Source organism: Ruegeria sp. H4, assembly GCF_056533065.1.
This window is the reverse complement of sequence record NZ_JBQFOC010000003.1, coordinates 337,048-387,011: the sequence shown is the minus strand read 5'-3', so window position 1 is coordinate 387,011 and position 49,964 is coordinate 337,048. Positions and strand designations below refer to the sequence as shown.

Below are 49,964 nucleotides of genomic sequence, written 5' to 3'. Positions count from 1 at the left end.
CCCGCGCTGGACCGGCCCAACCATCACAGTCGTTTCGCCAGAAACGGCGAAGATGGGCGGGAGCCTTCCCTATACATCCAAAGACCTTGCAATGAGTTCCTTCATGACCTCATTGGTGCCGCCATAGATCATTTGCACACGTGCATCGGCATATAGACGCGCAATCGGGTATTCCATCATGAATCCATAGCCGCCAAACAACTGAAGGCATTCGTGCATGATCTCGTTCTGCACCTCAGAACCCCAGTATTTGACCATCGAAGCGGTGGCAGCGTCTAACTCACCAGCTTCCAGCTTGGCGATGCAATCGTTTACAAAACTGCGCAGCACTTCGGCCTTAGTCTTGCATTCTGCCAGCTTGAAGCGCGTGTTCTGGAAATCCATGACGCGCTGCCCAAAGGCTTTGCGCTCTTGCACATATTTCACTGTTTCAGCGATAGCGAAGTCGATCGCACCCAAGGCCATCAAACCAATCGTCAACCGCTCCCATGGCAGCTGCTTCATCAGCTGATAGAACCCCTGACCTTCTTCCGCACCCAGTAGATTGGTCATTGGCACCTTGACGTCTTCAAAGAACAGCTCGGCGGTGTCGTTACCCTTCATACCGAGTTTCTTGAGGTTCCGACCGCGGCGGAACCCTTCGGTCCCTTCGGTCTCAACCGCGATCAGAGAAACACCTTTGGCACCCAGAGATTTATCCGTCTTCGCCGCAACGATCACCAGATCCGCCGACTGACCATTGGTGATGAAGATTTTTGAGCCATTGAGCTTGTAGGAATTGCCGTCCTTCTCGGCCAACGTCCGCACGGCCTGAACATCAGATCCGGTGCTGGGTTCGGTCATGGCCAAGGCCCCGACCATCTCGCCCGATGCCAACTTGGGCAGCCACTTTTGTTTCTGGTCTTCGCTGCCATAGGCGGTGATGTAGTGCGTCACAATGGATTGGATGCCATAGCCCCAACCCGCATCACCCCTTGCGGTTTGTTCGTAGATGGTAACGGCATCAAACCCCATGCCACCGCCAACGCCACCATATTCCTCGGGGATTGCACCAGACATCAGGCCCGCTTGCCCTGCTTTGTGCCAGAACGCGCGATCTACCACGCCATTGTCGACCCAGGTTTCGATATTGGGAACAAGTTCATCGTCCATGAAACGGCCTGCCATATCGGCAAACATGCGGTGTTCGTCAGTGACCCAGGCGGCGGATGAGGAAAAAAGCGACATCTTAAGCTCTCCGATAAGTGGTTATCCAAAGGCTACAGGTCTGCGTGCGTCTCGCCAATCCATGTGACGCGGCGTTTCTGGCGGTTTCAACGTTGCGTTCTTGCAGAAACCAAGCGGGAACGCGTCGTGTTTACAAAGAAATACCACGCGCCTCTTGACCTTCCCGTCACTGGAACCTCCATCTAGGCATCAGCAAAGGATCGGGATGAGTCGGATGGCGGACGCTCAACAGATAAAGATCAAAATTACAGGAATGAACTGCGCCTCCTGCGTTGCGCGGGTCGAAGCCGCGTTATCCGACACTGAGGGTGTCGAAGCCGCGACGGTCAATTTTGCGACACAGTCAGCTCAGGTGATCGGCAATACAGCTATGTCTGTATTGAGTGACGCATTGGAACAGGCCGGGTATCCTGCGGTCCTCGCAGACAGCGTTCTCAAAATTGACGGCATGAATTGCGCGTCATGCGTTTCCAAGATCGAACGGTCGCTGGCCAAAGCGTCGGGCGTTGTCCGCGCCGATGTCAATCTGGCCACCCAGACAGCGCATGTAACCTATGCCGAGGGAAGTACCACGCCCGCCATTCTTGCAGGGATCGTTACCGATATAGGCTATCCCGCGCAGGTGAGCTCGCCAGTGGCGAGTATCAGTTCGAACACGAATGAGGCGACAGGCCTGCGCGGTGCGACGCTTCTTGCGGCAGTCCTAGCCCTACCGGTGTTTATCCTTGAGATGGGTGGTCACTTGGTCCCCGCCTTTCATCATTGGGTTTACGGAACCATCGGGGTACAGACCAGCCAGCTAATTCAGTTTGCACTAACCTCTGCCCTGCTGATCGGACCGGGGCGCATATTCTATCAAAAGGGTATTCCAGCGCTGCTGCGCGGCGCGCCAGACATGAATGCCTTGGTCGCGTTAGGAACGGGTGCCGCCTATTTGTATTCGGTCACAGCCGTTTTTGCGCCTGATTTGTTGCCTCAAGGATCAGCCAATATCTATTTCGAGTCCGCCGCCGTGATCGTGGTTTTGATCCTTCTGGGTCGCTGGCTCGAGGCGCGGGCAAAAGGCAAAACTGGCGCGGCAATTCGCAGGCTGGTCGGGTTGCAGCCCAAAACCGCTCGGGTCGAGGTCGAGGGAGAGACCCAAGACCTCCCAATTGCTGAGATAGCCGCCGGTGATATCCTGCATATCCGTCCCGGAGAGCGCATTCCGGTCGACGGGCAGATACTGGAAGGCAGCACCTATGTCGACGAAAGCATGATCACGGGCGAGCCCACCCCTGTGGGCAAAACTGCCGGTGATCCTGTTGTTGGCGGAACCGTCAACGGAACCGGAGCATTGAGGATTGAGTCCACACATGTGGGGGCTGACACCGTATTGGCGCATGTCATTCGAATGGTAGAACAGGCGCAAGGAGCCAAACTGCCAATTCAGGGTTTGGTCGACCAAATCACCTATCGGTTTGTTCCTGCAGTTATGGTCGTTGCGCTACTGACGGTGACTACATGGCTGTTGTTCGGCCCGGCACCTTCCTTATCGCACGCTCTAGTCGCGGGGGTTTCAGTCCTGATAATTGCCTGCCCGTGTGCGATGGGTCTGGCCACGCCCACCTCGATCATGGTGGGAACCGGCCGCGCGGCTGAACTGGGCGTGCTGTTCCGGAAAGGCGACGCCTTGCAGCAGTTGCAGCAGGCAAAGGTGATTGCTTTGGACAAAACCGGGACGCTGACCCTTGGACGTCCCGAACTGGACAGCGTGACCCCAGTCAATGGATTTGCCTCGTCTGATGTTCTGCGGATTGCCGCGGCTTTGGAGGCGCGGTCTGAGCACCCCATTGCAACTGCAATCACCCGCGCTGGTCCCGCCAAGTTACCCGAGGCCTCAGAGATTCAGTCGCTCACCGGCCTTGGCCTGCACGGGCAGGTCGAAGGTCAATCCGTTTCAATTGGCTCCCAATCGCTCATGGATCAGCTTGGGATTTCGGTAAGTGACCTACAACCAGAGGCCGATAACCGTGCCTCCGAAGGCGCAACACCCTTGTACGTGGCCATTGACGGGCAATTGGCGGCGGCGATCTATGTCTCGGACCCGATCAAACCCGGCACGCCCGAGGCCCTGAAGCGCTTAGGAGGAACAGGTGTAACCTTGGCCATGGTCACGGGCGACAACGCGCGCACGGCTCAGGCACTGGCGGATCGTTTGGGCATCAATCACGTCACGGCGGAGGTTCTGCCCGACGGAAAAAGAGACGCGATTGATGAGTTGCGCGACAAGTTTGGCACGGTGGCTTTTGTCGGTGACGGTATCAACGATGCGCCCGCCCTCGCAGCCGCAGATATTGGCCTTGCGATTGGTACCGGCACAGATGTGGCAATCGAAACTGCTGATGTCGTCTTGATGTCAGGTGATCTGCGCGGAGTGGCGAATGCCGTCGAAATCAGCCGCCAGACATTGCGCAACATCCGCCAGAATCTGGGCTGGGCTTTCGGATACAACATCCTTCTGATCCCGGTGGCTGCGGGCGTGCTCTATCCTTTCGGTGGACCCTTGCTGTCACCAGCACTGGCCGCCGGGGCCATGGCCCTGTCGAGCGTCTTTGTCGTTTCCAACGCCCTGCGCCTGCGCCGGGTGAGGGCCGACTTGCTGAATGCCGCGTCCGGCACATCCAAGGAGGCCCTCGCATGAATATCGGAGATGTCTCCACCCGCACAGGGTTACCTGCAAAGACCATCCGCTATTACGAAGAGATCGATCTGATCAAACCGCTGCGCGACGATAATGGGTATCGCGTTTTTCGCGCTCAGGATTTGCATAAGCTGAATTTCCTGGGACGTACCCGCGCATTGGGATTCACGATTGAAGATTGCCGGACGTTGCTTGCCTTGTATGAGGATGAAACCCGCGCCAGCGCAGATGTGAAACGCGTGGCCCGAGATCATCTGGCGCAGATCGATGCGAAAATCGCGGATCTGAAAGCCATGCGGGATACGCTTGGTCATCTTATTGATGCCTGTGCTGGGGATGATCGGCCCGATTGTCCGATCTTGCAAGATCTTGGCGGCAGGCCCTGACGCGGGGTTGCCCTTTGGGCGCAGCTTTGCTTTGTCTCTGCCCAACCGGTCTTGCCTGCGGAACATCGCAGGCCACAAGGCCCGATATCAGAGAGGTTTTTCAAAATGGCAAAAGTTGCGTTTCTTGGCCTGGGTGTCATGGGTTACCCAATGGCGGGGCATTTGCAGGCTGCAGGTCATGACGTAACCGTCTACAATCGCACCGCCGCAAAGGCCCAAGCCTGGGTGGACCAACATGGTGGATCAATGGCGACCACTCCGCTAGCTGCCGCGCAGGGGGCCGAGTTGGTCATGGCTTGTGTCGGGAATGATGATGACCTGCGTATGGTCTGCACGGGCGATGATGGGGCCTTTCACGGTATGGCCTCAGGCACGACCTTTGTCGATCACACCACAGTTTCCGCCAAAGTGACCCGCGAGCTGTATGCAGCAGGTCAAAGCAAGGGCATCGCTTTTGTAGATGCCCCGATCTCGGGCGGTCAGGCCGGTGCCGAGAATGGCGTTCTGTCTATCATGTGCGGCGGGGATCAGGCCGCTTACGAGGCTGCCGAACCCATCATGCAGGTCTATTCAAAAATCTGCCGTCGGATCGGTGACAGCGGCGCAGGACAGATGACCAAGATGTGCAATCAGATCGCCATCGCCGGTCTGGTTCAGGGTCTCAGCGAAGCGCTGCATTTTGCCGAAAAGGCCGGGCTAGACGGCCGTTCGGTAGTCGAGGTGATCAGCCAGGGTGCGGCGGGCAGCTGGCAAATGGCCAACCGGTATGAAACCATGCTGGACGACCACTTTGAGCATGGATTCGCAGTGGACTGGATGCGCAAGGATCTGGGGATTTGTCTGGATACCGCCAATGAGACAGGGGCGTCATTGCCTGTCACGGCGCTGGTCGATCAGTTCTATAAGGATGTGCAAAAGCTGGGCGGTGGGCGATGGGATACGTCTTCTCTGTTCAAACGTTTGCGCGCCTTGGATTGAGGTTGAAGGGGGCTGTCTGCCCCCCGCCGCGCCTGTTGGCGCGCCTCCCCCCCAAGGATATTTTTTGGCCAGATGAAGGATGGATCCTTCGGTCAGAAGGATAAGGTATGAGCGATACAGCTGCTTTCTGGACAACAGCGTTGCGCGCGCAATGGGGGCTTGAGGCGCGTTTGACGCGCTTGGATGGCGAGTATGATCTGAACTTTCTGGTCGAGGCCAAAAACGGGCAGGATTATGTGCTCAAGGTCATGCGTGCAGGATGTGAAACCGGCCTTGTGGATCTGCAAATCAAGGCATTGGCGCATATCGCCACCGCTGCGCCAGGGCTGCCCTTTCCAAAGGTTTTTGCCGATCTGAATGGGGACCTTTTGCCCGAAGTTCAGGACGAAGCAGGCACCCCCCGGCTTGTTTGGTTGCTGGAGCGCTTGCCCGGTCAATGCTACGCCAAGACCGCGCCCAAAAGTGAGGAGCTGATCCTTAAACTGGGACGCGTTCTGGGCGCGACAGATCGTGCGCTGGAGGGTTTCACCCATGCCGCCTTGGAGCGGCCAAATTTCAAATGGGACCTCATGCAAGCGGGTTGGATTGAAGCGCATTTGGATGCTGTTTCAGACCCGGATCGGCGTAGGTTGCTCGCCGAGATAACACAGGGATTCAGGGCGCTTTCTGATCAGCTTATCCGCTTGCCAAAGCAGGCCATTCACAATGACGCAAATGACTACAATATTTTGGTCGATGGCGATTTTAGGCAACGTCATACGGTTTCGGGCATGATTGATCTGGGCGACATGTGCGCTGCCCCTCGGATTTGCGATCTCGCGATCGCGGGCGCCTATGTCGTTCTGGATCATCCCAAACCCGAACGCGCGCTGACCGCCTTGGTGCGCGGCTATCACGCGGCAAACCGACTGAGCGCGCAGGAGATCGATCTGGTCTGGCCGCTGCTGCGCATGCGCTTGGCGGTGTCGGTTGTGAACTCGACCCTAGTGGCTGTGGATAACCCAGACGATCCCTATGTCACGATTTCGCAGGCGCCCGCATGGCGGTTCCTGGAGAACGTATCTGTCAACGGCGGCCTGATGTCTGCGCGCCTACGCGCAGCCTGCGGCCTGCCCGTGACTGATGGAGCTGATCGTGTTCGCGCCTTCCTCGCCGATAATCGCGGTGGGTTCGCACCGATGTTCGGGGAAGACCTGAGCAATGCCCCTATGGGGTCCCTATCTGTTGAAAACTCGGTCTGGCCGCAGAACCCGTTCCACATGCCGCTGGAAGAAGCCGCTCGCGTGGGAGAGGAGTTCGGGGAAGGGCTCTGGCTGGGTTACTACAACGAACCGCGTCTGATCTATGCAGAGCCAGGGTTTCGCAAGGGTCCTTGGAAAGCCTCGGACCGGCGGACCGTGCATCTGGCCGTGGATGTATTCGCCCCGGCTGGTACTGCGCTGCATGCGCCACTGAGCGGGCGGGTTGAGGTCGCAGAGAACCGCAACATGCATCTGGACTATGGCGGCATTGTAATCCTGCGTCATGAAACACCCGAGGGCGATCCGTTTTATACGCTCTACGGTCATCTGGACCCTGAGGTTTGTGAGCGGCTGCAACCCGGCGACCCGGTGGCGCAAGGGGCGGCTTTTGCCCAGCTTGGGGATGCCAGCCAGAATGGCGGATGGGCCCCGCATGTCCATTTCCAGCTGGCACTGACCACGGATGGGATGGAGAGCGACTGGCCCGGTGTTGGTGATCCCGACGAAATGTTCCTATGGCACAAGCTCTGCCCAAATCCAGCGGCGCTGCTGAATCTGCCGGACGATAAGGTCTTCTATAAGCCAACCGACAAAAGCACGGTTTTGCAGGGTCGGCATGATCATTTCGGCGGCAACCTCAGCCTGACTTACGATGACCCGGTCATGCTAGTGCGGGGCTGGAAACATCATCTATTCGACGAATGGGGCCGCCCCTATCTGGACGCGTACAACAACGTCCCGCATGTGGGGCATGCGCATCCGCGGATACAGGCCGTTGCTGCGGATCAGTTGAAACGGATGAATTCAAACACGCGCTATCTGCATCCGGCACAAACGGCGTTTGCAGATAAGATATTGTCCAAACTGCCTGATCATTTGCAGGTCTGTTTCTTCGTCAATTCCGGCACCGAAGCCAATGAGCTTGCCCTGCGACTGGCCCGTGCCCATACCGGCGCCAAAGGGATCGTAACACCGGATCATGGGTATCACGGCAACACCAACACTGCCGTTGCAATTTCAGCCTATAAGTTCAACAAACCCGGCGGTGTTGGGCAGGCCGATTGGGTCGAACTGGTTGAGGTAGCTGACGACTTTCGCGGATCTTTCAAACGCGACGACCCCCACCGCGCCGCTAAATTCGCCGCGCTTGTGGACCCTGCCATTGCAGCACTGTGTGACAGAGACCATGGGATAGCCGGCTTTATCGCTGAAACCTTTCCATCGGTTGGGGGGCAAATCGTCCCTCCGAAAGGATATCTGCCTGCGGTTTACGAGAAAATCCGGGCAGCCGGGGGAGTTTGTATCGCTGATGAAGTACAAACGGGACTTGGCCGTTTGGGGGAATACTACTTCGGCTTCGAACATCAGGGGGCTTTGCCCGATATCGTCGTGTTAGGCAAACCCATTGGCAACGGCCACCCCCTTGGCATTGTGGTCACCACCAAGGAAATCGCCCGAAGCTTCGATAACGGGATCGAGTTCTTTTCAACCTTTGGCGGCTCAACCCTTTCCTGCCGGATCGGCAAAGAGGTGTTGGATATCGTCGATGACGAAGGCCTTCAGGGCAACGCACGGGACATGGGCGCACGGTTGATCGAAGGGCTGAAACAGATCGAATCTGATTTCGCATGCGTCGGGGATGTACGCGGGATGGGGCTGTTCCTGGGGGTTGAGCTGATCAACCCAGATGGCTCGGAAAGCACAGAGATCTGCCAATTTGTCAAAAACCGGATGCGCGATCACCGCATCCTGATCGGCAGCGAGGGGCCCAAGGACAACATCCTGAAAATTCGCCCACCCCTGACAATCGAGGCCGAAGATGTGGATATGATCCTATGGGCTCTGCGGGATGTGTTGTCAGAGGTTGGAGATTATACCCCTGAACCGGCGTGCGATCATGATCACCATCACGCCGGATGCGGGTGTTGTTAGCGGGGCTAGTGCAAAACGGTTGACGGTGTCTGATGACCGGTGCTTGGCAGCGGTACAGACTTCGTCATCCGGCGCAGGGCAAACCCCAAATCCTCGGACAATGACGCCAAGGCCGGGGCAAAATCCGGACGCACGATCAAAGACGCGATCATCATCGCATCCTCGCGTGCACCATCAGCCGCCGCACCGATCATCTGCGCGAAACAGTTCTCATCGGCACCAAGGCACGCGCATCCAAGGCCATGCCGTACCAACTGGCGGCGACCGTGAGTGGCGCAAAGCGAGCATAACCGGTCCAGCGTCAGCATCGCGGCCTGTCCGTGATCCACGCCCAGCGCGATATCAAAGTCGCTTGCGGCGTCTGCACGGCCTGCGGGACCATCACCCCACAGCCGCAAATACATCACTGCGCCTGCTTCTATTGGGCTCAGGTCGGATAGCCTGCCAACGGCTGCACCGCCACGGGGTGATGCGCTGCTCATTTCGTGAGGATCAGCTTACCTGCGCGGGTGATCCGCAGCGTATACAGTTGATCCCCCAGCTCGATATGCGCAAGATTGCCGCCTTTGGTCAGATCATCGGCTTTGTAGGATGGCAAGATGGACATTGAATAAGACTGGCTGGGATTCGGGTTCTGCACATTCATCGGTCAACTCCAGAAGGGTCAAGGCAAACGCCTGATCTGTTCGCGTTTCTCAAGTTCTGGCTGACCCGAAACCGGGTTGGCTCATTGTCTTAACCCTTAATCTGATTAATTTAGTAAGGTATGTCAAGCGCCCAATACATCGTTCCCAAAGATTGACGGTTTACCGCCTAAGTTCTGGCGCGCTAGACAGTAAATCAAATGGCAAGGAAGGAATGTGACCTATGGCAGCGGCAATCATTTTCGACCTTGATGGAACGCTTGTCGACAGCCTTGGTGATATCGCAGCAGCGGCCAACCGAACGCTGGAAGACATCGAATTGCCGCCGCTACCGAAAGAGATCATTGCCTCTTTCGTAGGAAATGGGTTGCCTAAACTGGTAGAACGAATGATCCGGCATGTGGGACTTCCTGCGGAACGACACACCGAATTGACCAAACGCATGCGCGCCCATTACGACGACGCCGCCAGCAGCATGACAGTTCCTTATCCGGGCATCCCTGGTGCGTTGGAAAAGTTGCTAGCCAAGGGCTATACCTTCGGAGTGTGTACGAACAAACCCGAAGCCCCTGCACGCCACATTCTCCATGCGCTGGGTCTGTCGCGATTCTTCGATGTGGTTCTGGGTGGAGACAGCATGGCTATGCGCAAACCGGATCCTCGGCATCTGCTGGCCAGCTTCGACGCATTAGACAGCGCAGGGCCGCGCCTTTTTGTCGGCGACAGCGAGGTTGATGCGGAAACAGCGGTCCGTGCTGACGTTCCATTTCTATTGTTCACGCAGGGCTATCGAAAAACACCCGTTGTCAACATCCCACACACAGCGGCCTATGATCACGCAGAAGAGTTGCCATCGCGGGTCGCCCAACTGCTTAAGATGAGTTGACCCCAAACTAAGTGAGGGGCCGGCCAGAAGGGGGTATAGGCCAGCCCCTCATCGGGGAAAAACTATTTGGTCGCGAAGGACCTGATAGACTTCACCCTGATACAGCATCCCAAACTGACGCGATATTGGGGGTTTCCCGTAGGGAAACAAAAAACTTAAAAAATGTTGGATTGGGGCGCCGTGTCAGGGCCTAAGTTCCATTTGATCGCACATCAACGGAGCTACTAAAAATATTTTTCGCCATATGAAAAATCCTGAATTCCACGTACCGTTCTCGCAAGACGCAGGAGGACCCGAATTTGGACATTCAGAAACGACCGCGCGGCAGGCCCAAATCGTTGTTCAAGGAAAGTTCCGCTGGGACGCTGCAATCTCTGGATCGCGCTCTGGAAGCGCTCAGCACCCTTGCACGGCTTGAACGCAGCACCCTCAGCGATCTCAGCCGCGAAACGGGAATACCCACCGCAACCACACACCGCATCCTGACCACACTCGCCAAGCACAGCTTTGTCAGGTTCGACGAAATCCGCCAGGAATGGATGATCGGGATCGAGGCCTATCGCGCCGGTGCCTCGTTCCTCAAGCGCAACAGCGTGATCGAGGTGTCGCAACCCATCATGCACCGGCTGATGAACGATACCGGAGAAACGGCGAATCTGGCAGTACCCGATGCGAGTGACGTTGTATTTGTAGGCCAGATCGAAACCAAAAATCCGATCCGCGCGTTCTTTCCGCCCGGTGCACGGTCACCGATGTATGCCTCGGGCATCGGTAAGGCCATCCTGTCAGCGATGGAGCCTGAGGCCGTTTCAAGGATACTAACCGCGAGTGAACCCGAGGCATTTACCGACCGTACGCTAAGTGATCCCAAGGCGCTGATGGTTGATCTTGAAACCACACGGCAGCGTGGGTGGTCCTATGACATAGAAGAACGCTATTTAGGGATGTCCTGCATCGGCGCGGTGATCTTCAACGAACAGAACAGTCCATGCGCCGGAATTTCTGTGTCTGGCCCGACCGCCCGCTTTAACCGTGATACGGTTGAGAACCTTGGCAGGCTGGTTGCCGAAGCCGCGCGCGATATCACCTTGGCGGTCGGCGGGCGCCCCCGATAGTTCAGATGTCCTGTCCCGGAGGGTCCAGCAAGCCACCGGGCTGCAACAAGGCGCGTTCTGACAACCATGGATTAAGCTCCAGCGCTTGTTTCAGTGTGGCCCTGGCCTCGTCCAACCGTTTCAAACCCATCAAAGACAACGCCCGCCCACTGATTGCGGCAACATGGTTCGGCGACAATTCAATGGCCACATCAAGGTCTTGCAAGGCCGATCCGAAATCCTGCTTGAGGTAGTTCACAAAAGCCCGCTGGTTATAGCCTTCGGCAAATTCCGGGCAATATTCTACCAGCTGATTAAGCTCCTCCAAAGCTCCGACCAGATCCCATGCTTCGCGCCGTGCCATGCCACGATCTAGCAGGGTCTGTGACTTTGCGTCAGGCGCATCTGTCCAAAGCTCCCACATCTGGTTGGAATACGTGCGCGCCACAACCTCAGACTCGGCTTGTTGAAGCTGTGAAATCAGATCGCTCACTCCCTGCGCATGATCCGGAGCATCCGGGCAGGTTTGCGCGGCTGCGGATGTGGTCAGAGCGACGCCAATGATCAGACCGTGAAGCATATGTGTCATACTGCAAGGATGACCCTGTTCCGCCTTCTGTCAAGTTGCAGGGAAATGACCCGGTGCGGCATAAGCTGTTCTTGACGCCGCGTCTGGAAAAGCCCAGCGTCGCGCCATGTTTCCGATCCGCGATCATAACCCCTCGGGGCGTACACCCTATGTCGTTTACGCACTCATGGCCGCCAATATCCTGATCTTTGTCAGCTATGTGGGGATCATGAATGACGCGTCGCTGATCAACCGGTTTTATTACGACTACGCGATCATTCCCGCGCGGATCACGGATGGCTATGCGTTCGAAACCTTCGTGACTTCCATGTTCCTGCATGGCGGCTGGATGCACCTGGCAGGCAACATGCTGTTTTTATGGATTTTCGGCGACAATCTGGAAGATGAGATGGGTCATCTGCCCTTTCTCCTGTTCTACCTTGTGGCCGGAGTCGGCGCCGGGTTGATCCATGTCATCACCGCGCCAGACTCGGTGGTGCCAACGATCGGCGCGTCTGGCGCAATTGCCGGAGTGATGGGGGGTTATCTTCTGTTGTTCCCAAAGGCCCGCGTCGACATCCTGCTGATCCTGATCGTGTATTTCCGCGTGTTTTCGATCCCGGCCTTTGTGATGCTGGGTGTCTGGTTGGGAATGCAATTTGTGGGCAGCTTGAACAGCAACCCCGACGAAGGTGGCGTTGCCTACTGGGCCCATACCGGGGGGTTTGTCGTAGGGTTGATCCTGTGCATTCCACTATGGCTTAGACGCGGTGGCGCGGCATATTGGGATCGCACCCATGGCCATCCGCCTCATCCCGAGGCAAAGTACAAACTGTCGCAATCCCGCATCCCGCGCGTGCCCCGCAGGTAAAGGCGTTTAGCCCCGGATCACCTTGGCAAAGCTGTCAAAGATCGGCTCGTTGGCGCAGATAACCTCGCCGTCTTCCAGAACGCTGCCTTCGGGATTGAGGGGCTGCACAAAGCCACCGGCCTCTTTCACGATGATGATGCCTGCGGCCAGATCCCAAGCATTCAGGCGGCGCTCCCAGAAGCCTTCGTAGCGACCGGCGGCCACATAAGCCATATCGAGCGCAGCAGCGCCCCAGCGGCGCACACCGGCACAAGCGGGCATCAGGCGCGCAAGGTCTTGCAGGGTCGCCGGCAGATCGGAGCGGCCACCGAAGGGCAAACCTGTCGAGAAGATCGATTCAATCATGCGATGACGACCGGAGACGCGAATCCGCATGTCGTTCATCCAGGCGCCCTCACCTTTCTCAGCGAAAAACATCTCATCCTTGGCCGCATCATAGATTACACCGGCAACGATCTTGCCTTTGTGCTCCAGCGCGATCGAGACCGCCCAATGCGGCAGCCCGTGCAGAAAGTTGGTTGTGCCATCCAGCGGATCGACAATCCAGCGGCGGGTCGGGTCTTCACCATCTATCGAACCGCCCTCTTCAGCCAGCCAGCCATAGGTTGGACGCGCGCCCAGCAGTTCCTCTTTCAGGATGGCTTCGGCGGCGATATCGGCCTTGGACACGAAATCGCCCGCGCCCTTCATCGACACCTGCAGGTTCTCGACTTCACGAAAATCCTTGACCAGAGACCGCCCCGCCTTGCGCGCGGCTTTGATCATGATGTTGAGATTTGCACTGCCAACCATTGTGAAAAGGCTCCTGTCCGGTCAAACCGCGCGTATACTGATGCAATGCGCCCTTGCCAAGAGGAATGATGCGCATAGCAGCCCCGCCGAAAATGCTGCTACTGCGCCTGCAACTTCCGCGCCTCGTCGCGCGCCAGTTTGACCAATTCCTGCACGAAGGGTTTTTCCAGGTCTTCCGAGCGGACAGCGGCATATAGACGGCGGGTAATTCCCTCTTTCGTCAATGGTCGGGTAACGTAGTCCGAGTTGTATTTGACTTCGCGCACGACCCAATCGGGCAAGACGGAAATACCCCGGTTCGAGGCAACCAGCAGCAGGATTACAGCGGTCAGTTCAACCTGCCGAATAGCCGCCGGTTCAACCCGCGCCGGGATCAACAATTGGCTGAAAACATCCAGGCGTGTGCGCTCAACCGGATAAGTAATCAGTGTCTGACCCCGAAAATCCTCAGCCTCGATATAGTCCTTCTCGGCCAGCGGATGCGACGAGGCGGCGACAAATACAGCATTGTAATCAAAGAGTTCGACAAATTCGACACCCGGCAGATCTTCGGGGTCGGAAGAGACGACCAGATCAACCTCTTCCTTCTGCAACGCGGGCAAGGCATCAAAGGCCAGACCGGGGCGAATGTCGACATCCACATCGCCCCAGGATTTCCGAAACGATTCCAGCACCGGAAACAGCCATTCGAAACAGGCGTGGCATTCGATTGCGATATGCATGCGGCCCGTGCGCCCGTCGCGCAGCGACGTGAATTCTTGCTGCGCGGCTTCGACCTGCGGCAGGATCTGTTCGGCCAACCGCAGCAGTCGCAGACCGGCAGCAGACAGTTTCATCGGCTTCGACCGGCGCAGGAACAGCTCGACCCCGGCCTGATCCTCCAACCCTTTGATCTGATGACTCAGCGCAGATTGTGTGATGTTCAGCTGGTCGGCCGCACGCGCCAGGCCACCGCATTCATGGATGGCTTTGATGGTCCGCAGGTGCCGGAACTCGATATGCATATGTCGCGCAACTCATGTTGTTCTTGAAGAATATGAGTTTGTCTCACATCGCTTCACATGGCACAAGAGGCTCAATTGATCCTGCGAGGCCGTGATGACCAGACCTGAAATTTCATTTGAGTTCTTTCCGCCAAAAACACTTGAGGCGTCATTTCGTCTTTGGGACACGGTGCAGACACTGGCCCCGTTAGAACCCCGCTTTGTCTCGGTTACTTATGGCGCCGGGGGCACCACACGAGAGCTAACACGGGATGCGGTTGCGACGTTACACAAGTCGTCTGGCTTGCCGGTTGCGGCGCATCTGACTTGCGTTGATGCGTCGCGTCAGGAAACGCTGGAGATCGCAGACAGGTTCGCCCGAGCGGGCGTCGAGAACATTGTGGCCTTGCGCGGTGATCCACCAAAAGGGCAGAACACGTTCGTCGCTCATTCCGAGGGCTTTGCCCATTCCGTCGAACTGATCGAAGCGCTGGCCGAGACCGAGATGTTCAGCATCCGCGTTGGTGCCTATCCCGACAAACACCCTGAAGCCCGCGATATGCAGGCAGATGTAGACTGGTTAAAGGCAAAGCTGGATGCAGGCGCGGATGAGGCTTTGACCCAGTTCTTTTTCGAAGCAGAAACCTTTTTCCGCTTCCGCGATGCCTGCGTGAAGTCCGGGATCGACAAGCCCATCGTGCCGGGCATTCTGCCAATCGAAAACTGGAAAGGCGCGCGCAGCTTTGCCCAGCGTTGCGGAGCCCATATCCCGGATTGGGTCGATCAGGCATTTGAGAAAGCCGTGCGCGACGACCGCGAGGATCTATTGGCCACCGCTCTTTGCACCGAGCTGTGTTCTGACCTGATCGAAGGCGGTGTGGATAAGTTGCATTTCTACACGCTGAACCGCCCGGAACTGACCCGCGATGTCTGCTTTGCATTGGGGATCACCCCGAAAACCGAGCTTCAGAACGTCGCCTAACAAAACCGTTTCTTTTGGATTTCTGCCCGGACTGCATCGCGGTCTGGGCTTTCCATATTACAAGGCTCAGTTGTTGCCGCATTGTGGTTCTGCCCGAGGTGAGCATTGAATTCAAAAACAATCCGCAAACCATGCGCGCATTGTCATCCCTGGCCACCCCAATACTCTGTAAAAATTGACAAAAATGTGACGATGCCGAAACTCGGATCATGTGTTTGTAAAGAGTGTATTGAGTATGGAGACTGTTGACAAAGTTAAGGCACGCACCGACGCATTGGCGGACCTCGGGTTGGACCCAAATGCCGCTCCGGATGATATCCGGGATGCGTGGCGGCGCATCGCCTTTCACGCCCATCCCGATCACACGGGTGGGGATTCTGCAAACTTCGCACGGGCCAAAGCGGCCTATGATTATCTGCGCAAAGAAGGCTTGACCGTCAAAGGCGCCAATAACGGGCCCAGCCAACCGCGGCGACCACGTCTGCGGCGACGCATTATCGAGCTGGAGCCTGAAGATATCGCCAATTGTGTGGCCATGTTGGACCCGAGCCGTGCCTTGCCAAGTGCGGAATCGCATAGTGCCACTGACCCTGACGCGGCCACGCTAGCGGAATCGGATCACGTTCCTGACGCAGTTGGATGCTATGGGCGCAATCTGACTTATTTTGTGCCAACGCCAGTGTGTGAAGGCGCAAATCGTATTGCTCTGCCGACCTCGGTTCTAAGCTCGTCGAGAAACAGCGAAACCGAGGTTCTGAGCTTTCAGTCAAACGACCAGAGCGCTGGTGAGGTCATCATTCCGGATACGATCTGCGAAAGCAAATTCCCCGGCGCGAAAAGCGTGCGTATTCGGTTCGAAGCTGATCAGGCGATCCGGAACGAGTATTGGCTCGCCAGCTGATCAGCATAAGGCCCGGCTTATGGGGGTAAGCCGGGCCTTGTTTCGTGAGTGGTCGGTTAGTTGCTAACCGGGCCTTCCGAGGTGAATTTGGGGATAACACTGGTCGACGCATCACCGGTTTCAATGCCCGGCCAGTTGCCTTCGGCCAGATTGATATTGCCCGGCACATCTTCTTCCCAGAAGCCAACCACGACATCCGTGATGTTCAGATACAGTTTGTCATCAACGATGCGCCACAGGTTCGGGTTCGCCGGAACCTTGCCACCTTTTGAGACACCATAAGCGCAGTGGCCATCGTACTGGGGCGCATAGTAGGCCGGGTTTTCCAGAAACTTGTCGCGGTTTTCTTCGGTCGAAAACGCCCAGGTCGCACCGTTGTATTCAGCGGTGATATCCGCATTTCCACGAACGCCCGAGGGCTGACTTTGGCCAACAGGAACCTGATCCAGGTTGCGATAGGCAACCACGTCATAGCCCGAGACGGCAAATCCGGTGCCGTCAACATATTGCGGGCCGGCGAAGGCCGGAACAGCCAGTGTCATGGCCGCAGCGAAAGTCAAAGCAAAGCGTTTCATATGGTCATTCCTTTTCTAGGTCATGTGCCCAAGGGCGCCGTGTTGGCGGGACTGCGCTAACAATAAGCGAATTTGTTTCCCGTCGTAGCCCTGCTCGCGCCGCTGTGACCCAGAACGAGAAATCGTGAGATGTTCTCCGGGGAATATTACAGGAAGCACCGATAGGCGGGGTTGGACTCGGAAGATTGCAACATTAGCTGTAGGAAGATCGGGCGCGCGTGCACCCGGATTTGGTAAGAAAGGCACCAGATGAGCGATCAATCCACATATACTCCCCCAAAGGTCTGGACATGGGACAGCGAAAGCGGCGGGCGATTTGCTAACATCAACCGGCCTATCGCGGGCGCGACCCATGACAAGGATCTTCCCGTTGGACGCCATCCTTTGCAGCTGTATTCGCTGGCCACGCCCAATGGCGTCAAAGTTACCGTGATGCTGGAAGAGCTGTTGGCCCTGGGTCACGAAGGTGCCGAATATAATGCCTGGTTGATCAACATAGGAGAAGGTGATCAGTTCAGCTCGGGCTTTGTTGGGGCCAACCCAAACTCGAAAATCCCTGCGCTTTGGGATCGATCCGGCGACCAACCGCTCCGCGTTTTCGAAAGCGCCTCGATCCTGTTTCATCTGGCCGAGAAATTCGACGCCTTCCTGCCCAAGTCCGGCCCAGAACGGACCGAGGTGATGAACTGGGTCTTCTGGCAAATGGGCAGTGCACCGTATCTAGGCGGCGGTTTTGGCCATTTCTATGCTTATGCACCTGAAAAATGGGAATACCCGATCGACCGTTTCGCAATGGAAACCAAGCGCCAGTTGGACGTTCTGGACCGAGAGCTCGCCGAGAAAACCTATATCGCGGGCGAAGACTACACCATTGCAGACATGGCCATCTGGCCCTGGTATGGGCAACTGGTTCTGGGCCGCCTCTATGACGCTGCAGAGTTTCTGGATGTCGAATCCTACAAAAACGTCATGCGTTGGGCCAAAGCGATTGATGCGCGTCCGGCGGTTCAACGGGGTCGCATGGTCAACCGCCCGTTCGGCGAGCCGCACACACAATTGCACGAACGCCACGAGGCCAGCGATTTCGAAACGCGCACGCAGGACAAGCTGGAAACAGCATCCGAATAAGACAGATCATATCCTTCCGCGGTGTCGCTTTGGCGCCGCGTAAAGGGTAGGTCGTCACTTCAGGATCGGTGGCTTTTCAGGGTCACTCCCCGGAGCTGGGCGTATAGTATCCGGTTTTTCCGGCTGTGGCAGGTCGAACCGTAAGCCTGTTTTCGCCAGCAGCCCAGCCGCGACATCATCCATCGCGAAGAACCCAACATCCATCGCACCCGCTTCGACACCTGAAAAGGTCAACGCCTCGGATGCGGCTTTGGCTAGAGCCGCCTCGGCCCCTTCAATCGCACCTACAAACCCCAGCAGATGTCCTGATGCACCGTGTGCTGATTTCGTCGCGACCAAATAGGCCGATTGGGCCAGCCCACCGGCGGTTGCGAGTTTTGTATCAAGTGCAGTCAGCAGGTTGTCGGGCAGCCCTTTCGGTGGCAGAAACTCAGCGATCCTTTCCTGCACTTCTTCCGGGCCGTGCTGCAAGGTCGTCGCCAACCAGCCCAGCGCCTCGGCCGGGATCAACATCGAAGACGGGGCCACCTCCAGGTTCAGACCCAGGCCGATCCCCTGCCCCGCAAGCAACGATGACAGCACCCGACCGGACAACGCAACGTAAGGCACCGGGCGGTCCGCGAACTGCGCCAGCCTGTCTTCGCGATCAAACGCCAACACAAACTGCCCGTCCGCCACGTCGAACACCTCGGGCGAGATGTTGTCGCCCTGGACCTCTTCGGTCAGCATCAGGAACAGTTCACTATCTGCTAAACGCTCGAAGAACTTCAACCGAGCTTTGTCATCGTTCGGGGCGGCGTGCATCGCGGCGTGAGCCGTATCCAATGCCGTTGTTTCAGTCATCCAGTACCTCTTGCACCCTGGCCCGCAAAACTGGCAGCAGCTCGGCTTCGAACCACGGGTTTTTCTTTAACCATGCCGTATTGCGCCAGGACGGATGAGGCAAGGGGAAGACATGTGGTGCGTGGGACTTCCAACCTTTGACCGTATCCGTAACCGAACCACGCGCGCCAAGATGGTATTTATGCGCATGGCCACCCACAAGAACCGTCAGCGGCACCCTGCCAAGCGCCTCAACCACGCGGTCATGCCATGTCTTTTGGCAAATCGCAGGAGGCGGCAAGTCCGCGCCCTTGGCGTCATATCCGGGAAAACAAAATGCCATGGGCACAATGGACAGCTTGGCCCGGTCGTAGAAGACGGAATCACCAATGCCCAACCAAGCGCGCAATCGATCCCCTGAGGGATCCGTGAACGGGCGGCCCGACTCATGTACGCGCGCGCCCGGCGCCTGCCCAGCAATCAGGATAGGTGTGTCCGGCTTAAACCAAACGACCGGGCGCGGTGAATGGGCCGTCTCAGTTTGCGCGAATTGATCGGCGCAAAGGCGGCAAGCTTGAATCTCATCGATCAGATTGACCATCGAATGTTACCTGCCCCTTCCAATCGCTGGCGCATATTGATGATTTGTTTCATAATTCGACATAATGTAGCCAACATGGACCGATAGGAAATGCACCTCATCGCCATGTGATAAGAGCGACACAATACTGGATTGAGCAGCAGAGAGCAGATGCTTGAGTTCGAGAATGTCAGCAAATCCTTCTGGACCGGGACCAGCCGAAAGGTGATCCTGGATCAGGTCTCATTCCGGGTTGAGCTGGGCAAATCGCTTGGCGTTCTCGCCCCCAATGGAACCGGAAAAACCACTCTTATCAATATGATGGCGGGGCTGGAAAAGCCGGATGAAGGGGTCATTCGCCGTGATTGCAAAGTGTCGTTTCCAATGGGATTTACTGGCGGTGTGTCCAGCAAGATGTCGGCGCTGGAAAACGCGCGCTACATCGCCAAAATATACGGCATGGATCCCGATTATGTTGAGGCCTATTGTAGTTGGCTTTGCGGTTTGGGTGAATATTTCAACCAACCGCTTGCGACCTATTCCTCGGGGATGCGGGCGCGATTCACCTTTTCATTGCTGCTGGCGCTGGATTTCGACATGTATCTGATTGATGAGGGGATGCCCTCTTCCACGGATGTTGAGTTCAACAAAAAAGCCGGGGACATCTTGCAGGAGCGTCTGCGCACGACGACCTTGGTGATTGTATCGCACAGCCCCGAAACACTAGAGAAGTTTGCCCAACAGGCGGCGGTTCTGTTGGACGGGCAGCTTTACATGTTTGAAACCTTGGAAGAGGCAAAACAGCTATATGACTACGAAACCCAAGGTTAGAAAGTACAATCTGGGCCGCAAGCGGCAGGTCGATGCCTCGGCCGAGGCACGCGCGGATGCTATTGCGCGCATCCGAAACGCCACGCAAAGCCCCCCCGCCGCCAATGAACCCCAGCCCGGAACAGAACTGGACGACATAAAGCGCGAAGGTCTGACCGGCCGCCAATTGCGCATCGCAAGACGCCTTGCCCAAAAACACGGGCTTGCCGCGTCCTCGGATTATGACGCTGTACGACTGCTGCGCAAAAAGGGCATTGATCCGTTCGAGCGGACAAATCTGCTCGAACTTGCCGCTGCAAAAGAGCCGGGCGCGGACGCAAATCCCGGCAAACCCAAAGACAAAGTCCGGGTTCAGCTGCCTCAAACCACGCAGGAAAAACAGTATGGCGTTCCGGGCCCTGAAATGAGCCCTGCCGAACGGCGCAACCTGGAAATCGGGCAAATTCAGAAAGAGATCGCGCGCAGGCGGCGCATCAAACTGTTCACCCTATTCGCCAGATTGGCCGCGTTTGTTTTGCTGCCGACCTTTGTCGTGGGGTTCTATTTCTACCGCATCGCGACGCCGATGTATGCCAGCAACTCCTCCTTCTCAATCCTGCAAGCGGATGGTGCAGGCGCGGCAGTTGGTGGCCTGTTGTCTGGCACACCGTTTGCCACCGGGCCGGACTCAGTCTCAGTCCAGGACTTTCTGGAGTCAAAAGAAGCATTGCTGCTGCTGGACCGGGATGCCGGGTTTTCAGAGGTGTTCAAGCAGGATTGGATCGATCCGGTCCAACGTTTGGCCCCAGACGCAACACTGGAAGAGGCTTATAAGCTTTATAAGCGCATCGTAACGATCGGATACGATCCTACCGACGGAATCATCCGGATGGAAATCATCGCCCCGGACCCGCAGACCTCGACCGAGTTTTCCGAGCGTTTGATTTCATATGCGGAAAGCCGCGTGAACACGCTGTCTGGTAAAAAGCGTGATGACCAGATGCGCGACGCGCTTGAAAGCTTCGAAGCGGCGCAAGCGGCGCGCAGGCAAGCTCAGGAAGACCTGATCGAACTGCAGCTTCAAGGCGCGGTTCTTGACCCCGAAAACGTTCTTGCAGGTCTGCGTGGTCGGATTAACGAGATCGAGATTTTGCTGCAGGACAAACGCCTTGAGCTGGCTGCCTTGCTGGACAATCTGCGCCCCAACCAGGCCAAGGTCGACGGGGTGAACGCAGATATTACCCGACTGGAAAACGTGCTGGACGAGCTGAATGCCGAGATGCTGGATGTCTCGGCAGGCGAAAACTCGCTGGCCCGCCTGAGCGTTCGGATTCAAATGGCACAGGCTGATTTGGTCGCACGGGATATGTTGCTGCAAACCGCGATGCAGTACATGGAAACCACACGAACCGAGGCCAACCGGCAGGTGCGGTATCTGACCGTCTCGGTCAATCCTGTGCCAAGCCAAGATCCCAGCTATCCGCGCAAGTTCGAAAATACGATTTTGGCTTTCCTGTTGTTTGCTGGTATCTACCTGATGATCTCGCTTACCGCGTCGGTCCTTCGTGAACAGGTATCCTCGTAAAACACATGAAACATGTCAAAATCTCCGACCTGACGGTTGGCAACGATCTTCCGCTGACCATTATTGCCGGTCCGTGCCAGCTTGAAACAGCCGATCATGCCCAGATGATTGCGGGCAAGATGAAAGAAGCCTGTGAGGCCGCGGGCGCTCAATACGTGTTCAAGGCCTCATATGACAAGGCCAACAGGACCTCGCTGTCAGGCAAACGCGGCATGGGTATTGATGCGGGGCTGAAGGTTCTGGACGACATCCGCAAAACCATCGGCGTGCCGGTGCTGACAGACGTCCACACCGAAGCCCAATGCGCCATCGCCGCAGAGGCGGTGGATGTTTTGCAGATCCCGGCCTTCTTGTGCCGCCAAACGGATATGCTGTTGGCTGCCGGAAACACCGGTGCTGTGGTCAATGTTAAAAAGGGGCAATTTTTGGCCCCGTGGGAAATGCCGAATATCATCTCGAAGATCGAAAGCACCGGCAATCAGAACATCTTGTTGACCGAGCGTGGCACATCCTTTGGCTACAACACTCTGGTGGCCGATATGCGGTCGCTGCCTCACATGGCTAAAACCGGTTACCCCGTGGTCATGGATGCGACCCACTCGGTACAGCAACCGGGCGGCCAAGGCGGGTCATCTGGCGGCCAGCGTGAATTTGCGCCGGTGATGGCGCGCGCAGCCGTGGCAGTCGGTGCAGCGGCAGTTTTCATGGAAACGCACCAGGACCCGGACAATGCGCCTTGCGATGGTCCGAACATGATTTATCTGGACCAAATGCCAAAACTCATCGACACATTGATGCGTTTTGATGCGCTGGCCAAAGCGAACCCCATCCAGATTTAACGATTGAGTGCTGTTGTGACCAAACCTATCCCCGAGGTGTCGCCAAACACCTGGAGTTTTCTGCGCGACGCGATGATCAAGCCCACAGGGTTTCGGGAATACGACGCACGCTGGAAATACCCAGAAGAGATCAACCTGCCCGGGATGACGGCGCTTGGCCTGGGTTTGGGCACACAAATTCAGCGGCGCGGGATCGAGCCTGTCATAGCGGTTGGAAACGACTACCGCGACTACTCCCTATCGATCAAAAACGCGCTGATCCTGGGGCTGATACAGGCGGGTATTCAGGTCAAGGACATTGGCCCGGCGCTCAGCCCCATGGCCTATTTCGCGCAGTTTCATTTGGACGTTCCGGCCGTCGCCATGGTCACGGCCAGCCACAATCCAAACGGCTGGACCGGCGTGAAGATGGGGTTCGAGCGTCCTCTGACCCACGGCCCTGATGAGATGGCCGAGCTGCGCGACATCGTTCTGAGCGGCGAAGGGCAGCCCCAATCAGGCGGGTCATATGAGTTCGTCGATGGCGTGAAAGACGCCTATATCGACGATCTGGTTGGCGATTTCAAAATGACTCGCCCGCTGAAAGTGGTTTGCGCCACCGGAAACGGCACAGCTTCAGCGTTCGCGCCCGAAGTCCTCGAACGGATCGGGGTTGAAGTCGTGCCCAGCCACACCCGGCTGGACTACACGTTCCCCAACTACAACCCTAATCCAGAAGCCATGGAGATGCTGCACGACATGGCCGATACCGTTAAATCGAGCGGTGCCGATCTGGCGCTTGGCTTTGACGGGGACGGCGATCGTTGCGGTGTTGTCGATGATGAAGGCGAAGAGATATTCGCCGACAAGGTCGGTGTCATCATGGCCCGCGATCTTGCCAAACTACATCCAGGGGCGACATTTGTTGCGGATGTGAAATCCACTGGCCTATTCGCCAGCGACCCAAAGCTACAGGCCCTGGGCATCAAAGCCGACTATTGGAAAACCGGGCACAGCCACATGAAACGGCGCGTCAAAGAGATTGGCGCTTTAGCAGGGTTCGAGAAATCCGGGCACTACTTTCTGGCCGAACCGGTCGGGCGTGGTTACGACTGCGGCATGCGCGTCGCCGTTGAGATTTGCAAGCTGATGGATCGTAATCCGGACCAAAGCATGTCGGACCTGCGCAAGGCCTTGCCTAAGACATGGTCCACACCAACCATGTCGCCCTACGCGGCGGATACAGAAAAATACGATATTCTGAACCGGCTGGTCGACAAGCTGGTCGCCAAAGCAGAAGCGGGCGAAAGCCTTGCGGGCCGCGCGATCAAAGAGGTGGTGACCGTCAACGGTGCCCGCGTCATTCTGGACAATGGCAGTTGGGGGTTGGTGCGTGCGTCTTCGAACACACCCAACCTAGTGGTTGTCTGCGAAAGCAGCGAAAGCGAGGCCGAAATGCGCGCCATCTTTTCGGATATCGATGCCGTGATCCGCTCGGAGCCCGGAGTCGGTGACTACGATCAGACTATCTAAGGACAAGGGGCGCTGAGGCCCCAGCCCAGTCAGCTCAATCGCCGCCGAACAATTTCAACAGGCCTTTCTTGGCCTCTTCCTCCAGCTTGTTCTTCAGCGCGTCTTCGATCTGATCGCTATCAGTCACAGTTGTGTCCAGCTCTTGCCCGACCTTGTCGAACACCTTCTGTTTGGCGCTGTCTTCCAATTCCTTGACCTTCCCTTCAGCCGCAGCCTCGATGACTTTCGTCAGATCGGGTTTGATCGAGGGGTTGCTCCACGGCCCTTCAATGCGCACTGGGACCGAAATGCCATCGCCAGAATTGGCCCGCAGCGCGGTTGGCGTGAACAGATAGTCAATACTGCGCGCACCCAGATTGACGCTGCCTTTGCCATCGGCGCGGAAGTTCTTAAGCGACATCAACAGGTCATTATTGGTCAGCACACCGTTGTCGATCACATAGCTGGCGGTCAGGCTGTTAAACACCGTTGTGCCGCCTGATCCCGTGCCGCGGCCCATAAGCCGATCCAGATCAAAGCCTGAGATCACACCACTCTCAACATCTACGTTGCCCTTGCCGCTGAGTGAGCGCATGATCTGATCTTCGGTTTGCCCTACCCCCAGAAACTCGACAGCCCCTGATGCGGTACCGGACAGGCGCTCTACCCCCGCCAGTGTCGTTAACGCCTGTTGCAGATTGAGGCCGCTGGCTTTCAGGTTGCCGCCCACGGACAAGCCGTTTCGATTGTTCGCGACCACCTGCCCGTTCAGCTGACCGGAAAACAACGTCGCGGGCTGCATTTCCAACACCGCGCGAGCGCGATCCAAACTGAGTGTAAGGTCCGACGCGCCAAACTCCATGCCCGGAACCGCAATAGACTTCGCGGTCAGGCGAATTTGGCCATTCGCCAGAGACAAGGCCGATGCATCAATCGGGTCTTTGGACCAGCCTTCGCTGGCTGAGGGCGCCGACCCCCCATCCGATCCCTCCACCGCGCCAGTTGCCTTGGTCAGATCCAACGCCCCCGCGTCCAACCGGGCGACGATGTTCGGCGTCGTGGCAATCGTGATATCGGCTTCGCCCGCAAAACGGTTGTTATCAAGCTGGGCCACCATATCGCGCAGTGACACCTTGCCGTCTTTTGTGTAGGTCATCTGGGTCGAGATATCCGCCGTCTGGCCCAGGCCATGGGGAACGCCGACACCACCCTGCCCAAAAGCAGCCAACATCTTCTCGGTACTTTGCGTGGTGATTTGCGTTTTTCCGTCCATCTCTCCGGACAGGTTGACCCGACCATCGAACCCTATCTCGCCACCCGGCGCTTTCAATGACAGTTCTAGGGGCGTCACCTTACCAGCGGAAAACGCAGGTAGATCGGGGATCTTCAGGTCCACCTGCACCGCACCGCCCGGCACACCCATGTTGGCCTGCATGACCATAGGGGCCGACACATCAGGCCAGCTGGCCGACAGCGTCACACCCGAGAAATCCATCTGGGTTTCGCCGTTTTCAATGTAGATGAGGCGGGCGTCCGTAAGCTCTAACCGTTCCAGCGTCACCGCTGCACTCGATTCAGTTGGCGCTGCGCTAGAGGCGCTACCACCTCCGGACGATGCAGAAGAAGGCGCGCCCAACACCCAGTTTCCCCGCCCCTCTGACAGTTCGAGGCGCAGAACAGGATTATCTGCAAAGACACGTTTGATCTTCAAATCACCTGCCAGCAGAGCGGCGGCATCAACACCCACGGCAAGGCTTTGCGCGCTTAGCATCGGTTCGGGACCGGCCCAGAGGGCGTTGCCGAATGTCACAGGACCGGTTTCCATACCCAGAACTGGCCAGAACGACAGGTTTACGTCACCTGTCAGGGTCAGATCGCGGCCGGTTTGGGCCTTCACCTGCTCGGACAAGATTTTGGCCAGCTTGTCGCCAGGCATCAGCAGTAAGGCACCAATGACCAGCCCAACAACAGCGACCAGAATGAACACGATGCGTATTAGCCATTTCATGTGTCTGCTCTCCACCTGCTGGCCTGTTTGATTTCATCATCCAAATGCATCGCGACATTTGCAAGGGGAAGCTTTCCCCACTATATGCCGCGCCATGACCACGAACCCGCCAAATCTACGCCCCGACCTGGCGCCCGCCGCCCGGATGCCCGAGACCTCCCGTTCAAATCAGCCAACCATTGGCATGGTGTCCTTGGGATGCCCCAAAGCCTTGGTCGACAGCGAGCGTATCCTGACCCGTCTAAGTGCCGAAGGATATGGTATCTCACCCGATTATGCCGGGGCCGATGCCGTCATCGTGAACACCTGTGGGTTTCTGGACAGTGCCAAGGCCGAGTCGCTGGATGCGATTGGTGAAGCACTGGTTGAAAACGGCAAAGTGATCGTCACTGGCTGCCTTGGGGCGGAACCGGATTATATCCGCGAACATCACCCGCGCATCATGGCCGTCACCGGACCCCATCAGTATGAACAGGTTCTGGATGCGGTGCACACGGCGGTTCCGCCGGACCCGGACCCGTTCGTCGACCTGCTACCTGCCAGCAGCGTGCAACTAACCCCACGCCACTACAGCTATTTGAAAATTTCGGAAGGCTGTAACCACAAATGCAAGTTCTGCATCATCCCCGACATGCGAGGGAAACTGGCCAGCCGTCCGGCCCATGCGGTGCTGCGCGAGGCAGAAAAACTAGTCGATAACGGCGTACGCGAGTTGCTGGTGATCTCGCAGGATACCTCGGCTTATGGTTTGGATCGGAAATACGATGTGAAACCCTGGAAAAATCGCGAGATCCGCAGCCATATCACCGATCTGGCGAGTGAGCTGGGGCAGTTGGATGCGTGGGTGCGTCTGCACTATGTCTACCCCTACCCGCATGTGCGCGAATTGATCCCGCTGATGGCGGATGCCGGATGCAACGTGTTGCCTTATCTGGATATCCCGTTCCAACACGCGCACCCGGATGTTCTCAAACGCATGGCGCGCCCTGCGGCAGCCGCAAAAACCCTGGATGAGATCCGGGCGTGGCGCGCCATATGCTCTGACATCACGCTGCGTTCGACCTTTATCGTTGGCTACCCGGGCGAGTCAGAGGCCGAGTTCCAGACCTTGCTGGACTGGATGGATGAGGCGCAGCTAGATCGCGTTGGCTGTTTTCAATACGAAAACGTCGCTGGCGCACGCTCGAACGACTTGCCGGATCATGTTCCCGACGAGGTCAAACAAGACCGGTGGGAGCGCTTTATGGAGAAAGCACAGGCGATTTCCGAGGCGAAGCTACAGGCCAAGGTCGGGCAAACGATCCAGGTGATCGTAGACGAAGTGGATGCCGAGGCCGCCACCTGCCGCACCAAAGCCGATGCACCGGAAATTGATGGGAACCTTTTCATTGACGAGCGGTTCGAAGACCTTAAACCGGGCGACATTGTCCAGGTAACGGTTGACGAAGCCGGTGAATATGACCTGTGGGGCAAGATCAACTGAGCAGCGTCATTCGTGACCGGGCCGCTCGTATGTCCAAATTAAGCACAAAACAAAAAACCGCCTAGCAGGCGGCTTCATTCGCTTGGGGGACAGGCGGCCCAAACTGGACCGCCTGCAGAAAGCTTATTGTGTAACCGGGTTACAGACGGTCTCACCTGCTTCGGTCGTCGCCAGGTCATACCCGCCCGGGCAGCTTGGTGTGCCAGCCTTGTCATAGCTTGGCTGTACGTAGACAGGCGTAGGTTCTTCCTGCTGCGCGCAGGCAGTCAGGATCAGTGCGAAGGCGCCAACAGCAGCGAGTTTCAGTTTCATGTCCGTCTTTCCTCTATTACTTTTCTGATATTGCCCAGTTTTTCGGGGCCAATTTCAGGATAAAGTCAGAAAAACACTCTGGCAACAGAATCGATCACGAACCGGTGATCGGCAGCGAACCTATGCCTGTGTAACCGTCTATCTGAACGCGATTTGTATTTGCCCTACCCTTTCCAGGGCATTGCCTTACTCTTCTAGGTGACATCAGCCAAGATCGGAGGAGCCACATGTCAGACGCACCAATCATTGCCAAAAAGGAACCCGTTCCAATCGATGTTGTTGAGGGCAAGACCTATTTCTGGTGTGCATGCGGCCGATCAGCGAAGCAGCCATTTTGCGATGGATCGCATAAGGGTACGGACATTGAACCCCTGAAATACACGGCTGAATCCAACAAAAAGGTGTTTTTCTGCTGCTGCAAGCACAGCCAGAAAGCCCCTTTGTGCGATGGATCACATTCGAAGATTTGACCGTTAGCGCGAGGCAACAAGCTGATCGGCATTTGCACAAAACTCGGGCGCTGACGTTGCGATATCTCGGTTCTTAGCCAACCAGATCGCGCATTCCTTGCTGCAGCCCGCTGCCCTGCAACGCATCACCAATGCCGCATATCCTTCGGCGGAAAGTCGCCCTTCGGCGATCACTTCGGTGAAAGAAATGCCCATTGAACGCGCTACAGAACGTGTCAACCAGAAGTGCTTTTCAATCTGGCCCAGCATTTGACGGGGCATCAGGCGTCTTCCATCTGCGCGCGTTTCAGCGCCGCAAACCGTGCTCGATTTGGACATCTGTTGGGGGCGTCTGCAGCGACTTCGCGCTCGTTCAGCCATTCGGGGCATTGCTTTGCCCACATGCAGCCACGGCAACACCGGATCATCTCGGCCCAGTCTGCCTGACTGAGATGACCTGTGCGATGCGCAGCAACAAGATCGGTGCCGGTCGCCTGACCCATCCGTAAGATCAGACGGAGGTGGGTCATGATATCGCCGAGCCGTGGCATCAGATCACCGTTGTTAGGGTCTTAGCTTGTGCAGCAACTCCTGGTTGCGGCAATATTCCGGCGCACGATCCAGCGCGTCGGCATTCTGCAACAGGTTTTGGCAGTGTATCGGGTTTGGGCAATCGGCACACCGGACAACAGCATCCGAAATCTGATCAATCGATATGCCGCCTTCGATAGCGGCCTCCTGCAGGTCGATATCCAGCATCCGCGCCATGTCGTCGACCAATCCGGCGTGCAATCGCAAAGTCTCTCGGCTGGGCATGTCCTGTCCTTTCCCTGTCGCGCCACGAGGGAAAGGTATCCGCTGGCCAAGGCAAAACCTTGATTCAGGTCAAGCAGAAGCCGCGATATGGTCCAAATAGGCGCGCGTTGCATCTTGAACACGCCGAAAACGATCACCGCCCAGCTTTTTCCCGCCGTACCAACGGGTGACGATGATCACGTGATTCTGCAGTTCTTCGCGCTCCATCATCCGCAGGATGACCATGCCCGCGCCGCTTTCCCCGTCATCGGCCTTGAGTGACCCCGTCGGTAGGGTCGCGGCCCAGGTATTGTGAGTGGCTTTGGAGTAGGACTTATCACGTTTCAACGCAGTCAGTACCGCATCGACCTGTGTACGTGACGACACCGCCGCACCTGAGACCGCGTATTTTGATCCGCGATCCGTCAGGATCACACCCAGCCGCACCAGTTCTGTCACGGCGACAGCCCTAGTTTGCGAGAGGTTTCCAGAACAATCTGAACCCGCTCGGCATTCGGGGGGTGGGTTCCCAGAAAGCTGTCTCCGGGATCTGGGATGCGATCAAAGTATTTTGCGCCAACCAACGGGTTGTAACCAGCGTTGAAGGTTATGATCGTTCCTAGTTGGTCTGCTTCAAGCTCAAAGTCCTGAACATAGGCCTGCACCCCAACCTTCGCCCCCAGCTTCTGCGCCCGCTCCACAGCGGCGTCCCCCTTACCCCGTATACGTTCCGCCTCACCAAATTTCGCAGCACCTATGCTGGCGTTCTTACTTTGTCGCGCAATGTGGTTCAGCACGTGATGCGCCGCCTCATGACCCATCACAAAGGCCAGTTCATCGGTGTTCCGGGTCGATTCGATCATCGACCGGGTAAAGATGATGGCAGGCCGCTTTTGATCATCCAAAGTTTGAAATGCATTTGGTGGGGCAGACGGATTCAAATCGACAAAAATGCCAAAATCACAATTCTCTGCGCTGGCGGACCGCTTGCATTGCGTACGCGCCTCCTGACCAACTTCTCGGCTCACAGCCCGAAAGGCCGCAGCACTGGCAGCCTCGTCGGGTGTCAGCCCGCGCCACTCCTCAGCAGGAACCAAACGCAACTCACCTGTTGAGCACGCCGCGAGAAACACGGCCGACATAAGCAGAGCAAAGCGATGCATGGATTGTTCCTTTTGCCGATCAGGCTTTCAGCCCAACATAGTCATACCTGGCGGTCAGTACCACTGCGGTTTCGATCAGTTGCGGGTTGCATTGAGAGGCTCTGGGCTGCACTCTGACTTCATGTTTTCGATTGAGCATGAATTCGACTCGACCGTCATTACTCTGGTGGATGAAGGCCCCAAGCCTTTGCATGAGGATGTGGTCATCAACAGTTTCGCAGAATGTGTGACTCTGGAACAACTGGACCCCCGGACCGAACAAATTCAGAAGATTACCCTGTCGCCCGAACAAGTGCGTGATCTGGCGGCCGCCCTGGATTTGCCCGAAGGTGTTTACCAGATCCAAGAAACACTGGATCAGCGCGAATAAACCCTCAAACCAAACTGCCCAGCCCTAAAAAACCGCCCCGCGTTTGGGCGGCGCAGCGGGAATTTTGTGCGCTATTCCACTTGCACGGCACGGGTTGAAGTGGAATTGATCCGCCAAATACATAAGCACGCCCTTGAAACGCCAGCTACACCGCCCAAGATAGACAGAGCTGATGTAAAGGAAGTTAACATATGTCCCTGAAAAACCCTGCTGCTTTGGAGTTTTTGTTGTCGCGCCGGTCTAGACCTGCAAAGACGCTCGTGGCTCCGGCCCCGACGCGGGATCAGCTGTTGCCTTTGCTGACCGCCGCTGCGCGCAGCCCGGATCATGGTAAGCTAGAGCCCTGGCGCTTTATCGTGATTGAAGAAGGCGCGATGGCTCGTCTGGCGGAGTTGACCGAGACATGTGGGCGGTCGCTTGGGAAAACGCCGGAAGACATTGCCAAGGCCCGCAGTCAGTTTGACCTTGGACATCTGGCCGTCGCTGTTGTCGAGGTTCAAAAACCTTCAGAGAAAATCCCAGCGATTGAACAGACCTATTCTGCCGGGGCTGTTTGCCTTGCCTTGCTGAACGCCGCATTGGCCGCGGGCTGGGGTGCGAACTGGTTGTCTGGCTGGCAATCTCATGACCCCGCATTCTGTAAAGCAGCGTTCGGGTTGGCCGACAACGAACGTTTGGCCGGGCTGATCCATATTGCCACCGAAGGCGCCATCCCGCCTGAACGCCCTCGCCCTGACATTGATGCACTGACCGACTGGGTTTCTGAATGATCATCCTCAACGCGTTTTTTGCGGCGCTTGGTCAGGTCGGCGACCCAAAGTTCCGGTCTGTTTTGCTGCGTGGGATCGGCCTGACGATCCTTTTGCTCTTTCTCGCCTGCGCGGGCGCGATCTGGTTCATCAATTCCTTGTCCGGCAGTGAAATCTCGCTGCCTTTCGTCGGCGAGGTGTCCTGGCTGAACGATGTACTGAACTATTCGGGCATCTTTTTGGTGATGATCCTGCCCGTATTCCTGATGGTGCCCGTGGCCTCTGCCATCACCTCGATCTTTCTGGAGGAGGTGGCGCAAGCGGTTGAAGACAAGCACTATACCCACCTGCCGCCAGTCCCTCGCATCCCGTTCAGCGAAGCGGTGATGGACGGTCTCAGCTTTATGGGTGTGTTGATTCTGGCAAACCTTCTGGCGCTGATCCTCTATGCCATGCTCCCCCCATTCGCGCCTTTCATCTTCTGGGCAATGAACGGATTCCTGCTAGGGCGCGAGTACTTTACCTTGGCAGCCATGCGCAGGTTGGGGCGCGACGGCGCGCGCCAGTTGCGCGCGAAGCATGCCTCCACGATCTGGCTTGCAGGTACGCTGATGGCCATCCCGCTCTCGGTCCCGCTGGTGAATTTGGTGATCCCAATTATCGGGGCCGCGACGTTCACCCATATCTATCACGCTGTGTCGGCCCGCACAGCCTGACACCGATCAGCGGGGTTCCAGCTGGTTCAGCCAGTCGAAATCCCGCACCGAAATCCATCCAGACAGGATGATCCCTGCGATGATCGCCCACAGAACGAACGTGATACCGGTCGTGATCCATATCTTTTTCTTCATATAGTGCACTTCCGGTGCGCCCGCATGGGTGCCCGGTACGATATCGCCCAGATCGCCCTGCGTTTTTATGCGAATGGGAAGCACAACAAGCAGCGTCAAAAACCAGATGACTGCAAACAGCACCAGCGCAGCGGTGATGGTCATTTCGGGGCCTCCGGGCTTTGAATTATACCTGCTCTAGCTCGACCAGGCAGCCGTTGAAATCCTTGGGATGCAAGAACAAAACGGGTTTGCCATGCGCGCCAATTTTCGGCTCGCCACTGCCCAATACACGCGCACCAGTTTCTTTCAGGTGATCGCGGGCGGCGATGATATCTTCGACCTCGTAGCACACATGGTGAATGCCACCTGCGGGGTTTTTTTCGAGGAACCCGTTGATCGGACTATCATCGCCCAGCGGATACAGAAGTTCGATCTTTGTGTTCGGCAATTCGATAAACACGACCGTGACACCATGATCCGGCTCATCCTGCGGGGCACCCACCTTAGCGCCCAGCGCAGAACGATACTGCTCGGATGCGGCTTCTAGGTCGGGTACGGCGATGGCGACGTGGTTCAGGCGTCCGATCATATTAGTCTCCTCAAGCTTGCGTTACATGGGTTATGGGGGCAGCCCTTGCAAAGAACAAGTGCGCAAAATCGCCCGTTAACCCTGTGTTAGCCAGAAGTTCCTAGCGTGAACCATCTGTTGGATAGGAGAGCTGCCATGGACGATTCGGTCCCCTTCGCCACAACCATCGCCGCGCCCACGGCAACGCGGCCGCTGCTGGGACAAACCATTTTGGTCGTCGAAGACAGTCGCTACGCCTGCGATGCCATTCGTTTGATGTGCCTGCACAGCGGGGCAAGGATCAGGCGCGCAGATTGTCTGAAATCCGCACGCCGTCATCTGCAGATCTATCGCCCGTCTGTCATTCTGGTAGATATGGGATTGCCGGACGGCTCGGGCGCCGATTTGATCGCTGAACTCAGCGCGGCATCCCCACGGATCAGCGTGATTTTGGGTATGTCAGGCGATGATGGGAACGAGAGTGTTGCGCAAAGCGCCGGGGCGGATGGCTTCCTGCCCAAGCCTTTAAAATCCATGTCTTATTTTCAGAAATCCATCCTTGAATGCCTACCCGAAGATCGGCGCCCCAGTGGCCTTCACTCAGTACGGGATGAGGTCATTCAGCCGGACCCTCTGGCTTATCAGGATGACATGGCCCATATCGCAGATGTTCTGGCCGGTCCCACCGATCCACGCACCTTGGATTATGCCGCCCAGTTTCTGCAGGGCGTTGCGCGCGAGGCCGAAGATACTGTCCTTGCGGAAGCCGCGCGCAAGCTTGCCCAATCGCGCGTTCAAGGCACCCCGATCACGGCACTGGCTGCGCAGGTTGCGGGCCTTGTTCAAACACGGCTGGAACAGCGAGAGGCGATTTGAAATGGCAACCGCGTATTTTATCACTGCATCATTACTGTTTGTCTGGATGTACCTCCACACCCGCCAAACCGCCCGATCCATTCGGGTCAACCGAAAGGGGTTGGAAAAGCTGATCGACTAGCCGCGGGTTTTCGCGCCAGTTCTATCGGCGTCGCCGCACCCTCGTCCGCAATGCGCGGAGGAGGGAATTGTGATTGCGGTTACCTGCCAGGGGCAAGTCGATCTGGGTTTCACGCTCTGCCAGCGGGTCTAAGCGATCTGACTAAAGCACCTTAATCCTGCGGAATGATCCGCAGACCTAGTTCCATCATCTGATCCGAGCTCGGATCAGACGGTGCATCCATCATCAGGTCTTCGGCCCGCTGATTCATCGGGAACATCATGACCTCACGGATGTTGGCCTCATCGGCCAGCAGCATCACGATCCGGTCGATACCCGCAGCACAACCACCGTGTGGCGGCGCGCCGTAGTGGAACGCGTTGAACAGGGCGCCAAAGCGGGATTTCACTTCGTCCTCGCCATAGCCTGCCAGCTCAAAAGCTTTCAGCATGATTTCCGGCTTGTGGTTCCGGATCGCGCCCGAAACCAGCTCATACCCGTTACAGGCCAGATCGTACTGATAGCCGCGCACGTCCAGCGGGTTGCCCTGCAACGCCTCCATGCCGCCCTGCGGCATCGAGAACGGGTTGTGTTCGAAATCGATCGCGCCGGTTTCCTCGTCCTGTTCATAGATCGGGAAATCGACGATCCAGGCAAAGGCAAAACGGTCTTTTTCTGTCAGGTTCAGTTCTTCACCGATGACATCGCGTGCCTTGCCAGCCACCTTCTCAAAGGCCTTCGGCTTGCCGCCCAGGAAGAACGCCGCGTCACCGACGCCCAGACCCAATTGTTGACGGATTGCCTCGGTTCGCTCTGGGCCGATGTTCTTGGCGAGCGGGCCAGCAGCCTCCATCCCTTCGCCCTGATCCCGCCAGAAGATATACCCCATCCCTGGCAGACCCTCTTTCTGGGCGAAAGCGTTCATACGATCACAGAACTTGCGGCTGCCGCCAGTCGGAGCCGGGATGGCGCGGATTTCAGTGCCGTCCTGCTCCAACAGCTTCGCGAAAATCGCGAAGCCAGACCCGCGGAAGTGGTCGGAGACCACTTGCATTTTAATAGGGTTCCGCAGGTCGGGCTTGTCGCTGCCGTACCACAGGGCCGCATCCTTGTAGGAAATCTGCGGCCATTCCTGATCGACCTTAAGGCCACCGCCGAACTCTTCGAACACACCGGTCAAAACGGGTTGGATTGTGTCGAACACATCCTGCTGCTCGACAAACGACATCTCAAGGTCAAGCTGGTAGAAATCGGTCGGCGAGCGATCCGCGCGCGGGTCTTCGTCACGGAAGCACGGCGCGATCTGGAAATATTTGTCGAAACCCGACACCATAATCAGCTGTTTGAACTGCTGAGGCGCTTGCGGCAGCGCGTAGAACTTGCCCGGGTGCAGACGCGAGGGCACCAGGAAGTCGCGCGCGCCTTCGGGCGAAGAGGCGGTGATGATCGGTGTCTGGTATTCACGGAAGCCTTGATCCCACATCCGGCGGCGCATCGAGGCCACGACGTCCGAGCGCAGGGTCATGTTCTGCTGCATCGCCTCGCGGCGCAGGTCCAGATAGCGATAGCGCAAGCGGGTTTCCTCGGGGTATTCCTGATCGCCAAACACCATCAGCGGCAGCTCGTCGGCTGCGCCCAGAACTTCTAGTTCGCGCACATAAACCTCGATCTCACCAGTTGGCAGTTTCGGGTTCACCAGATCAGCGTCGCGCGCTTTGACGGTGCCATCGATGCGGATACACCATTCGGACCGAACCTTCTCAAGTTCAGCGAAGGCTGCGCTGTCGCCGTCGCACAGAACTTGTGTCACACCGAAATGGTCGCGCAGGTCGATGAACAGCACGCCGCCATGATCTCGGACACGATGCACCCAACCGGACAGGCGGACGGTTTCACCGACATTGGCGGCGGTCAGAGCGGCGCAGGTGTGGCTGCGATAGGCGTGCATCGATCATATCCCTTCGGGCGCAGAATTCGTCGCGCCGATACACCCCGTCAGGCCCGGAAAGTCAAGGCAGGTCGCGCGGTCAGAACGGCCTTTGCACATTGCCTGAATAGAAATACACACCCAGACCCACGGCAAAGATGATATTCCCCGCAACCGCGTGCAGCAAAACCGCGTAGAAGAACGAACCGCGCTTGCGATAGGCCCAGCTAAAGAACAGCCCACCAACAAAGGTCATGATGGCTACAATCCAGCTCCAATACATCAGATGAGCGAAGGAAAAGATGGCTGCGTTCAGCAAGTCTGCCCGGCGTCTTTCGGGTAGCAAGGCGTGATACCGGCGGAAGAATAACGGGCGAAACAGCAATTCCTGTGGTAAAGCAGACAGCAACGGATAGCCAACCCAGATGAAGGCCAGCAACTCGGGCCGGTACCGTAGAAGCGCAAAAGCCGCGTCCGGGCGTGTGACATAGATCAGCGCGATACAGAATGCAGCGGTCGCCCCTGCAAACAGCGCCAGTTCACGCAGCGACCAATTCGCCCAGCCGTATCTCAGTTCGGCCCAGCGAAACCCCGGTGTCGCGTGCAGCAGAATGATACCCAGACCGGTGAAGGCAAATAGCGCCGGAAACATCCAGTTGGGCGGCAGGAAAACCGCGATGGCCAAAGGGGCTGCGATAAAAAACAGGCAAAACTCAAACCTTAAGCGCGTCAGCGCGACCGGAGGGGTTGTTAATGTCGCGTTTCTATTCACAGGCTCACCAACTCAGCCGGGATCAGGCCGCGCAGGGAATTCCCCATATAAACCGCCTTCGCATCCTTCAAGTCGTTCAACGTCAGTACTGCCTCAGCAAAATCCTGTTCCAGCAACTCTTCTCGCAAGATACCGGGCAACAACCCGCTCGACAGTTTCGGAGTTAAGTGACGACCGTCGGGTGTTTCAAGGAACAGATTGGTGATTGACCCCTCGCACAGCTCGCCCCGCTCGTTCAGAAACAACAACTCATCCACAGCTCTGGGCATCGACGCGCGCGCAGTATCATAGATCACACGACGGGTTGTTTTGTGGCGGAGCCAGATGTCGTCGGAACTCAACTTAGTGTCAGAGACGGCAAGTCGCCAGAGTGGGGGATTGTCCGCCAGGAGGGCGGCCGTCAGATCGAACTGACCAGCGACATCCATCGTCAGCCTGCACCGAAGGGCGACATCACACTCCACCTCGGACAACATCGCCTGCGCCGCGGCATGGTCAAACGGCAAGGCCAGAGCCGATGCTGTTTGGCTCATACGGTTCAGGTGCCGATCCTCCCGCTCGAACCCTTGCCCGGGCCGAAAGCCGAGCGTTTCGATCAGACGGAAGTCAGGCTCAACTGGTGGGCAAAGCGGGCTTTCCATAATGCCTCCTCGTATTCCGATGGGGCCGTGCTGTCCCAGACCACGCCGCCGCCGACATTCAGGGTCGCTTTGCCACCCTCCGTCATAAGCGTACGGATGGCGACGTTGAACTCGGACCGGCCATCCGGCGCGGCCCAGCCAATTGTGCCGCAATAGATGTCGCGCGGCCAAGGCTCCAACTCAGACAATATCTCCATCGCGCGGATTTTGGGGGCACCGGTGATTGACCCACACGGGAAGAGAGCCGTTAGGATGTCCGACAGCCCAGCACCAATCTGCAATTTTGCCCGCACCAGCGAAACCATCTGGTGCACAGTCGCGTAGGTTTCGACTTTGAACAGTTCAGGCACATGAACCGACCCCGGCAGGGCAACCCGGCTGATATCGTTGCGCAGCAGATCAACGATCATCAGGTTCTCGGCCCGGTTCTTCTCATCGCTGGACAAGAAGTTTCGGCGGCGGGCATCCTCGGCCATATCCTCGCTTCGCGGCTGTGTGCCTTTCATCGGACGCGTTTCGATCTGCCCGACCTCATCTGTACGCATAAACAACTCGGGCGAGCGGCTGAGCAGATCGGGCAATCCGTCTTGCTGAACCAACGCCCCGTGTCCGACCGGCTGGCCCGAGGTCAGCGCCGCATAAAGCGAGGCGCTGTCGCCGTCGATTTCCAGATCAATCGGGAATGTCAGATTGGCCTGATAAATATCGCCCGCGCCGATTGCGTCATGCACGGATTTGAACGCCCGGCTGTATCGCGCCTCGTCCCAACGCGGCTGAAACTTTGATACACCGCCCGAGGCTTTGGGCAATTCGCTTTGCTTTGGCAGGTCATAGACGCCAAAGCACAGCAAAGGCAGCTTTCGCCCCTCTGGCAATCGCGCGGCCAGACGGGACTCAAGCGTGTAGCCAAGCTCATAGCTGGCATAGCCGGCCAGCCATCTGCCCGATGCGCGCGCCTCATCCAAGGCCGCCAGCGCATGCGGCACCTGATCCGCCCTGTCCGCGCGGATGATATGGGATGGCCGGTCAAACCGGGTTCCCGGACCGGCAGGGCCCTGATCGAAACGAATACGCAAGTCCATCCTCATCAACAGTGCTGCGCGATATAGAGAATACGCCGCCAATGGAAAGAGAATAAAGCGGCATTTTAGCTCCGATTTCCGATACCTCTTGCACCTTTCGGCGCGGACCCTATAACGCAGAACAATTTGGGCACTGGGGCGGTGCCGGTGACTCGTACATTGTGAAGGGGCAAAGCCATGCCGAGAAGAACCGACATCCAGTCGATTATGATCATCGGGGCGGGCCCCATTGTCATCGGGCAGGCGTGCGAGTTCGACTATTCCGGCGCTCAGGCCTGCAAGGCGCTGCGCGAGGAAGGTTATCGGGTCATTCTGGTCAACTCGAACCCCGCCACGATCATGACCGATCCTGGTCTAGCCGATGCCACCTATATCGAACCGATCACACCCGAAGTTGTCGCCAAGATTATCGAAAAAGAACGCCCCGACGCCTTGCTGCCCACGATGGGCGGACAAACCGGCCTGAACACCTCGCTCGCATTGGAAGAGATGGGCGTGCTTGAAGAATTCGGTGTCGAGATGATCGGCGCGAAACGAGACGCGATCGAGATGGCCGAAGACCGCAAGCTGTTCCGCGAGGCGATGGACAGGCTGGGAATCGAGAATCCCAAGGCTGAGATCGTGACCGCCCCCAAGAACGCAGAGGGCAAGAAAGATCTGGAGGCCGGTGTGGCGCTGGCTCTGGACACTTTGGAAACGGTTGGCCTACCCGCCATCATCCGCCCCGCCTTTACCCTGGGCGGCACCGGTGGTGGCGTGGCCTATAACCGTGAGGATTATATCCACATTTGCCGCTCGGGGATGGATGCCTCGCCCGTGGGTCAGATTCTGATCGACGAAAGCCTGCTGGGCTGGAAAGAGTATGAGATGGAGGTGGTGCGCGACACCGCCGACAACGCCATCATCGTGTGTTCCATTGAAAACGTCGATCCGATGGGGGTGCATACGGGAGACTCGATCACCGTGGCCCCGGCGCTCACGTTGACCGACAAAGAATACCAGATCATGCGCAATCACTCGATTGCCGTGCTGCGCGAGATCGGCGTCGAAACCGGTGGGTCGAACGTGCAATGGGCGATCAACCCGGTTGATGGCCGCATGGTCGTGATCGAGATGAATCCGCGCGTGTCACGGTCCTCGGCGCTGGCGTCCAAAGCGACCGGGTTCCCGATTGCCAAGATCGCCGCAAAGTTGGCCGTAGGCTACACGCTAGATGAATTGGACAATGACATCACCAAGGTCACGCCCGCCTCATTCGAGCCGACCATCGACTATGTCGTCACCAAGATCCCGAAATTCGCCTTCGAAAAGTTCCCCGGCTCTGAACCTCACCTAACCACCGCGATGAAATCGGTGGGTGAGGCTATGTCCATTGGCCGCACAATCCACGAATCAATGCAAAAAGCACTGGCTTCAATGGAATCGGGCCTGACCGGCTTTGATGAGATCGAAATCCCCGGTTTGAATGTGGGTGTCTGGGACGCAGCTGACGACAAGGCTGCCGTGATCAAGGCGATCAGCCAGCAAACGCCGGATCGTCTGCGTACCATCGCACAAGCGATGCGCCATGGCCTGAGCGACGACGAGATTTTCGGCGTTACAAAGTTTGACCCCTGGTTCCTGTCCCGTATCCGCGAGATCGTCGAGGCCGAGCAAGAGGTCCGCAAAAACGGTTTGCCAATAACCGAGGAAGGCATTCGCAGGCTGAAGATGCTGGGCTTCACCGATGCGCGTCTGGGCAATCTGAGCGGCCGGGACGAGGACAACGTCCGCCGTGCCCGTCGCAATCTGGGCGTAACCGCTGTCTTCAAACGCATCGACACCTGCGCCGCCGAATTCGAAGCGCAGACACCCTATATGTATTCGACTTATGAGGCCCCAATGATGGGCGAGGTTGAGTGCGAAGCACGCCCCAGCGACCGCAAGAAGGTCGTTATCCTTGGCGGTGGCCCAAACCGGATCGGTCAGGGGATCGAGTTCGACTATTGCTGCTGCCACGCCTGTTTCGCGCTGACCGACGCGGGGTATGAAACCATCATGGTCAACTGCAACCCCGAGACGGTCTCGACCGACTATGACACTTCAGACCGCCTGTATTTCGAGCCACTGACGTTCGAGCACGTCATGGAAATTCTGATGAAGGAACAGGAAAACGGCACATTGCATGGCGTCATCGTTCAATTCGGCGGGCAAACGCCGCTGAAACTGGCCAACGCGCTAGAGGCCGAAGGCATTCCGATCCTCGGCACCACACCGGACGCGATTGACCTGGCCGAAGACCGCGAGCGGTTCCAGGCTCTGGTGAACGATCTGGGTCTGAAACAGCCGAAGAACGGCATTGCTTCGACCGATGCCGAAGCATTGACCATTGCGGATGAAATTGGCTTCCCACTGGTGATCCGCCCCTCTTACGTTCTGGGTGGCCGCGCGATGGAAATCGTGCGTGATATGGACCAGCTGAAACGCTATATCAACGAGGCCGTGGTGGTTTCGGGTGACAGCCCCGTTCTGCTGGACAGTTACCTGGCAGGTGCGGTTGAGCTGGATGTGGATGCCTTGTGTGACGGTACCGACGTTCACGTCGCGGGCATCATGCAGCATATCGAAGAGGCAGGTGTGCATTCCGGCGACTCGGCCTGCTCTCTGCCGCCCTATTCGCTATCGAAAGAGATCATCGCGCAGATCAAGGATCAGACGTTCAAACTGGCCAAGGCGCTGAACGTCGTGGGCCTGATGAACGTTCAGTTCGCGATCAAAGATGATGAGATCTACCTGATCGAAGTAAACCCACGCGCCTCGCGGACCGTGCCTTTCGTTGCCAAGGCGACAGACAGTGCCATCGCATCCATCGCCGCGCGGTTGATGGCGGGAGAGAAGCTTTCGAACTTCCCGCAACGCCCGCCGTATCAGGAAGGTCAGGACACCAAGATCGCTGATCAGATGACACTGGCCGACCCGGACATGCCGTGGTTCTCGGTGAAAGAGGCCGTTCTGCCCTTCGCCCGGTTCCCCGGTGTCGACACCATTCTGGGCCCCGAAATGCGCTCGACCGGTGAGGTCATGGGTTGGGATCGTGACTTCCCACGCGCATTCCTCAAGGCTCAGATGGGCGCTGGCATGGTTCTGCCGGCATCGGGCCGCGCGTTCATTTCGATCAAGGATGCCGACAAAACCCCCGCGATGCTCGAAGCCGCGCAGGTTTTGTCCGCACAGGGCTTTGCCCTTGTCGCCACCCGCGGCACGCAAAGCTGGCTGGCGGAACAAGGCGTTGCCTGCGATCTGGTCAACAAAGTCTATGAGGGCCGCCCGGATGTGGCGGACATGCTGAAAGACGGTCAGGTGCAGCTGGTGATGAACACAACCGAAGGCGCCCAGGCGGTTGAAGACAGCAAGGTCATCCGTTCCGTCGCTCTTTACGACAAGATCCCTTATTTCACCACAGCCGCTGCCAGCCACGCCGCCGCACTGGCCATCAAGGCGCAGGCCGAAGGTGATGTCGAGGTACAGTCACTGCAGGGGTAACTTCCCTAAAGAGTGGAGCAAAACCCCCGGTCGTGGACCGGGGGTTTTTCATTTAAGCAGCGGATTGCTCGGCCGCCTTAAGCCGCTCATCCCGTTTGAAAAACAGCATGTAGAACACGGGTGCGGCGACCATCGTCAAGATGGTGGCAAAGGCCAGCCCACCCATAATCGTCACCGCCATCGATACAAAGAACGCATCCGTCAGCAGCGGGGCCATGCCCAGGATCGTGGTGATCGCGGCCAGCATGACCGGGCGCAGACGCGAGATTGAGGCTTCGATAATCGAGTCCTGCAACGGTTTGCCGGCCGCGCGGACCAGATCGATTTCCTCAACCAGTACAATGCCATTCTTGATCAGCATCCCCGACAGGCTCAGCAGACCCAAAAGCGCGGTAAAGGTGAAGGGCAACCCGGTGCCCAATAGGCCAATCACCACTCCGTTCACGGACATCGGTACCAACAGCCAGATTATGATCGGTTGACGGATCGCGTTAAACAACAGAACCGAGATCAGCACCATGATTAACAAGCTGAGCGGCAGTTGCCGCCCAAGGCTTTCTTGCGCATCACGAGAGTTCTCAAACTCGCCGCCCCATTCCATTTTATATCCGGGTGGCAGATCGATTGCCTCGATTGCATCCCGCACCTCAGAATGCACCTGAGCAGCCGTAAAGCCGGGCGGGATATCGGCACCAACCGTGATGGTCAGAACACGATCGCGCCGGTGCACCAGCGTGTTCAGGGATCGGTATTCAAACCCGTCGACCATCTGTTCGATCGGAACAAAACGCTGCGATTGATCGGAATAGACCACCTGATCGACGATAGAATATTCGCCATCGGCCGGGCGACGCAGGATAATCGGGATCAGACGATCCCGCTCACGTAGCACGCCTCCGGTGATCCCATCAGTGGAAAACTGCAATGTCGCCGCGATGTCTTCACGCGTCACCCCAGCCGTCTGCGCCCGTTCGGTCGCATAGATCGGTTGTACCGCAAGCTCTTGCTCACGCCAGTCATGAGAGATGTTTAACGCGTTCGGCGATGCGGCTGCCATGCGCTGCACCGCTTCGTCTGCCAGTTGCCGTAGGATCACCGGGTCGCTGCCCGAAAAACGTGCCTGGATCGGGTCGCCGCCGCCAGGTCCAAAAACCAGCCGCTTGGTCCGGAACTCACCTTCGGGGAACTGGACAGAGCCGAACTCTTCCAGATCAGCCTGCAACAGCGGGATGTCCTCCAGCGTTTCGGTACGGATGATCATATGACCATAGCTTGGGTTCGGGTCCTCAGCCGAATAGGTCAGCATAAACCGCGTTGCCCCCTGCCCGACAAAGGTTGTGACCGAGACGACATCTTCCCGTTGATTCAGCCACTCTTCGAACACGGCCATGTCTTCGGCGGTACGGGCGACGGTTGTCCCTTGCGGCAGTTTGTAGTGCACGAAGAACAGCGGTGTATTCGAATCCGGGAAAAACTGTTGCTTTACAAGCCCGAAACCGGCGTAGCATGCGACAGTGACTGCAACCAACCCGACAACAACCAGCCACCTCAACCGCAATGCGCCGCGCAGGATCGATCCGTAGATACGGAACAAAATCCCGCCATAAGCATCTACGTCCCCCTGTACGCCCTGTTTGAAGAAATAGTGCCCCAGCATCGGTGTCACGGTGATCGCCAACACCCAGCTGAGCAGAAGCGAGATCCCAATCACCGCGAATAGCGAGAAAAGGAACTCTCCGGTTGCGTCTGAACTCAGGCCGATACCCGCAAAGGCCATGATCCCGATTACCGTCGCACCCAGCAGCGGAATTTGCGTTTTTGAAGCGACCTCTTCCGCCGCATCGCGAGAGGATTTGCCACGCAGCATGGCAATCTGCATCCCCTCAGCAACAACAATGGCGTTATCGACAAGCATTCCCATCGCAATGATCAATGCGCCAAGCGAAATCCGCTCCATCTCAATCGAGAACATGGACATGAAAAGCAGCGTGCCGACCACAGTCAGCAACAGGGTTGATCCAACTACAATGGCGGCGCGCCAGCCCATGAACAGGCCCAGCACTGCCACCACGATGGCCACAGACATCGCCAGATTCACCAGAAAGTCATTCGACGCCTGCTCAACCACAACATGCTGCTGATAGATCGGCAGGATGTCGACGCCATAGGGGATTGCGATATCAAGTTCAGCAAATTTTGCGTCTACGCGTTTGCCGACTTCGACGATGTTTTCGGTCGACAGACCCGCAACGCCGAGCGTGAAGGCTTCGACCCCGTCGAACCGGATGATTACGTCCGGGTCGGTCTGCCGCGCGCGGTAAACGTTGGACATATCAAACAGGTTGATCACCTGCCCCTGAGAGCCAACCGATAGCCCGGCGATAGCGGAAACGCTGTCAGACCCTTCAGCCGTTAGAATCGTGGTACGGTCATCGGCCGACCGCACCGAGCCCGAAGCATTGACGGAATCAGCGTTCGAAATCGCCTCGTTAATCGCCTGAATCGGGACGTTTTGATTGACCGAAATTGCGAGGTCGGGCTCGATAAAGATTGCCTCTTGCGGCAGGCCCTGAACCTCGACATCCGCAACGCCAGAGACGGTCAGCAATTCGCGCCTCAGAAAGGTCGCCAGTTCATGCTTTTCTGCGTCCGAAAACCCCTCGGCTGTGACCGCATAGAACAGACCGAACACATCCCCAAAGCCATCGTTGACGAAGGGCTGGTCAACCCCCGAGGGCAGCCCACGCGCCGCATCGCGTATTTTGGCGCGTAATCGGGTCCAAACGGCAGGCAATTCGCTGCCATCATAGGTGGATTTGATCTCAACCTCGATCAGGGATCGCCCGGGCTGATTGACTGACGTGATCGTGTCCACCTCACCCATCTGCTGAATGGCCGATTCAAGGGGCTCGGACACTTCCAGCGCCACCTGTTCGGCCGTCGCACCGGGATATTGCGTGACAATGACGGCGTTTTTGATGGTAAAGGCCGGATCTTCCAAGCGACCCAGAGACAGAAACCCCCAGATACCGCCGAACAAGGCAATGAGGATGATCAGCCACGTATAGATGGGCCGATCAATCGAGGCGCGCGCGATGTTCATATCTCAGCCCCTCAGTTGGCGAAGCCGGAAAAGCGGCGCACCGTCTGACCATCTGTCAGCACGGCCCCTCCGGCGACGACAATCTCGTTGCCGCTGGACAAGCCAGTCAGCACCCGAACATCGCCTGACTGGGTTGGCTCGATTGTGACGGGCACACGGCGCACTGTGCCCTCATCGGCGCCAGCAGGCGAAAACACCATCACTGAGAGCGCGCCGCTGGCGTCAGAGACAATAGCGGTTGCGGGAATTGTAATGCCCCGATTGTGATCCTGCACCTGCGCAGTCACGGTCACAGAAGACCCAGGCAGAATCTGCAGGCCCTCGGGCGGGGTCAGGCCGAACTGAATACGGAAGGTCTGCCCGACGCTGGAGGACTCGGCATCAAATTCTCGGATCTCCAGCGGGAACACTTCATCGCTGACCGGGAACTTCGCGGTCAGGACAATGTCATCCTGCTGCCCAGTACGCTGGAATAATATCTCTGGCACGTCTACTTCGATCCGCAGCTCGGACATATCGTGGATCCGCACAATAGGCGTTCCCGAAGAGACAGTTGTAAAGGCTTCGACCGCGCGGCTGGACACCAGCGCATCGAAGGGAGCGGTCAGAGTTGCATGTTCTAGCTCGTATTCCGCATCGCGCAGGGCGATAGCCGCTAACTGTGCTTCAGTCACGGCGTCATCGACGGCAACCTGGCTGGCAGTTGTTCCGCGCAGGCGTGACAAACGGGCTTCGGTCCGGTCTGCCTGTTCCTTTTGCAGCTTTGCCCGATCCAAACGCAGCTGAAAGGGTTCCTGATCAAGGCGGGCAATCAGCTGGCCCTTGGGGATGACAAACCCTTCGGTGACCGGCATTTCGACAATTTGACCTGACACCTGAAAGGCCAGATCGACGGTCTGCCGCGCAGCGACACGCCCGAAGAACTGGCGCGAAAACCCCGGCATCGTCTCCTGCACCAGCATCAACTTAACTGGCTTGGCGAAATCCTGTGCAGCCAGCGGTGACGAAAGAACAGTCAGGGCAAGGCCCAGAAAAGTCAGCAATTTCATTTCTTCAGCCCCTCGGGTATTCCCGTTTTCAGAATGGTATCACGGATTTTATGCGCCAGTTGCGCGAATTGAGCGGTCTCGTCCGCATTCAGACCCGAGGCGCGGTGGAACAGTGCCCCGGCTTCCGCGACCAGCATGTTTCGGGCATCTTCGCCTTTCGGGGTCAAAACTAACAACCAGGCACGCCGGTCCATTGGGTCACGCTCCCGCTTGAGGTGCCCCGACTTCTCCAACGCATCTGCCGTCGCAGTGATCGTGGACGGAACGGTCAGCATATCAGCCGCCAGAACGCCCATACGCTTGGGTTGATCCAGCTTGATCAACATGTGGCATTCGGGATGGCTCAGCTCTGTTTCGATGCTCTCAAACGCCTCTTCCAGTTTCCAGTACAGGGCATAGACTCCCATTATCGACTGAATTTCAGGACTCAGGCGGCAAAGCCTTTCGCTGACATCTTCTGACAAAGGATTTCTCCACTTAGGTGGTCGCCATATACTTCATTATCTGAACTATTCAAGTTATGAAGCTGCATTAAGACAAGCTTGCGCTCATTCCCTTGGGTCAACTCCCCTTGATCAAAACCCCCGGTGACTGCATTTTAGGCGGATTCGAAACTTTCAGGACACGTCATGCATACGCCCGCCATCACCGGTACTGGTGTTTTCACGCCAGAAAACGTCATCACCAACGCTGAGCTTGTCCAAGCGTTCAACGCCTATGCTGATAAGCAGAACGCCGAAAACGCCGAAGCCATTGCCAATGGTGAGATGGAGCCGATGCAGCATTCATCGGAAGAGTTCATCGTAAAAGCCTCCGGCATCGAAAACCGCTATGTCATGGACAAAACTGGCGTACTTGATCCGGACAAGATGTACCCCGCACTGCGTCAGCGCAGCGACGATGAACCGGGTATCATGACGGAAATGGCCATCGACGCTTGCAACAAAGCACTGGCGCAGGCCGGGCGCACGGCCGCGGATGTCGATCTGGTCATTTGCGCTGCTTCGAACCACGAACGGGCCTATCCCGCGGTTGCGATTGAAATCCAACAAGCCCTGGGGATTGACGGGTTCGGGTTCGACATGAATGTCGCCTGCTCATCGGCCACATTCGGTATTCAGGCCGCAGCTGACATGGTTCGGTCTGGTTCAATTCGGGCTGCGCTAGTTGTGAATCCCGAGATATGTTCGGGTCATCTGGAATGGCGAGATCGGGATTGCCACTTCATCTTCGGCGACGTGGCAACGGCAACCCTGATCGAACGGATCGAGGACGCACAAGGGCCACATTTTGAGATTCTCTCGACCCGCTGCGCCACAACATTTTCCAACAACATTCGCAACAACAACGGCTTTCTGCGCCGTTCGCGCCCCGACGGGATGGATGATCGACGCGACATGCAGTTCATGCAGAACGGTCGCAAGGTCTTTAAGGAAGTGCTGCCCATGGTCAGCAAACATATCAGCGATCACATGAGCGCCGAGGGCGTGGGCAGCGAAGACCTCAGACGTCTCTGGCTGCATCAGGCCAACAAGACCATGAACGACTTTATTGGCAAAAAGGTGCTGGGGCGCGAGCCCGAAGCGGATGAGCAGCCCAATATCCTTCAGAATTATGCCAACACCTCATCTGCCGGTTCGATCATCGCGTTTTCCAAACATTCGGACGACTTGGAAGACGGAGATGTCGGGCTGATCTGTTCGTTTGGCGCTGGCTATTCGGTCGGATCGGTGATCGTAAAACGGCACACCTGACCTAAGACCCCGTCGCATCCTGCACGCGGAAAATCTGGAACACCGCGTCGGCGCTGGTGGGTATCTCCACCACGTTTTCTGGCAGCTTGCCCTGGATCATACCTGCCGGGAAGCCATCGCCGTCCGAGACACTGGACCAATAGGTGGCACGTGGGTGCGATTTGCAGATCAATATGTAGTCCACACCCAGTTCGTTAAGACGCGGGCCCGCATCGACCGATTCGGACCGGAACAAGTCAATCTGCGCCAGCATACCGGCCTTGTTCCGATGGTAATTCCCCGCCAAAACCGAATGATCCGTATGCCGCAGGATCTGAGCGGCATAGTCGAAATCAGCGATGATGAAGCCCGGCTCAAGCTCCTGCAGCGGACGAATGGCCTGCTGGGTGTTACATTCAAAAGCCGGTGCCGCTGTTTGCTCAGCCCCCGCTACGTTCGAGGTCACTTGAGGCGCTATACGATCCTCAATCGCGGAACCCGTTTTCGGCGACATGAAGACGACAAACAGAATCATCAGAATCCCAAGGGCCGAACGGCCCTCGGCCCTATATCTGCGATACAGCACGGCTAAGACCTGCGCCTGCACGGCAACCAATGACATGGTCAGGAACGTCATCAGTCGGGACTGATACAAGAACAGAACAAGCCCTGCAGCAATCAGGCACAGAAACAGAGTGTATTCGATTTTCGCATCGCTCCTTCGGATGAACATCACAGATGCAAGGATCAGGAAAATCGATATCAGGATCAGGGCGATCGTCTCACCTGCATGTCTTTGCAGAACCACCAGAACGTTCTGTGACTCGGTGATCTGGCTAAGCCAGAATTGCCTGATGGCCAGCGGCATTTGATCAATTGGGTTTCCAAGACAATAGGGTGCATAAACATACGCCGCAAACACCGCGACGGCTGCAACCAACACAAGGCTTGTGAAACGCCCCCAGACAGCGCTTTGTGAGGTTAAGGCAGCCGCAACAAGCAATCCCAGCGCAGCCAGGCTAAGTGGTAATGCGACGCTGAGCGTCAGAGCATCGCAGCCTGGATAGAAGAAACTGGTGCGGCTGGCCGTCGCAAGGATTGCCACGAGCAAAGTCGCCAAAATCCCAAGGCACATCGCGATGGTTCTGCGCCGGGCCTCGGACCCCGTCAGGGCCCAGTCGAGCGCTGCAAAAACTGTGATCAAGGCGATCTGTGCCAGCGACTCAGTGCCGATCGACAGAGACAGTGCCAGACACGTGCCCAACCACAACCCGGCGTACCGCCTGTCTTGCCGTTGCGCAAAGAACATTAACGCCGCGGCAAACAGCAGAATCTGCAAACCGTGGTGATCAAAGGAATACTGATCGAACTTGCCTGAGTTCAGCAGGGCCAAAACGCCAAAAAGCAGCGCTGCAACCGCCCCTTCACGCCCGCCCAACGCGCCGCCTGTTGCTGCAAAAGCCCAAAGGGTGAGACCCGCCAGCAAGGTAGGCCAGACAAAGCCGGTAACCGCAAAGGCGGCTTCAGACGGCAAGAACACAGCACTGAGTTCATATAGTGCCAGAATCGGTGCATCCACGAACCGGGACCAATGCATCAGCGTCCCCTCGCCTGGACCCAAACGATGCTGATAGGGGTCGAACCACCCCTGCCCGTTCCGCAAATCCTGAACCGAGACCCAGCGCATGAAGTCATCCGGCCCTTCAATCGGGCCCGCCAAAGTCATCAAGGCGACAAGGATCACCAAAGCAAACCAGTACAGGCGGAAAACCAACCTGTCGGACAGGATGCTATACGCCTCATGCCGTGTGTTCATTTTGGATTGCCTTTGACCGACCTGTCTTGGACGCTTTCATATCGACCAGAAATGACGGAATTGAGGCACCAGGCATCCGCACCAGAGCCTTGACGCATCACAGGGCTTGGGCCCTTGCTCAGCTGACGCTTTCTTCTTCCAGATGCAACTTCATCTCGATCAGAACCTGTTGTAGAAGGCTGGTTTCTTTCAGCAAACGCTTGGCTTCGTTCACGGTGATGATACCGTCTTCGATGGCGGCCTGGTATTCTGTCATCAGCATCGCAAAACGCTGGCTCAGGGCTATGACATCCGAGTTTACGCCGCCAGTACGAGGGGCATCAGTGTTCCGCCCATCATAGGACAGCGTGATGTTTTTGAGATCAGCCAACGCCGATGTGACATGTGGATAGGATGCGGCGTTTTCAAGTCGGGCGACCGCATCCACGGGCATGAACCGGTCGGCATGTTCCGCGTTGTCGGAATAATACCGGCCAAGTGTCGCCTTGGATTTTCCGGTAATCTCACAGGCCGCTTCGATTCCCACGTCTTTGACCAGCGCCTCGGTGTGTTTCTTCAGATAAGCCCCGATATCTGCCATTGTTTTACCTTTGTTACCTGCATCCGCTGTTCCGC

At 57.2% G+C, this 49,964-nt stretch carries 49 protein-coding genes; 22 read left to right on the top strand and 27 right to left on the bottom strand.

Annotated features, from left to right (window positions below; genetic code table 11):
* Positions 1-69 precede the first annotated feature (69 nt).
* Positions 70-1,227 carry an acyl-CoA dehydrogenase family protein gene (locus tag ACR0KG_RS18135; RefSeq protein WP_480828047.1) on the bottom strand — a complete coding sequence of 386 codons (1,158 nt, stop codon included), beginning with the start codon at positions 1,225-1,227 and terminating at the stop codon, positions 70-72.
* Between the two features lie 214 nt (positions 1,228-1,441).
* Between ACR0KG_RS18135 and ACR0KG_RS18130 the strand changes: the two genes are divergently transcribed.
* From ACR0KG_RS18130 to ACR0KG_RS18115, 4 genes are all read left to right on the top strand, one after another.
* Entirely contained in the window at positions 1,442-3,910 is a 2,469-nt protein-coding gene (locus ACR0KG_RS18130; RefSeq protein ID WP_480828046.1) for a heavy metal translocating P-type ATPase, read from the top strand.
* Positions 3,907-4,296, top strand: coding sequence for a Cu(I)-responsive transcriptional regulator (gene cueR, locus ACR0KG_RS18125; protein ID WP_480828045.1), 390 nt, complete (start codon positions 3,907-3,909; stop codon positions 4,294-4,296). The genes ACR0KG_RS18130 and cueR overlap by 4 nt, the downstream gene beginning before the upstream one ends.
* 105 nt (positions 4,297-4,401) lie before the next feature.
* Positions 4,402-5,274, top strand: a complete 873-nt coding sequence (locus ACR0KG_RS18120) for an NAD(P)-dependent oxidoreductase (RefSeq protein WP_480828044.1) — start codon at positions 4,402-4,404, stop codon at positions 5,272-5,274.
* A gap of 107 nt (positions 5,275-5,381) precedes the next feature.
* The gene (locus tag ACR0KG_RS18115) at positions 5,382-8,447 is read left to right on the top strand and encodes an aminotransferase class III-fold pyridoxal phosphate-dependent enzyme (RefSeq protein ID WP_480828043.1); all 3,066 of its coding nucleotides are present in this window, start codon (positions 5,382-5,384) and stop codon (positions 8,445-8,447) included.
* A 5-nt stretch (positions 8,448-8,452) separates the two neighbouring features.
* Here ACR0KG_RS18115 and ACR0KG_RS18110 read toward each other — a convergent pair whose 3' ends face one another.
* Both ACR0KG_RS18110 and hemP read right to left on the bottom strand, forming a co-directional pair.
* Positions 8,453-8,929, bottom strand: coding sequence for a hypothetical protein (locus ACR0KG_RS18110; protein ID WP_480828042.1), 477 nt, complete (start codon positions 8,927-8,929; stop codon positions 8,453-8,455).
* Positions 8,926-9,093, bottom strand: coding sequence for a hemin uptake protein HemP (gene hemP / locus ACR0KG_RS18105; protein WP_170536364.1), 168 nt, complete (start codon positions 9,091-9,093; stop codon positions 8,926-8,928). Before hemP ends, ACR0KG_RS18110 begins: the two co-directional genes overlap by 4 nt.
* Positions 9,094-9,314: 221 nt before the next feature.
* Here hemP and gph point away from each other — a divergent pair, with 221 nt between their 5' ends.
* Positions 9,315-9,977, top strand: coding sequence for a phosphoglycolate phosphatase (gene gph, locus ACR0KG_RS18100; protein WP_480548910.1), 663 nt, complete (start codon positions 9,315-9,317; stop codon positions 9,975-9,977).
* A gap of 299 nt (positions 9,978-10,276) precedes the next feature.
* Positions 10,277-11,092, top strand: coding sequence for an IclR family transcriptional regulator (locus tag ACR0KG_RS18095; protein ID WP_480548908.1), 816 nt, complete (start codon positions 10,277-10,279; stop codon positions 11,090-11,092).
* 1 nt (position 11,093) lies between these two features.
* Here ACR0KG_RS18095 and ACR0KG_RS18090 read toward each other — a convergent pair whose 3' ends face one another.
* The gene (locus ACR0KG_RS18090) at positions 11,094-11,660 is read right to left on the bottom strand and encodes a tetratricopeptide repeat protein (RefSeq protein WP_480548906.1); all 567 of its coding nucleotides are present in this window, start codon (positions 11,658-11,660) and stop codon (positions 11,094-11,096) included.
* A 106-nt stretch (positions 11,661-11,766) separates the two neighbouring features.
* On the opposite strand from ACR0KG_RS18090, the gene ACR0KG_RS18085 reads away from it, so the two are divergent.
* On the top strand, positions 11,767-12,510 hold the full coding sequence (locus ACR0KG_RS18085) for a rhomboid family intramembrane serine protease (RefSeq protein ID WP_480828041.1): 744 nt from the start codon (positions 11,767-11,769) through the stop codon (positions 12,508-12,510).
* A gap of 6 nt (positions 12,511-12,516) precedes the next feature.
* Here ACR0KG_RS18085 and ACR0KG_RS18080 read toward each other — a convergent pair whose 3' ends face one another.
* Positions 12,517-13,302, bottom strand: coding sequence for an inositol monophosphatase family protein (locus tag ACR0KG_RS18080; protein WP_480828040.1), 786 nt, complete (start codon positions 13,300-13,302; stop codon positions 12,517-12,519).
* A gap of 98 nt (positions 13,303-13,400) precedes the next feature.
* Positions 13,401-14,306 (bottom strand): LysR family transcriptional regulator, encoded by a 906-nt coding sequence (locus ACR0KG_RS18075; protein ID WP_170536356.1) that lies wholly within the window; start codon positions 14,304-14,306, stop codon positions 13,401-13,403.
* 94 nt (positions 14,307-14,400) lie between these two features.
* Here ACR0KG_RS18075 and metF point away from each other — a divergent pair, with 94 nt between their 5' ends.
* Both metF and ACR0KG_RS18065 read left to right on the top strand, forming a co-directional pair.
* Positions 14,401-15,267, top strand: a complete 867-nt coding sequence (gene metF / locus ACR0KG_RS18070; protein WP_480548901.1) for a methylenetetrahydrofolate reductase [NAD(P)H] — start codon at positions 14,401-14,403, stop codon at positions 15,265-15,267.
* Between the two features lie 235 nt (positions 15,268-15,502).
* Complete coding sequence (locus ACR0KG_RS18065; protein WP_480828039.1) at positions 15,503-16,168, top strand: J domain-containing protein; 666 nt, start codon at positions 15,503-15,505, stop codon at positions 16,166-16,168.
* A 56-nt stretch (positions 16,169-16,224) separates the two neighbouring features.
* On the opposite strand, the gene ACR0KG_RS18060 is transcribed toward ACR0KG_RS18065, so the two are convergent.
* On the bottom strand, positions 16,225-16,743 hold the full coding sequence (locus tag ACR0KG_RS18060; protein WP_170536350.1) for a YHS domain-containing (seleno)protein: 519 nt from the start codon (positions 16,741-16,743) through the stop codon (positions 16,225-16,227).
* A 249-nt stretch (positions 16,744-16,992) separates the two neighbouring features.
* On the opposite strand from ACR0KG_RS18060, the gene yghU reads away from it, so the two are divergent.
* Positions 16,993-17,871 carry a glutathione-dependent disulfide-bond oxidoreductase gene (yghU, locus tag ACR0KG_RS18055; protein ID WP_480544150.1) on the top strand — a complete coding sequence of 293 codons (879 nt, stop codon included), beginning with the start codon at positions 16,993-16,995 and terminating at the stop codon, positions 17,869-17,871.
* 54 nt (positions 17,872-17,925) lie between these two features.
* Here the strand turns inward: yghU and ACR0KG_RS18050 are convergent, their stop codons facing one another.
* Together ACR0KG_RS18050 and ACR0KG_RS18045 are read right to left on the bottom strand one after the other, a co-directional pair.
* Entirely contained in the window at positions 17,926-18,714 is a 789-nt protein-coding gene (locus ACR0KG_RS18050; protein WP_480548895.1) for an SseB family protein, read from the bottom strand.
* Positions 18,707-19,294 (bottom strand): uracil-DNA glycosylase family protein, encoded by a 588-nt coding sequence (locus ACR0KG_RS18045; protein WP_480828038.1) that lies wholly within the window; start codon positions 19,292-19,294, stop codon positions 18,707-18,709. Before ACR0KG_RS18045 ends, ACR0KG_RS18050 begins: the two co-directional genes overlap by 8 nt.
* A 150-nt stretch (positions 19,295-19,444) precedes the next feature.
* Between ACR0KG_RS18045 and ACR0KG_RS18040 the strand changes: the two genes are divergently transcribed.
* The 4 genes from ACR0KG_RS18040 to ACR0KG_RS18025 are packed head-to-tail and all read left to right on the top strand — an operon-like array spanning position 19,445 to position 24,019.
* Complete coding sequence (locus ACR0KG_RS18040) at positions 19,445-20,104, top strand: ABC transporter ATP-binding protein (protein ID WP_353010523.1); 660 nt, start codon at positions 19,445-19,447, stop codon at positions 20,102-20,104.
* The gene (locus tag ACR0KG_RS18035) at positions 20,082-21,668 is read left to right on the top strand and encodes a KpsE/RkpR family capsule polysaccharide export protein (RefSeq protein ID WP_480828037.1); all 1,587 of its coding nucleotides are present in this window, start codon (positions 20,082-20,084) and stop codon (positions 21,666-21,668) included. The genes ACR0KG_RS18040 and ACR0KG_RS18035 overlap by 23 nt, the downstream gene beginning before the upstream one ends.
* 5 nt (positions 21,669-21,673) lie before the next feature.
* Complete coding sequence (gene kdsA, locus ACR0KG_RS18030; protein WP_480548889.1) at positions 21,674-22,507, top strand: 3-deoxy-8-phosphooctulonate synthase; 834 nt, start codon at positions 21,674-21,676, stop codon at positions 22,505-22,507.
* 15 nt (positions 22,508-22,522) lie between these two features.
* On the top strand, positions 22,523-24,019 hold the full coding sequence (locus tag ACR0KG_RS18025; protein ID WP_480544161.1) for a phosphomannomutase/phosphoglucomutase: 1,497 nt from the start codon (positions 22,523-22,525) through the stop codon (positions 24,017-24,019).
* A 34-nt stretch (positions 24,020-24,053) separates the two neighbouring features.
* On the opposite strand, the gene ACR0KG_RS18020 is transcribed toward ACR0KG_RS18025, so the two are convergent.
* A complete protein-coding gene (locus tag ACR0KG_RS18020) occupies positions 24,054-26,006 on the bottom strand; it encodes an AsmA family protein (RefSeq protein ID WP_480828036.1) in 1,953 nt (650 codons plus the stop codon).
* A gap of 94 nt (positions 26,007-26,100) precedes the next feature.
* On the opposite strand from ACR0KG_RS18020, the gene rimO reads away from it, so the two are divergent.
* Positions 26,101-27,489: a 30S ribosomal protein S12 methylthiotransferase RimO gene (gene rimO / locus ACR0KG_RS18015; RefSeq protein WP_480828035.1), complete on the top strand. Its 1,389-nt coding sequence runs from the start codon at positions 26,101-26,103 to the stop codon at positions 27,487-27,489.
* Positions 27,490-27,612: 123 nt separating this feature from the next.
* Here the strand turns inward: rimO and ACR0KG_RS18010 are convergent, their stop codons facing one another.
* A complete protein-coding gene (locus ACR0KG_RS18010) occupies positions 27,613-27,801 on the bottom strand; it encodes a hypothetical protein (RefSeq protein WP_170536329.1) in 189 nt (62 codons plus the stop codon).
* 227 nt (positions 27,802-28,028) lie between these two features.
* Between ACR0KG_RS18010 and ACR0KG_RS18005 the strand changes: the two genes are divergently transcribed.
* A complete protein-coding gene (locus tag ACR0KG_RS18005) occupies positions 28,029-28,271 on the top strand; it encodes a CDGSH iron-sulfur domain-containing protein (RefSeq protein ID WP_480828034.1) in 243 nt (80 codons plus the stop codon).
* A gap of 3 nt (positions 28,272-28,274) precedes the next feature.
* On the opposite strand, the gene ACR0KG_RS18000 is transcribed toward ACR0KG_RS18005, so the two are convergent.
* The 5 genes from ACR0KG_RS18000 to ACR0KG_RS17980 all read right to left on the bottom strand — a co-directional run bounded on the left by ACR0KG_RS18000 (position 28,275) and on the right by ACR0KG_RS17980 (position 30,208).
* Positions 28,275-28,532, bottom strand: a complete 258-nt coding sequence (locus ACR0KG_RS18000; RefSeq protein WP_480828033.1) for a DUF6455 family protein — start codon at positions 28,530-28,532, stop codon at positions 28,275-28,277.
* Positions 28,532-28,801, bottom strand: coding sequence for a DUF6455 family protein (locus tag ACR0KG_RS17995; RefSeq protein WP_480828032.1), 270 nt, complete (start codon positions 28,799-28,801; stop codon positions 28,532-28,534). The genes ACR0KG_RS18000 and ACR0KG_RS17995 overlap by 1 nt, the downstream gene beginning before the upstream one ends.
* 13 nt (positions 28,802-28,814) lie before the next feature.
* The gene (locus tag ACR0KG_RS17990; RefSeq protein ID WP_480548878.1) at positions 28,815-29,066 is read right to left on the bottom strand and encodes a DUF6455 family protein; all 252 of its coding nucleotides are present in this window, start codon (positions 29,064-29,066) and stop codon (positions 28,815-28,817) included.
* 69 nt (positions 29,067-29,135) lie between these two features.
* Positions 29,136-29,504 carry a YigZ family protein gene (locus ACR0KG_RS17985; RefSeq protein ID WP_480544173.1) on the bottom strand — a complete coding sequence of 123 codons (369 nt, stop codon included), beginning with the start codon at positions 29,502-29,504 and terminating at the stop codon, positions 29,136-29,138.
* Positions 29,501-30,208: a M48 family metallopeptidase gene (locus ACR0KG_RS17980; protein ID WP_480544174.1), complete on the bottom strand. Its 708-nt coding sequence runs from the start codon at positions 30,206-30,208 to the stop codon at positions 29,501-29,503. The genes ACR0KG_RS17985 and ACR0KG_RS17980 overlap by 4 nt, the downstream gene beginning before the upstream one ends.
* Before the next feature lie 121 nt (positions 30,209-30,329).
* On the opposite strand from ACR0KG_RS17980, the gene ACR0KG_RS17975 reads away from it, so the two are divergent.
* The 3 genes from ACR0KG_RS17975 (at position 30,330) to ACR0KG_RS17965 (ending at position 32,043) form a co-directional block, all read left to right on the top strand.
* Positions 30,330-30,578, top strand: coding sequence for a hypothetical protein (locus ACR0KG_RS17975; RefSeq protein WP_480828031.1), 249 nt, complete (start codon positions 30,330-30,332; stop codon positions 30,576-30,578).
* Between the two features lie 191 nt (positions 30,579-30,769).
* A complete protein-coding gene (locus tag ACR0KG_RS17970; protein WP_480828030.1) occupies positions 30,770-31,348 on the top strand; it encodes a nitroreductase family protein in 579 nt (192 codons plus the stop codon).
* On the top strand, positions 31,345-32,043 hold the full coding sequence (locus tag ACR0KG_RS17965) for an EI24 domain-containing protein (RefSeq protein ID WP_480828029.1): 699 nt from the start codon (positions 31,345-31,347) through the stop codon (positions 32,041-32,043). Before ACR0KG_RS17970 ends, ACR0KG_RS17965 begins: the two co-directional genes overlap by 4 nt.
* A gap of 6 nt (positions 32,044-32,049) precedes the next feature.
* Here the strand turns inward: ACR0KG_RS17965 and ACR0KG_RS17960 are convergent, their stop codons facing one another.
* Complete coding sequence (locus ACR0KG_RS17960; protein ID WP_480544177.1) at positions 32,050-32,322, bottom strand: DUF1467 family protein; 273 nt, start codon at positions 32,320-32,322, stop codon at positions 32,050-32,052.
* Between the two features lie 22 nt (positions 32,323-32,344).
* Positions 32,345-32,749 (bottom strand): methylmalonyl-CoA epimerase, encoded by a 405-nt coding sequence (gene mce / locus ACR0KG_RS17955; protein WP_170490274.1) that lies wholly within the window; start codon positions 32,747-32,749, stop codon positions 32,345-32,347.
* A 135-nt stretch (positions 32,750-32,884) separates the two neighbouring features.
* On the opposite strand from mce, the gene ACR0KG_RS17950 reads away from it, so the two are divergent.
* On the top strand, positions 32,885-33,604 hold the full coding sequence (locus ACR0KG_RS17950) for a response regulator (RefSeq protein ID WP_480828028.1): 720 nt from the start codon (positions 32,885-32,887) through the stop codon (positions 33,602-33,604).
* A 272-nt stretch (positions 33,605-33,876) separates the two neighbouring features.
* Here the strand turns inward: ACR0KG_RS17950 and aspS are convergent, their stop codons facing one another.
* The 4 genes from aspS to ACR0KG_RS17930 all read right to left on the bottom strand — a co-directional run bounded on the left by aspS (position 33,877) and on the right by ACR0KG_RS17930 (position 38,126).
* Positions 33,877-35,652: an aspartate--tRNA ligase gene (aspS, locus tag ACR0KG_RS17945; protein WP_480828027.1), complete on the bottom strand. Its 1,776-nt coding sequence runs from the start codon at positions 35,650-35,652 to the stop codon at positions 33,877-33,879.
* A gap of 79 nt (positions 35,653-35,731) precedes the next feature.
* On the bottom strand, positions 35,732-36,403 hold the full coding sequence (locus ACR0KG_RS17940; RefSeq protein ID WP_480828026.1) for a CPBP family intramembrane glutamic endopeptidase: 672 nt from the start codon (positions 36,401-36,403) through the stop codon (positions 35,732-35,734).
* On the bottom strand, positions 36,400-37,044 hold the full coding sequence (locus tag ACR0KG_RS17935; protein WP_480828025.1) for an aminotransferase class IV family protein: 645 nt from the start codon (positions 37,042-37,044) through the stop codon (positions 36,400-36,402). Before ACR0KG_RS17935 ends, ACR0KG_RS17940 begins: the two co-directional genes overlap by 4 nt.
* Entirely contained in the window at positions 36,999-38,126 is a 1,128-nt protein-coding gene (locus tag ACR0KG_RS17930; RefSeq protein ID WP_480828052.1) for an aminodeoxychorismate synthase component I, read from the bottom strand. Before ACR0KG_RS17930 ends, ACR0KG_RS17935 begins: the two co-directional genes overlap by 46 nt.
* Before the next feature lie 177 nt (positions 38,127-38,303).
* Here ACR0KG_RS17930 and carB point away from each other — a divergent pair, with 177 nt between their 5' ends.
* Positions 38,304-41,648 carry a carbamoyl-phosphate synthase large subunit gene (gene carB, locus ACR0KG_RS17925; RefSeq protein WP_480548863.1) on the top strand — a complete coding sequence of 1,115 codons (3,345 nt, stop codon included), beginning with the start codon at positions 38,304-38,306 and terminating at the stop codon, positions 41,646-41,648.
* A 52-nt stretch (positions 41,649-41,700) separates the two neighbouring features.
* Here carB and ACR0KG_RS17920 read toward each other — a convergent pair whose 3' ends face one another.
* Genes ACR0KG_RS17920 through ACR0KG_RS17910 form a run of 3 tightly spaced genes read right to left on the bottom strand, consistent with a single transcriptional unit; the run spans position 41,701 to position 46,207 of the window.
* On the bottom strand, positions 41,701-44,751 hold the full coding sequence (locus ACR0KG_RS17920; RefSeq protein ID WP_480828024.1) for an efflux RND transporter permease subunit: 3,051 nt from the start codon (positions 44,749-44,751) through the stop codon (positions 41,701-41,703).
* Positions 44,752-44,762: 11 nt separating this feature from the next.
* Positions 44,763-45,800 carry an efflux RND transporter periplasmic adaptor subunit gene (locus tag ACR0KG_RS17915; RefSeq protein WP_480828023.1) on the bottom strand — a complete coding sequence of 346 codons (1,038 nt, stop codon included), beginning with the start codon at positions 45,798-45,800 and terminating at the stop codon, positions 44,763-44,765.
* The gene (locus ACR0KG_RS17910; RefSeq protein WP_480828022.1) at positions 45,797-46,207 is read right to left on the bottom strand and encodes a MarR family winged helix-turn-helix transcriptional regulator; all 411 of its coding nucleotides are present in this window, start codon (positions 46,205-46,207) and stop codon (positions 45,797-45,799) included. The genes ACR0KG_RS17915 and ACR0KG_RS17910 overlap by 4 nt, the downstream gene beginning before the upstream one ends.
* 222 nt (positions 46,208-46,429) lie before the next feature.
* On the opposite strand from ACR0KG_RS17910, the gene ACR0KG_RS17905 reads away from it, so the two are divergent.
* Complete coding sequence (locus tag ACR0KG_RS17905) at positions 46,430-47,554, top strand: beta-ketoacyl-ACP synthase III (protein ID WP_480828021.1); 1,125 nt, start codon at positions 46,430-46,432, stop codon at positions 47,552-47,554.
* Between the two features lies 1 nt (position 47,555).
* Here the strand turns inward: ACR0KG_RS17905 and ACR0KG_RS17900 are convergent, their stop codons facing one another.
* Together ACR0KG_RS17900 and ACR0KG_RS17895 are read right to left on the bottom strand one after the other, a co-directional pair.
* On the bottom strand, positions 47,556-49,349 hold the full coding sequence (locus ACR0KG_RS17900; RefSeq protein WP_480828020.1) for a hypothetical protein: 1,794 nt from the start codon (positions 49,347-49,349) through the stop codon (positions 47,556-47,558).
* 118 nt (positions 49,350-49,467) lie between these two features.
* A complete protein-coding gene (locus ACR0KG_RS17895; protein ID WP_170536584.1) occupies positions 49,468-49,929 on the bottom strand; it encodes a hypothetical protein in 462 nt (153 codons plus the stop codon).
* Positions 49,930-49,964: the final 35 nt, after the last annotated feature.

Coding starts and splice junctions, on each gene's coding strand:
- ACR0KG_RS18000 (WP_480828033.1), bottom strand. CDS start 28,532: ATGCCCCGTCAAATGCTGGGCCAGATTGAAAAGCACTTCTGGTTGACA.
- mce (WP_170490274.1), bottom strand. CDS start 32,749: ATGATCGGACGCCTGAACCACGTCGCCATCGCCGTACCCGACCTAGAA.
- ACR0KG_RS17965 (WP_480828029.1), top strand. CDS start 31,345: ATGATCATCCTCAACGCGTTTTTTGCGGCGCTTGGTCAGGTCGGCGAC.
- ACR0KG_RS18035 (WP_480828037.1), top strand. CDS start 20,082: ATGACTACGAAACCCAAGGTTAGAAAGTACAATCTGGGCCGCAAGCGG.
- ACR0KG_RS18110 (WP_480828042.1), bottom strand. CDS start 8,929: ATGAGCAGCGCATCACCCCGTGGCGGTGCAGCCGTTGGCAGGCTATCC.
- ACR0KG_RS17920 (WP_480828024.1), bottom strand. CDS start 44,751: ATGAACATCGCGCGCGCCTCGATTGATCGGCCCATCTATACGTGGCTG.
- gph (WP_480548910.1), top strand. CDS start 9,315: ATGGCAGCGGCAATCATTTTCGACCTTGATGGAACGCTTGTCGACAGC.
- ACR0KG_RS17900 (WP_480828020.1), bottom strand. CDS start 49,349: ATGAACACACGGCATGAGGCGTATAGCATCCTGTCCGACAGGTTGGTT.
- ACR0KG_RS18115 (WP_480828043.1), top strand. CDS start 5,382: ATGAGCGATACAGCTGCTTTCTGGACAACAGCGTTGCGCGCGCAATGG.
- ACR0KG_RS18040 (WP_353010523.1), top strand. CDS start 19,445: ATGCTTGAGTTCGAGAATGTCAGCAAATCCTTCTGGACCGGGACCAGC.
- ACR0KG_RS17990 (WP_480548878.1), bottom strand. CDS start 29,066: ATGCCCAGCCGAGAGACTTTGCGATTGCACGCCGGATTGGTCGACGAC.
- ACR0KG_RS17995 (WP_480828032.1), bottom strand. CDS start 28,801: ATGCCACGGCTCGGCGATATCATGACCCACCTCCGTCTGATCTTACGG.
- carB (WP_480548863.1), top strand. CDS start 38,304: ATGCCGAGAAGAACCGACATCCAGTCGATTATGATCATCGGGGCGGGC.
- ACR0KG_RS17915 (WP_480828023.1), bottom strand. CDS start 45,800: ATGAAATTGCTGACTTTTCTGGGCCTTGCCCTGACTGTTCTTTCGTCA.
- cueR (WP_480828045.1), top strand. CDS start 3,907: ATGAATATCGGAGATGTCTCCACCCGCACAGGGTTACCTGCAAAGACC.
- ACR0KG_RS17960 (WP_480544177.1), bottom strand. CDS start 32,322: ATGACCATCACCGCTGCGCTGGTGCTGTTTGCAGTCATCTGGTTTTTG.
- hemP (WP_170536364.1), bottom strand. CDS start 9,093: ATGAATGTGCAGAACCCGAATCCCAGCCAGTCTTATTCAATGTCCATC.
- ACR0KG_RS18005 (WP_480828034.1), top strand. CDS start 28,029: ATGTCAGACGCACCAATCATTGCCAAAAAGGAACCCGTTCCAATCGAT.
- ACR0KG_RS17935 (WP_480828025.1), bottom strand. CDS start 37,044: ATGGAAAGCCCGCTTTGCCCACCAGTTGAGCCTGACTTCCGTCTGATC.
- ACR0KG_RS17910 (WP_480828022.1), bottom strand. CDS start 46,207: ATGGGAGTCTATGCCCTGTACTGGAAACTGGAAGAGGCGTTTGAGAGC.
- ACR0KG_RS17980 (WP_480544174.1), bottom strand. CDS start 30,208: ATGCATCGCTTTGCTCTGCTTATGTCGGCCGTGTTTCTCGCGGCGTGC.
- metF (WP_480548901.1), top strand. CDS start 14,401: ATGACCAGACCTGAAATTTCATTTGAGTTCTTTCCGCCAAAAACACTT.
- ACR0KG_RS18080 (WP_480828040.1), bottom strand. CDS start 13,302: ATGGTTGGCAGTGCAAATCTCAACATCATGATCAAAGCCGCGCGCAAG.
- ACR0KG_RS18010 (WP_170536329.1), bottom strand. CDS start 27,801: ATGAAACTGAAACTCGCTGCTGTTGGCGCCTTCGCACTGATCCTGACT.
- ACR0KG_RS17905 (WP_480828021.1), top strand. CDS start 46,430: ATGCATACGCCCGCCATCACCGGTACTGGTGTTTTCACGCCAGAAAAC.
- kdsA (WP_480548889.1), top strand. CDS start 21,674: ATGAAACATGTCAAAATCTCCGACCTGACGGTTGGCAACGATCTTCCG.
- ACR0KG_RS18065 (WP_480828039.1), top strand. CDS start 15,503: ATGGAGACTGTTGACAAAGTTAAGGCACGCACCGACGCATTGGCGGAC.
- ACR0KG_RS18130 (WP_480828046.1), top strand. CDS start 1,442: ATGGCGGACGCTCAACAGATAAAGATCAAAATTACAGGAATGAACTGC.
- ACR0KG_RS17970 (WP_480828030.1), top strand. CDS start 30,770: ATGTCCCTGAAAAACCCTGCTGCTTTGGAGTTTTTGTTGTCGCGCCGG.
- ACR0KG_RS18050 (WP_480548895.1), bottom strand. CDS start 18,714: ATGACTGAAACAACGGCATTGGATACGGCTCACGCCGCGATGCACGCC.
- ACR0KG_RS17975 (WP_480828031.1), top strand. CDS start 30,330: ATGTTTTCGATTGAGCATGAATTCGACTCGACCGTCATTACTCTGGTG.
- ACR0KG_RS18135 (WP_480828047.1), bottom strand. CDS start 1,227: ATGTCGCTTTTTTCCTCATCCGCCGCCTGGGTCACTGACGAACACCGC.
- ACR0KG_RS18090 (WP_480548906.1), bottom strand. CDS start 11,660: ATGACACATATGCTTCACGGTCTGATCATTGGCGTCGCTCTGACCACA.
- ACR0KG_RS18060 (WP_170536350.1), bottom strand. CDS start 16,743: ATGAAACGCTTTGCTTTGACTTTCGCTGCGGCCATGACACTGGCTGTT.
- ACR0KG_RS18075 (WP_170536356.1), bottom strand. CDS start 14,306: ATGCATATCGAGTTCCGGCACCTGCGGACCATCAAAGCCATCCATGAA.
- ACR0KG_RS17950 (WP_480828028.1), top strand. CDS start 32,885: ATGGACGATTCGGTCCCCTTCGCCACAACCATCGCCGCGCCCACGGCA.
- ACR0KG_RS18120 (WP_480828044.1), top strand. CDS start 4,402: ATGGCAAAAGTTGCGTTTCTTGGCCTGGGTGTCATGGGTTACCCAATG.
- ACR0KG_RS17895 (WP_170536584.1), bottom strand. CDS start 49,929: ATGGCAGATATCGGGGCTTATCTGAAGAAACACACCGAGGCGCTGGTC.
- aspS (WP_480828027.1), bottom strand. CDS start 35,652: ATGCACGCCTATCGCAGCCACACCTGCGCCGCTCTGACCGCCGCCAAT.
- ACR0KG_RS18085 (WP_480828041.1), top strand. CDS start 11,767: ATGTTTCCGATCCGCGATCATAACCCCTCGGGGCGTACACCCTATGTC.
- ACR0KG_RS18045 (WP_480828038.1), bottom strand. CDS start 19,294: ATGGTCAATCTGATCGATGAGATTCAAGCTTGCCGCCTTTGCGCCGAT.
- rimO (WP_480828035.1), top strand. CDS start 26,101: ATGACCACGAACCCGCCAAATCTACGCCCCGACCTGGCGCCCGCCGCC.
- ACR0KG_RS17930 (WP_480828052.1), bottom strand. CDS start 38,126: ATGGACTTGCGTATTCGTTTCGATCAGGGCCCTGCCGGTCCGGGAACC.
- yghU (WP_480544150.1), top strand. CDS start 16,993: ATGAGCGATCAATCCACATATACTCCCCCAAAGGTCTGGACATGGGAC.
- ACR0KG_RS18020 (WP_480828036.1), bottom strand. CDS start 26,006: ATGAAATGGCTAATACGCATCGTGTTCATTCTGGTCGCTGTTGTTGGG.